The following is a 57,671-nucleotide window of genomic DNA, read 5'->3' on the forward strand; positions in this document are numbered from 1 at the left end:
GAGATTGAATTTTCCGCCGATGGTTGCTGAGAACACGGACAATCACAGCACAGCATTTACCGTGGCAGTGGATCACGCAGATACAACCACCGGTATCTCTGCGGCAGAACGCTCCTATACCATTATGAAGTGTGTGGATGATCAGTCAAAACCGGAGGATTTCAGAAGACCGGGACATGTATTTCCGCTTATTTCCAGAAAAGGCGGGGTTCTGGTACGAAATGGCCATACGGAGGCAACAACAGATCTTATGAGACTTGCCGGACTGAAAGAATGCGGCGTGTGCTGTGAAGTTATGAAAGAAGATGGCACTATGATGCGTACATCACAGCTATGGGAAATGGCAAAAGAGCATAACCTTACATTTATTACGATTCGTGATCTGCAGGATTATATAAGAATACATGAAAAGCATGTAAAGGAGGAAGCAGCTGCAAACCTCCCAACGCAGTACGGTGATTTTAAAATGTATGGCTATATCAATGACATTACAGGAGAGCATCATCTGGCACTGGTAAAAGGTGATCTAGGAGATGGTGAGGATGTGCTTTGCCGTGTACATTCGGAGTGCCTGACAGGAGATGCATTCGGATCGCTCAGATGTGACTGCGGCCTGCAGCTGCAGACAGCGATGCGCCAGGTAGAGGCGGAAGGCAGAGGGATCATTCTGTATATGAGACAGGAAGGCAGAGGAATCGGACTGATCAATAAGATCAAAGCCTATGCGCTTCAGGAACAGGGATATGATACCGTGGAGGCTAATGTGAAGTTAGGGTTTGCACCGGATCTCAGAGAGTACTGGGTTGGGGCACAGATACTGTCAGACCTTGGTGTGAAATCATTAAGATTACTGACCAATAACCCGGATAAAGTCTATGGGCTTGGCGAATTCGGGCTGAAGATCAATGAGAGAGTACCATTGGAGATTCCGGTACAAAAATATGACCGGAAGTATATGAAAACGAAGCAGGAAAAGATGGGTCATATTTTTAAGGAAATAAATTTATAAAAAACAGCAAATAGCAGGAGGAAGAAAAAATGAGACAGATCAATTTAGTAGAAGGAAAAGTAGTAGCACCGGAGGGAATGAAGGTTGGTATCGTGGCAGCGAGATTCAATGAGATCATTGTGAATAAATTATTGGGAGGGGCAGTCGACGGACTGGTAAGACATGGAGTAGAAGAAGAGAATATTACTGCAGCATGGGTGCCGGGAGCATTTGAGATCCCGCTTACAGCACAGAAAATGGCACAGTCAGGAAAATATGATGCAGTTATCTGCGTGGGAGCTGTCATTCGTGGAGATACTTCACATTATGATCTGGTGTGCAATGAATCTGCCAAGGGGATCGCACAGGTTGAACTTGCAACAGGGATCCCGGTCTTATTCGGAGTGATCACGACTGAGAATATCGAGCAGGCTATTGCGCGAGCAGGAAGCAAAGCAGGTAATAAAGGCTATGATTGTGCGTTATCTGCGATCGAGATGGTCAATCTGATGAAGCAGCTCTAATAGATAGGGAAATAAATGATGACAAAAACAATCATATTCGATTATGATGGAACGATCCATCATACCATTGGAATCTATGAACCGGCATTTCGTGAAACCTATCAGTGGCTGACAGAACAGAAGGCTGCAGAAGAACGGGAGATAGGCTCGGCGGAAATTGCCGGCTGGCTGGGATTTAACAGTAAGGAGATGTGGAATACATTTTTGCCGGAGCTGGATCAGAGCTATAAAGAGCAGGCGAGCAGGATGGTAGGAGAACTGATGGTCAGACAGATCAGGAAGCATAAGGCAGTGTGGTATCCGGGAGCAGAGGAGATGCTTACAGCCTTGAAGAACCGGGGATATCATCTTGTGATCTTAAGTAACTGTAAAGCTTCCTATCGTGAGGCGCACTGGAAGGAATTTGGGATGGAACGATGGTTCGATCATTTTTATGACTGCGAATCGTATGGATTCCGTCCAAAGACAGAAATTGTGCAGGAAATCATCCGGGAATATACAGGCCCTTATCTGGTGGTCGGAGACAGGAGGCAGGATCTGGAATGTGCCAGAGCCTGCAAAAGCCCATTTATAGGATGCCTGTATGGATATGGTGAGAGCGGGGAGCTGAACGGAGCAGATCGTCTTGCAGAACATATAGAGGATATACCACAGTTGGTGATATGAGGATGAGCTCAGCTTTATCCGAAAGCAGAAGCTGTACACTGACAGAAGGCATAGGACTGACGGGAACGGCATAAATATTATAAAAATCCGAAGGATCCTGAAATATGATTTCCCTCAGTCTATGTATGATCGTAAAAAATGAAGAAGCAGTTCTTGAGAGAATTTTAAAGCCGGTTTCTCAGGTGATGGATGCGATCCTGATCGCAGATACCGGTTCTTCAGACAGAACAAAAGAGATTGCGGAGCAGTATACGTCGCAGGTGTTTGATTTTCCCTGGTGTGATGATTTTTCTGCTCCGCGTAATTTTCTTCTGGAAAAAGTCCGCACCGATTACTGGATGTGGCTGGATGCGGATGATGTCCTGGATGAAGAAAATCTGGAAAAACTGAAGAGTCTTAAAGAAACTCTGGATCCCGGAACAGATGTTGTAATGATGGAATATGCGGCAGGGTTTGACCAGAGCGGGAGAACAACATTTTCTTATTTTCGGGAGCGGATAATGAAAACATCCAGAAATTTCAGATGGAATGGGGCAGTTCATGAAACTGTGATTCCGGAGGGAAATATCATTTATTCAGATGTGGTGATCCGGCACCGGAAATGTGGAAAAGGTGATCCGGACCGTAATCTTCGCATTTATGAAAAAATGCTGGCAGGAGGAGAAACGCTGGAACCCAGACATCAGCTTTATTATGGGAGAGAACTGTATTATCATCAGCGTTATCCGGAGACAGAGGCTGTGTTGGTGGAGTTCCTGAAAAATCCGCCCGGATGGCTGGAAAATAAGATCGATGCCTGTTTTGTACTTGGACAGTGTTACCGGAAAATGGGAGAAAAAAAGTACGCACTGGAAGCTTTTCTGTACAGCCTGACTATGGATGTGCCGAGGGCGGAAATCTGTTGTGAGGTCGGAAAGATTTTTCTGGAAAGAGAGCTTCCCAGACAGGCTGCCTACTGGTACGGGCAGGCGCTCACTGTGCCTTCAGATAAGAAAAAGGGTGGATTTTTTATGGCTGAGTGTCATGGATTTGTGCCATATATGCAGCTTTGCGTTTGTTATGATAAAATGGGATGCCCGGAGCAGGCATTCTTTTTTCATAAGAAAGCGATGGAACTGAAGCCGGAAGATCCGGGAGTATTGTATGACCAGAAATATTTCCGGGAAAAATATGGTCTGTCATAAAATGAAAGACATATTTATTATATTTTCCTGGCAGGGTACAGGCTTGCGGGGATCCTATGCACAGGTAAAAGCTGTTGTCATATACTGTAGGGAAAGTTATTTTCCTATGAGGTGATCGAAGAATGCTGTTCAGGCATCGAAAACGTAAGGAAATGGAAATGCAGCAGGACAGTCATGAGGATTTGTCCTGTATGTCCTGTTATGGAAATCATAGTTCCTGTGGATGTGACAGATGTGGAGCAAGAGGCTGCCCAGGCCCTGTGGGACCTACAGGACCAACCGGTCCCAGAGGCTGTCCGGGAGTTCCGGGTCCTATGGGTCCTCAGGGACCGCAGGGGGAACCGGGAATACAGGGATATACGGGAGCCACGGGCCCGGCTGGAGCAACGGGTCCAGCGGGAGTCATCGGTCCGACGGGAGCAACAGGAGCCACCGGTCCTGCAGGAGTAACAGGTCCGACGGGAGCAACGGGAGCGACAGGAGCAACAGGAGCCACGGGTCCAGCGGGAACGACGGGGGTAACAGGTCCGGCTGGTGCGATCGGAGCCACGGGTCCAGCAGGTCCAACAGGAGCAACAGGAGCCACCGGCCCTGCCGGAACAGTAACCCCGGCAGCTGCTGTTGGAAATGCAACAACGGTAGATGATATTGTGGAGGATTTTAATGCACTTCTTGCAAACCTTCGTGATGCAGGACTCCTGGAAAGATAGTGAAATGATAAACACACGTTACTGTGCGGCTGCGTATTTTATGCAGCCGCTGCATATTCTCCATAAAAATATTTCATTGTAGCTTTCCGATGAAAGGTGCTATAATATTCTTATGTAAGTATGAACATGGGGGATGAAATCGTGAAAAAAAACAAGTATGAGATCGATATGTGTAATGGGTCGATCATGGACAAGCTGATTTCGTTTTCACTGCCGCTGATGCTGTCCGGTATCCTGCAGCTGATGTTCAATGCAGTGGATATCGTGGTAGTGGGACGTTTCAGCGGAAGTGAGGCGCTGGCGGCAGTAGGCTCCACTACCGCACTGATCAATGTGTTTACCAACCTTTTTATCGGGATTTCTCTTGGTGCCAATGTGCTGGCAGCCAGATTTTATGCTGCCGGTAAGGATGAAGAAATGTCAGAAACAGTACATACATCGATCCTGCTGGCTCTGATCAGCGGGATCATCATGGCAGTTCTGGGAGTGATCTTTGCCAGAATCTGCCTGGAACTGATGGATACACCGGACGATGTGATCGATCTTTCTACTCTTTATATGCGTATTTATTTCCTGGGAATGCCGTTTTTTATGCTGTATAACTATGGTGCGGCGATCCTGCGTGCTGTGGGAGATACCAAGCGGCCGCTGGTCTTTCTGATCATTTCCGGCTGTGCCAATGCGCTTTTGAATCTGTTTTTCGTGATCGTGTGTCATTTAAGCGTGGCCGGTGTGGGAATCGGAACGGTGATCTCTCAGCTGATCTCCTGCATTCTTGTCCTTCGGTGTCTGTATCAGACAGAGGGAAGCTATCAGCTGCGTTTTTCAAAACTGTCCATAAAGGGAGAGTACCTGAAGCAGATCTTCCAGGTGGGACTGCCTGCCGGGATCCAGAGTACAGTGATCAATTTTTCCAATGTACTTCTTCAGTCTTCTGTAAACTCCTTTGGTTCCATTGCTATGGCAGGATATACAGCAGCCAATAATATTTTTGGATTTCTGTATGTGTCCGTGAATTCGGTTACCCAGGCCTGCATGAGCTTTACCAGTCAGAATTATGGTGTGCGAAAACCGAAACGTATGGACCGGGTGCTTGTTGACTGTATGATCCTGTCCTTTGTCGTATCCTTTGCCATGGGCTGTGGTGCATACTTTTTCGGTCCGCAGCTTCTGAAGATCTATACGGAAGACCCTAAGGTTATCCAATGCGGAATGGAGATTCTTGCCTATACCACAGTTACCTATTTCCTCTGCGGACAGATGGATCTGTTTCCGGGAGCACTGCGCGGAATGGGACGCTCCGGTGTCCCCATGATCCTGTCTATTATCGGAACGGTCGGCCTTCGAATTGTGTGGATTTTCGGAATTTTCCCGGCTCACAGATCACTGAAAGTACTGTTTATTTCTTATCCGGCATCCTGGATCCTTACGATCATCATGCAGGTGACCTGTTTCTGGTTTGTAAGGCGGAAAGTTCACAGGCAGCTTCTGGGAGAGACTGCAGAATAAAAACGAATACACAGAATATCAGAAAAAGCGGATAGAATTCCGCTTTTCTGTGTTTACGGGGAAAATAAAACAGGTCAACTCATGTCCATTTTGCAAACAGGAGACATTGGAGCTGGAAAATAAAGAATATGGAGGAAACATGGAATTATTAAAACCTGATTATTACGACGAATTTACCTGTATTGCAGACAAATGTACCATCAGCTGCTGCAGGGAATGGAAGATCAACATAGATGATGAAACCTACAGAAACTGGAAAACCATCCAGCCGCCGTCAGAGGTGCCCGGACACAGAAGCTGCCTGCAGGCCTATACCATGAAAAAGGACGGCAGCCGGATCATGAAGATGACGGAAGAGCACGACTGTCCTTTTCTTGCAAAGAACAGACTGTGCTATCTGGTAAGTGCTTATGGGGATTCGATGCTTTCAGAGACCTGCCAGATTTTTCCAAGGGAGATCCATGAATTTCAGGATCATAAGGAAGCGACCATGATGCCCTGTTGCCCGGCTGTCCTGGACATCTGGAAGGAGAAGAAAAGAATCGCTTTTCCGGAAACTCCAAAAGAAAAGGAACAGCCGCTTTTTCTTGTGCGCCGGAAGGTTATGGATCTTATAATGGATCCTGAAAAAACACCGGAGGAAATCCTTCTTGAAAGTTTTTATGTTCTGAAGGAACTTCACCGGAACATGCCGCTTACCACAGAGCTTGTGGAAGATTATTTTTCAGAGAAGACAATTCACCAGCTAGAAAGAGCTATCAGCGAGATAGACCTGCCTGTTCTGGATACTATGGACGAATGCAATGAACTTTTGCAGGATCTGGCTGTAAATTACTGGAAAGAAGGACTTTACCGGAAGTATCTGGAGCCGGTGACGGAGTTGGCGGAGGAATTATCGGAAGAGTATGAGGAAGAGGAAATGACGGAAGCCTGGGAGGATTTTTACCGGGAACTTCGTGCATATGAAAATCTTCTCCGAAGCTTTCTTACCAACGAAGTATATTCGGATCTTCTGACATCAGAAGGAGATCTGGAAGATGCCCTGGTTCATATGCAGTGGATCGGTATGGAATATGCCACCATTCGCCAGGCTGTTTTTCTCCGGTGGCAGAAAGAGGGACGGGGAGCACTTCCCTACGAAACACTCCGGGATTATATGGTGGTGATCTCCAGAATGACCGGATATGAGGAAGAAGATATCCGGGAATATCTTGAGAACAGTTTTGAAGAACTTCTGTGGGAGTGGGGATATTTTGCGCTGATCACAGGAAAATGACTTTATAACTTGAAGTTATATTAAGTATTAAAAATATACATTTTAATTATATGACGTTTTGTGTTAGAATATAGGACGAAAAGGGTAACAGAGGAATGTTAACCCGGAAATGGATAACAATCAGAAAGGAACTTGTTTTATGGATAAGGGAACAATTTTTAAATTTCATAATGACCTTGATACCGATCAGATCATTGCATCCCAGTATCTGCTTCTGCCGAATCTGGATGAAATGAAGGGCCACACATTTGAATCACTGGATCCGGATTTTTCCAAAAAGGTTAAACCGGGAGATTTTGTAGTTGGAGGAGAGAACTTCGGATGCGGATCCTCCAGAGAGCAGGCACCGGGTGTTCTTAAGGCACTTGGAGTAAAGGCAGTTATTGCGAAATCTTTTGCCCGTATTTTTTTCCGCAATGCCATTAATATCGGACTTCCGGCAATTGTCTGTAAGGATCTTCCGGATGCTGTGAAGACAGGAGATACCCTGGAGCTTCATATGTCCGAGGGAACTGCTGTTGCCAATGGTAAGACTTATTCCTGCACAAAACTGCCGGAATACATGCAGAATATACTGAATCAGGGCGGCCTTATCGCTTCTCTGAACCGTGAGGAGGAATAAGAGATGGGAATGACGATCGCAGAAAAAATCATCGCGGCAGCGGCTGGAGTGGACAGTGTAAAACCCGGAGATATCTATACAGTTTCACTGGATCATCTGATGAGTAATGACGGAACCACACATCTGACTGTTGATATGTACAACAATAAATTAAAAAATCCTCATATTGCAGATACAAAGAAGCTGGTATTTATCGTAGACCATAACGTACCGTCTGACAGCCCGAAAACAGCGGCATCCCAGAAAAAGATGAGAGATTTTGCAAGAGAAAATAATATTGATTTCTGGGAAGGAAAGGGTGTCTGCCACCAGATCATGATCGAAAATTATGTCCGTCCGGGACAGTTGATCTTCGGTGCTGACAGCCATACCTGTTCCTACGGAGCACTTGGTGCTTTCGGTACCGGTGTAGGATGTACAGATTTCCTTTACGGAATGGTAACCGGAACTTCCTGGGTCATGGTTCCGGAAACCGTAAAATTTAACCTGACAGGGAAGCTTCCTGAGGGCGTTTACGCAAGAGATCTGATCCTTACCATTATCGGCGAGATCGGGGCAAACGGCTGCAACTATCAGGCAATGGAGTTTACCGGTGAGGGCGCCAGAACATTAAGCATCAGCGACCGTATGGCACTTTGCAACATGGCTGTTGAGGCTGGTGCGAAGACAGGTATCTTTGAGGCTGATGATAAAGCTTTGGAATATCTGAAAGAGCATGGACGTGAGCCAAAAGCGGTATATCACAGCGATCCGGATGCCGTTTACGCAAGAGAGTATACCTTTGATCTTTCAAAAGTCCGTCCGGTTGTAGCGAAGCCAGACTTTGTTGACAATGTGGTTCCGGCTGAGGAAACCTGCGGCATCAAGATCAACGAAGCGTTCCTTGGCTCCTGCAATAACGGCCGTATTGAAGACCTCCGTGTAGGCGCAGAGGTGATCAAAGGCAAAAAAGTTGCAGAAGGCGTTCGTTTCCTGGTCGTTCCTGCAAGCCAGACCATCTACCGCCAGGCATTAAAAGAAGGCCTGATTGATATCTTCATGGAAGCAGGCGCTATTGTGATGAACCCGAACTGCAGTGTATGCTGGGGAAGCTGCCAGGGTGTGATCGGTGAGAACGAGGTTCTTATCAGCACCGGAACACGTAACTTCAAGGGACGTGCCGGACATCCGAGCTCCAAGGTTTATCTGGGATCTGCGGCAACGGTTACCGCATCTGCCATTGCAGGTGAGATCGCAACTGCAGACAGAGTATAAAAACCTCAGAAAAGATATTCAGGAATAAACAGGAGAATATACATATGGAAGCATTTACAGGAAAAGTGTGGGTACTGGGCGATGATATTGACACCGATATCATCATTCCGACCGAGTATCTGGCGCTGAAAACCATTGACGATATGAAACAGTACGGATTCAGTCCCCTTCGCCCGGAGCTGGCAGGACAGATCCAGAAAGGTGACATTATTGTAGCAGGAAAGAACTTCGGCTGCGGTTCCTCCAGAGAGCAGGCACCGGAGATCATTAAAGCACTGGGCGTACAGTGTGTTATTGCGAAATCTTTTGCACGGATCTTTTTCCGCAACTCCATCAACAACGGCCTTCTTCTTATCGAACAGCCGGATCTTCACGACAATGTGAAAGAGGGAGATGAAGTTACAGTTGTGATGAACGAGCATGTAGACCATAACGGAAAACAGTACCCGATTGCTTCTCTTCCGGAGAATCTGATGGATATTATTCAGGCTGGCGGACTTGTAAAAGCCATGCGCAAACTGAACGGTCTGGACTAAGACGGAAAGGAGAGAAATAATGGGTGAGACGATCATTGAGAAAATTATCAGACATAACACAGGCAAAGCAGTAAAGCCTGGCGATATCGTGACGGTCAATGTGGACAGAGTGATGATCCATGATATCTTTATTCCGTTTGTAGCGGAAAAATTTGAGGAGATGGGCTTTCAGAAGCTGTGGGATCCGGACAAGGTTGTTCTGATCTATGACCATCTTGTACCGGCAAGTCAGCAGGATGATACCAGACATTTCCATGTGGGAGATGCTTTTGCAACTAAATATGGCATGAAAAACGTACACAGAAGTGATGGTATCTGTCATCAGCTTATGACTGAGGCAGGTTATGTTAAACCCGGTAATATTGTATTTGGCACAGACAGCCATACCACGACTTATGGATGTGTCGGTGCGTTTTCTTCCGGCATCGGTTACACAGAGATGGCCAGCATCCTGGGAACAGGAACCATGTGGATCAAGGTTCCGGAAACCATAAAGGTTGTGATCGACGGAGAACTTCCGGAGAATGTCATGTCCAAGGATATCATCCTCCGCCTGATCGGTGATCTTCGTGCAGATGGAGCTACTTACCGTGCTCTGGAATTTTCCGGAAGCACCATTGAAAATATGTCTGTGGCAAGCCGTATGACTATGGCGAATATGGCAATTGAGGCCGGTGCGAAATGTGCACTTTTCACACCGGATGAGAAGACAGCTGCTTACTGCAACGTAGAGCTTGATGATTATCAGAAGAGTCTTGTGGGAGATGAGGATGCTGTCTACATGAAGACCATAACTTATAAAGCAGAGGATTTTGTGCCGGTAATGGCATGTCCGTCTCAGGTGGACAAGATCCGTGATGTCAGTGAGCTTCAGGGTGAGACCATCGACCAGGTATTCATCGGTTCCTGTACCAACGGACGTCTGGAGGACCTTATGGCGGCAGCAGAGGTGCTGAAGGGCAAAAAGGTTGCAGACTTTGTAAAGCTGATCGTGACTCCTGCCAGCCGCAAAATTTACCGTCAGGCTATTGAGCTTGGCATTCTGGATACTCTTGCGGAAGCTGGGGCTATCATTACACATCCGGGCTGCGGACTTTGCTGCGGAAGGACCGGCGGAATCCTGACAGACGGTGAAAAGGTTGTGGCAACCAACAATCGTAATTTCCTGGGACGTATGGGAACTTCCAAGGTTCAGATCTATCTGGCATCTCCGAAAACAGCAGCAGCCTGTGCCGTTGCAGGCAAGATCGTAATGCCGGAATAAGAAGCAGAAGATCCTGAGAGAAATACTGCTGCCAGAAACAGATAAAGAAACGTATGAGAAAGACAGATTTTCGCAGAGGCGTCAGTCTGTCTTTTTTTACCGGATCAGAAGGATCCGGGATAAGTCATTTTTACAGAAAATGGGATTTATTGTATTATAATAACAGCCAGTGTGACAACATAACATATATTACATAAGACTCGAGGGATAAGGGTATGGAGAAAAGATCAACCATCAGTAAAAAGACACTGAAGATCATACTTGGGATCTGCATTGGCGTAACGATCCTGGCAGTGGCAGGGTTATTTGTCTATACATACTTGGCAGATCACAATACGCTGGGACGGAAGATTTCCATATGGGGAGTGGATGTTTCCGGACTGGATGCAAAGCAGGCAGAAGAAAAGATCACTGCGGAATTTGCAGATCGTCCGGTATCCTTTCAGGAAAATGATCAGGAAGTTTACAGTACTACTTTGAAAGAGCTGGGCTACAGTCTCAATGAAGAAGCCCTTCTGAGTAAGCTTACAGAAATTCAGAAACAGCGGGAAGAGAGCTGGAAGCTTTTTCCAAAGGAAGAAAATATAGAACCGGAATGTCAGATCGAGGAAGATGAGGAGCAGGAAAAGCAGGCTCTCGATCTTTCAAATTTCGGTACGGAAGAAAGAAAAGCTTCTGTTGATGCAGCCATTCAGTACGATAAGGAGAAAAAAGAATTCACCCTTGTGAAACAGGTACAGGGGACGGAGATCGATCCGGATAAGCTGGAGACTACTGTGGACACAAATCTGAACGCAGCATTTGATACGGCTCTGCTTGGGGATACCATCACAGTACCGATCAACAAGCATGTGTATGTAAGCCCGACGGTCACTGTAACAGAGGATATGAAAAATAAGATTACAGACCTGAACAGCCAGCTGAAGAAATACCGCAGCAGTACAGTAACTTATACATTCGGAAGTGAAACGGCTGTTCTGGATTCCGATACGATCACATCCTGGCTGAAGGCTGAGGGGGAGACGCTGACTTTGGATGAAAAAGCCATTAAAGCCTACATCAGTGAGCTTGCCAACAAATACAATACCATTTATGTTCCCCGCACCTTTCATACATCTGCGGGAACGGATGTGACCATTGAGGGAAATGAGTACGGATACCGGATCGATCAGGACGGAGAATATGCGCAGCTTCTGGAAGACCTGAAAAGTGGTACTGCTGTAACAAGAGAGCCTGTTTACAGCAAAAAAGGATACCAGAGAAACGGAACAGACGATCTGGCAGGCAGTTACATAGAGGTCAGTCTGGATGCACAGCATTTGTGGCTGTATAAGGACGGAAGCCTTGTGACGGAAACAGATATTGTCAGCGGTAAGCCGGTGAAGGGGCGTGAAACATATCGTGGTGCATGGCCGATCGCCTACAAGGCGAATCCCTTTAACCTTACCAGCAATGAATATGGTTACGATGTAAAGGTTAATTACTGGATGCCTTTTGTCTACGGACAGGGACTTCATGATGCGTCCTGGCAGTCATCCTTTGGCGGGAACCGTTATAAAACCAACGGAAGCCACGGCTGCATCAATCTGCCTAAGGATCAGGCAGCACTGATCTATAACACCATTGATGCAGGTTATCCGATCATTATTTACTGATAGGAGCAAAAAAGCTTCGGAGAGATCCGGAGCTTTTTTTATGCTCGAAAATGAAAATTATCATGGAAGCAGGATCGTAAATGATAAGGTTTTTCAAAAGTACGTTAAAAAAAACACAAAAAATATCGAAAAAGCCTTGTCGAAACAGAAATAACGTGATATGATGATTTCGGAAATCGAGCTAATACACTTCTTAATTGCGGAGGAAGAGTGTTTTTCTCTTTTATTTGGGTGCAAATTGATAAAAAAACTCAAATAAGTGTTAGTTGAGATTTCATTTTTTTATTCATGTATCGTTAAAAAAAAAACAATATATGAACAAGAATATCTACTATAAACGTCAGATTTTAGACTAAGAAAGGATAATGAAAGGTATGAAGTACAGTTATTATCCGGGTTGCACCCTGAGAACAAAGGCCAAAGATCTGGATGAGTATGCCAGAGCCAGTGCCGCAGCCCTTGGGTTTGAGCTTGAGGAGATCGAGGACTGGCAGTGTTGTGGTGGTGTTTATCCGCTTGGCACAGACGAGATCGCCACAAAGCTTTCTTCCGTCCGTGCGTTAAACCAGGCAAAAGAAAAAGGCCAGGATCTGGTGACGATCTGTTCAGCCTGTCATCATGTGATCAAGCGTGTCAATGATGATATGAAAAATGTGGAAGATATCCGGACCAGAGCCAACAATTATATGCAGTTGGAAGCTCCCTATGAAGGAGAGACAACCGTTCTCCATTATCTGGAGGTTCTCCGGGACAGAGTCGGTTTTGATAAACTGAAAGAAAAAGTAGTAAATCCTTTTACCGGAAAGAAGATCGGAGCCTATTACGGATGTCTGCTTCTGAGACCTGGAAAGATCATGGCATTTGATGATCCGGAAAATCCAAGGATCATGGAGGATTTTATCCGTGCCCTTGGCGCTGAGCCTGTGATCTATCCTTACAGAAATGAATGCTGTGGAGGATATATATCCCTGAAAGAAAAAGAAATGTCACAGAATATGTGTGAAAAGATCGAAGAAAGTGCAGCCGGATTTGGCGCAGATATGCTGATCACTGCCTGTCCACTGTGCAAATATAATCTGAATAAAAATGCCGGAAACAGACTGCCGGTTTACTATTTTACAGAGCTTCTGGCAGAAGCCCTTGGCGTCAAAGAGGAGGTGGCAAAATGAGAGATAACCATTCTGCTGCGGAAAAAATAAAGGAGATCAGCGGGACCAATCCTCTGAAATGTATGAAGTGCGGCAAATGCTCTGCTACCTGCCCATCCTTTGACGAGATGGATATCAAGCCTCATCAGTTTGTGTCCTACGTGATCAATGAAAATATCGAAGCACTTGTAAATTCAGCATCCCTTTGGAAATGCCTTTCCTGTTTTGCCTGTGTGGAGCGCTGTCCGAGAGACGTAAAACCCGGAAAGATCATTGACGGGGCAAGACAGCTTGTTGTCCGGGAAAAAGGTGGCAACTATCTTTCACCAGATGAGATCCCGGAACTTCTTGATCCGGATCTTCCTCAGCAGCTGCTGGTAAGTGCATTCAGAAGATACAGGAGGTGAGAACGTGCAGAGAATCGGTGTATTTGTCTGTCACTGCGGAAGTAATATTGCCGCTACGGTAGACGTAAAAAAAGTTGTGGAAGTCATAGCGAAAGAGCCGGGTGTTGTACACGCCGAGGATTACCAGTATATGTGTTCCGAGGCAGGTCAGTCCAGAATTCAGGAAGCCATCCGTGAAAAAAATCTCACAGGTGTGGTTGTCTGTTCCTGCTCCCCGCGTATGCATGAGGCAACTTTCCGCAAAGCAGCGGAAAAAGCAGGCCTGAATCCATACATGGTGGAGATCGCAAACATCCGTGAGCACTGTTCCTGGATCCACAAGGATATGCAGGAGGCTACGGAGAAGGCCGTGATCCTTGCAAGAGCAGCAGTAGCAAAAGTCAATTTAAATGCTCCTCTTCAGCCGGGAGAAAGCCAGGTTACAAAGAGAGCCCTGATCATCGGAGGCGGTATCGCCGGAATCCAGACGGCTCTTGATATTGCCGATGCAGGCTATGAAGTTGATATTGTGGAAAAAACACCAAGTATCGGCGGAAGAATGTCACAGCTTGACAAAACCTTCCCTACTCTGGATTGCTCCGCATGTATCCTTACTCCAAAAATGGTGGAGGCTGCAGCTCACGAAAAGATCAATATCTATACATACAGTGAAGTAGAAAAAGTTGCAGGTTTTGTAGGAGATTTTACTGTTGATATCCGCAAAAAAGCGCGAAGTGTCAACATGGACAAATGTACAGGCTGTGGAGTCTGCCAGGAAAAATGTCCTTCCAAAAAGATTCCAAATGAGTTCAACAGAGGGCTGAACAACCGGTCAGCTATTTATACTCCGTTTGCACAGGCGATTCCAAATGTTCCTGTGATCGACAGAGAGCATTGCCTGAAATTTAAGACAGGCAAATGTGGTGTCTGCTCCAAAGTATGTCAGGCAGGAGCCATTGATTACGATCAGCAGGATGAGATCGTAACACAGAAATACGGAGCAATCGTGGTGGCAACTGGATTTGATACCATCAAGCTTGACAAATATGATGAATACGCATACAGCCAGAGCAAGGATGTGATCACATCTCTGGAGCTGGAGCGTATCATGAATGCTGCAGGACCTACAAAAGGACATCTTGAGCGCCTTTCCGATGGAAAAGCACCGAAGGAGATCGTATTTATCCAGTGTGTTGGAAGCCGTTGCTCCGATGACCGTGGAAAGCCATACTGTTCCAAGATCTGCTGTATGTACACAGCTAAGCATGCCATGCTGATCCGTGATAAATATCCGGATACCAATGTGACGGTATTTTATATTGATGTCCGTACACCTGGTAAAAACTTCGATGAGTTTTACAGAAGAGCAGTTGAGCAGTATAACGTAAACTACATCAAAGGTCAGGTAGGAAAAGTAATTCCGCAGCCGGATGGAACACTTCTTGTTCAGGGCTCGGACCTTCTTGATAATAAGCAGATCTTCAAGAAAGCAGATATGGTAGTTCTTGCAACAGCCATTGAACCGAATCCGGATGTACGTAAGATTGCTACTATGCTTACTGCAAGTATTGACACTAACAATTTCCTTACAGAAGCTCATGCAAAGCTTCGTCCGGTAGAATCACCGACAGCAGGAATTTTCCTTTCCGGTGTATGCCAGGGACCAAAGGATATCCCGGAGACAGTTGCCCAGGCAGGAGCTGCGGCTGTAAAGGCCATAGGACTTCTTGCAAAGGATAAGCTCACAACCAATCCATGTACGGCAAAATCCGACGAGCTTCTCTGTAACGGATGCTCTACCTGTGCAAATGTATGTCCTTACGGAGCGATTTCCTATGAGGAGAAACAGGTCAACGATCACGGTATCCGTGAGACAAGAAGAGTTGCGGTTGTCAATACAGCACTTTGCCAGGGCTGCGGTGCCTGCACAGTAGCCTGCCCGTCAGGAGCCATGGACCTTCAGGGCTTCTCCAACAGACAGATTATCGCGGAGGTGGATGCAATATGTCGATAGAAACAAAGGAAGAATTCAGACCAAAGATCGTGGCATTCTGCTGTAACTGGTGCAGCTACGCCGGAGCAGACCTTGCCGGAAGCAGCCGTTTGAGCTATCCGGCGGATGTAAAGATCATCCGTGTTCCATGTTCCTGCCGTGTCAATCCCATGTTCATCCTCCGTGCCTTTGAAAAAGGAGCCGATGGTGTGATCATGTGCGGATGCCATCCGGGAGACTGCCATTACAGTACCGGAAACTATTATGCAAGAAGACGTATGACACTTCTGTTTTCAATGCTGGATTATATTGGGGTAGAAAACGGAAGAACACGTGTTGAATGGGTATCTGCCGCAGAAGGCGTGAAATTTTCACAGACTATGAATGAGTTTGTTGAGAAGATCCATTCACTTGGTAAAAACGTGAGATTGGAGGATATAAGATGCAGGAGCTGATAAAACGTGCAAAAGAACTGCTTGCAGATGGCACGGTAGTCCGGGTTCTTGGGTGGAAAGCCGGAGATCTTGCCTTTAATCCGGAACCAGCCTATTTTGAAACACCGGAATCTCTGGAGGATTTTGTCTATGATGGATTCTGCGGTGCCAATTTAAGCAAATATATGATCGAAGCTTCCAAGCTGGAAGGAAAAACCATGGTCTGTCTGAAGCCCTGCGATACATATAGCTTTAACCAGCTTTTGAAAGAGCATCGTGTAGACAGAGAAAAAGCCTATATCGTAGGTGTTGGCTGTAAAGGAAAGCTGGATATTGAAAAGATCCGCAAAATGGGGATCAAGGGTATCCGGGGAATTTCCGGAGCAGAGATTACCGGAGATGCAGAGACATTGACTGTGGATACTGTTTACGGAGAAAAAACCTGTGCATACAAAGATGCCATGCTGGAACGCTGTCACGTATGCAAGGGAAAAGAACATAAGATCTATGATGAGCTGATCGGCGAATCAAAAGAGACAAAAGACGCTGACCGTTTCGCAGAAGTTGAGCGGATCGAGGCAATGAGTCCGGAAGAAAAATTTGCATTCTGGCAGAGCGAGCTGAGTAAATGTATCCGCTGTAATGCCTGTCGTAATGTATGTCCGGCCTGCAGCTGCCGCAAATGCGTTTTTGACAGCAACAAATTCGACAGCGCCCAGAAGGCAAATGTGGATTCCTTTGAGGAAAAGATGTTCCATGTGATCCGTGCCTTCCATGTAGCCGGAAGATGTACGGACTGTGGCGAGTGCAGCAGAGTCTGCCCGCAGGGAATTCCCCTTCATCTGTTTAACCGTAAGTTTATCAAGGATATTGATGCGTTTTACGGTGAGTATCAGGCAGGCGAGGATGCGGAGTCAAAGGGTCCGCTTACCAGCTTTACCTTTGAGGATGTAGAGCCAGGGATCGTGGCAGAAAGGGGATAATGTATGTATAAGATCGCAGTAGAAAATCTGCCGGCATTATTCCGGAAAATTGCCGCAGACCAGGAATTATATTTACCGGTAAAGGTAAGTGAACAGGTGAACTTCAAGGCATGGAGTGAGGATGCAGAAGTTTCCCTTGAAACACTGAAAACCGTGAAATCACCGAAGGATGCTTTCTTTCCGCAGAGTGAAAATCTCTATACCTGTAAAAAAGATGGGAAAAATATCAGCATTGAGCCTCAGGCACTGAAAGACCAGAATCTTGTTGTATTCGGAATGAGAGCCTGTGATGTACAGGGCGTGAAGGTTCTTGACAATGTGTTCCTTGGAGATCCGGTGGATACTTTTTACCAGGCAAGAAGAGAACACGGAACCATCGTAGCTCTTGCCTGTCATGAACCGGAGGAAAGCTGCTTCTGTAAAGTATTTGGCATTGATGCTGCAGATCCGGAAGCAGATGTTGCAGCCTGGATCATCGAGGGAGAGCTTTTCTGGAAGCCTCTCACAGAAAAGGGAAATGCTCTGACAGAAGCTGTGAAGGAGCTTTTGGCAGATGCTGATGAGACAAAGGTAGAAGAGGAGAAGAAGGCAATCCGTGGTATTATCGAGCTTCTTCCATATACACATCTTTCACTGGAAGGATGGGCGCAGGAAGAATACATGGACCGTTTCAATTCTCCTGTATGGGAGAAACTGTACAAGCCTTGTCTTGCCTGCGGAACCTGTACCTTCGTATGTCCGACCTGTCAGTGCTATGACATTAAGGACTACGACACAGGGCACGGTGTTCACCGTTACCGCTGCTGGGATTCCTGCATGTACTCTGATTTTACCATGATGGCTCACGGAAACAACCGTACCAGCCAGATGCAGAGATTCCGTCAGAGATTTATGCATAAGCTTGTTTATTATCCGTTAAATAATGACGGCATGTTCTCCTGTGTTGGTTGCGGCCGCTGCGTGGAGAAATGTCCGGAATCTTTAAATATCGTAAAAGTCATCAAGGCCTTTGAAAAACAGGGAGGTGAAAAGAATGAGTGAATGTACCTGTCATAAAAATTATACACTGGATACGCTGATCCCCAAGGTTGGCGTGATCACAGATATCCGTCAGGAGACACCGGATGTAAAAACCTTCCGTGTGGAAGCTCCGGAGGGTGGAAAGCTTTTCGAGCATATGCCAGGACAGTGTGCCATGGTCTGTGCACCAGGCGTCAGTGAAGGTATGTTTTCCATTACTTCTTCTCCGACTGTAAAGGATTATCAGGAATTCAGTATCAAAAAATGCGGATCCCTTACCGATTATCTCCACAGCCTTCAGGTTGGAGATGAGATCGCAGTCCGCGGACCATACGGAAATCATTTTCCGGTGGAAGATAAGTTAAAGGGAAAAAATCTCCTGTTTATCGCAGGTGGAATCGGTCTGGCACCTCTTCGTTCCGTGATCAACTATGTGCTGGATAACCGTGAGGATTACGGAACAGTAGATATTCTCTATGGTTCCCGTTCCGCAGATGATCTGGTGCAGCTTAAGGAAATCCAGGAAGTATGGATGAAAACAGAAGGTGTAAATGTATATCTTACCATTGACCGCGAGCAGGAAGGCTGGGACGGTCATGTGGGATTTGTTCCGAATTATCTGAAGGAGATTGGTTTTGATACCAATAAGACCGCTCTGGTCTGCGGTCCGCCGATCATGATCAAATTCGTTCTGGCAGGACTGGAAGAGCTGGGCTTCTCCAGAGATCAGGTATATACCACACTGGAGCTTCGTATGAAATGCGGTGTCGGAAAATGCGGCCGCTGCAACATCGGAGACAAATACGTCTGTAAAGACGGCCCGGTATTCCGGTGCGATGAAATAGATGAATTGCCTAGTGAGTACTGATAAGCAAAAGAAAGGACTGGTAATCTCAAATGGAAAATAATATGGTAAACGTATATTTTTTCGGTAAAAAATACAGCGTTCCCGGTGATCTGACCATTATGACAGCTATGGAATATGCCGGTTATACATTAAAAAGAGGATGCGGCTGCAGACACGGATTCTGTGGCGCTTGTGCAACCATTTACAGGATCAAAGGTCAGAATGAGCTGAAAACCTGCCTTGCCTGTCAGACACAGGTAGAAGAAGGCATGTATGTGGCAAGCATCCCGTTTTTCCCTACAGACAAGAGACTTTATAATATAGAAGACCTTAAGCCAAACCAGCAGGTAATGATGGAGCTTTATCCGGAGATCTACAGCTGCATCGGATGCAATGCCTGCACAAAGGCCTGTACACAGGACTTAAATGTCATGCAGTATATTGCATATGCGCAGAGAGGCGAGCTTGAAAAATGTGCAGAGGAATCCTTTGACTGTGTAAGCTGCGGCTGCTGTTCCGTAAGATGTCCGGCAGGAATTTCCCATCCGATGGTAGGCCTTCTTGCAAGACGTCTCACCGGAAAATATATCGCACCGAAAAGCGAGCATCTGGAGAAACGTGTGGAAGAGATCCACGAGGGCAAATTTGACGATATGATCGAGAAGATCATGCAGAAGCCGATCACAGAGATGCAGGAACTTTACAACAGCAGAGAAATCGAGAAGTAGGAGGGCGTAAAACATGTATGCACCATATCCAGAAAATATGATGGAATCCATCAAAAAGGTAGAGGCTACAAGAGCAGAGCGTATGGCAACAGAGCCAAGACGTCTGAGTGCAGATGAGAAAGATGCTCTTCTCAAAAAATTCCATCCGGATTATAACCCGGATGCATTTGCAGAGATCAAGGTAGGACCGAACAAGGGACAGAAAGCACCACTGGAACTGACAAAAATGCTCCATTCAGAAAGCCGTCTGCTCAACGAAAAAATCGATCTTACAAAAATCGATTATGATGTAGATGTACTGATCATCGGCGGTGGCGGAGCAGGCTCTTCCTGTGCCATCGAGGCTCACAACGCAGGTGCCAACGTTATGATCGTTACAAAGCTCCGTATCGGTGACGCCAACACCATGATGGCAGAAGGCGGGATCCAGGCAGCAGATAAAGAAAATGATTCCCCGGTACAGCATTATCTGGACTGCTTTGGAGGCGGACATTTTGCAGCAAAACCGGAGCTGGTAAAAAGACTGGTAATGGAAGCCCCGGATGCGATCAAATGGCTCAACGACCTTGGTGTTGAGTTTGATAAAGCAGAAGACGGAACCATGGTCACTACACATGGTGGCGGTACATCCAGAAAGAGAATGCATGCTGCAAAGGATTATTCCGGATCAGAGATCATGCGTACTATCCGTGATGAGGTCTTAAATCTTAAGATCCCGGTAGTGGAATTTACCTCCGCTGTAGAACTTCTGAAGGATGAAAAGGGACAGGTATCCGGTGCAGTTCTTCTCAACATGGAAACCGGAGACTATTCCGTTGCAAGAGCAAAAACAGTTGTAATTGCAACCGGTGGTGCAGGAAGAATGCATTATCAGGGATTCCCGACCTCCAATCACTACGGAGCAACTGCTGACGGACTCGTGCTTGGATACAGAGCAGGCGCTTCCCTTCTTTACCAGGATTCTATCCAGTATCATCCAACAGGTGCGATCTATCCGTCACAGATCCTTGGTGCCCTGGTAACAGAGAAGGTTCGTTCCGTTGGTGCACAGCTTGTAAATGCAAACGGAGAAGCTTATATCCATCCGCTGGAAACTCGTGACGTAAATGCTTCCGGTGTTATCCGTGAGTGTGAGGAAGGCCGTGGCGTGGAAGTTCCAGGTGGACGAAAAGGTGTATGGCTGGATACTCCGATGATCGAGATCCTGGGCGGTGAGGGAACTATCGAAAAGAGGATCCCTGCCATGTTCCGTATGTACATGAATTACGGCATTGATATGAGAAAAGTTCCGATCGTAATCTACCCGACCCTTCATTATCAGAACGGTGGACTTGAGATCAACGGAGACGGCTTTACAAAAGAAATCCCGAACCTTCTGGTTGCAGGAGAGGCAGCAGGCGGAATCCACGGAAGAAACCGACTGATGGGCAACTCTCTTCTTGATGTAATTGTATTCGGACGAAATGCAGGTAAAAAAGCAGCTGCCAAATGCAAAGAGGTAGAGCTTGGCACCATGAATCTGGATCATATCAGAAAATATGAAGAGGAACTGAAAAATGCAGGAGTTGATACAGGAGACGTATCTCCTATGCTTCTGCCGAAATATGCCCGCCACGAACGTTAACAATATGTTATGATAATAAAAACATATGAGATAAGCGAAAGGAGTCTATTATGAGAGAAATCGAAGTAACCAGACTTACAGAGATTATCGAAAAACTCTGTATCGAAGCCAATGAACATCTCCCGGAAGATGTGAAGGATGCTATCAAAACCTGCCGTGCCTGCGAGGACGGTGAGATCGCAAAAGGTGTCCTTGATAACATTATCGAGAATTTTGATATCGCAGACAGTGAGAATGTTCCGATCTGTCAGGATACCGGAATGGCATGTGTATTCCTTGAAATTGGTCAGGATGTCCACTTTACAGGCGGAGATTTAAATGATGCCATCAATGAAGGTGTACGCCGCGGATACGATAAAGGTTACCTGAGAAAATCCGTTGTCAAGGATCCGGTACGCCGTGGAAACACAGGTGACAATACACCGGCTATGATCTATACAGAGATCGTTCCTGGAGATCAGGTGAAAGTAACTGTAGGACCAAAAGGCTTCGGAAGCGAGAATATGAGCCAGATCCGTATGTTCAAGCCATCTGCAGGCCTTCAGGGAATCAAGGATTTCATTCTTGAGGCTGTAGAAACTGCAGGTCCGAACCCATGTCCGCCTATGGTAGTTGGTGTTGGTATCGGAGGAACTTTTGACAAATGTGCACTTCTTGCAAAGAAAGCGCTGATGCGTCCTCTGAATACAGAGAACCCGGATCCTTACTATGCAGATCTTGAGAAAGAGATGCTGGAGAAGATCAACAAGCTTGGTATCGGACCTCAGGGCTTTGGCGGAAAGACCACAGCTATCGGTCTGAACATTGAGACTATGCCTACCCATATCGCAGGTATGCCATGTGCAGTTAACATCAACTGCCATGTAACACGTCATAAAACGGAGGTGCTTTAATATGGAAAGAAGAAAGATCACACTGCCTCTGACAAGAGAGCTGGCAAGAACTCTCCATGCGGGCGACCAGGTTTTACTGACAGGAACCATCTATACATCCCGTGATGCAGGTCACAAGAGAATGTGCGAGGCCCTTGCAAAAGGAGAAAAGATTCCTTTTGACCCTACAGATGCTACTATTTACTATGTAGGTCCGACTCCGGCAAAACCAGGCGAAGTCATCGGCTCCGCAGGCCCTACAACCAGCGGCCGTATGGATGCCTATGCACCGACTATGATGTCCGTAGGCGCCAGAGGAATGATCGGAAAAGGTGCCCGCCTTCCGGAAGTCGTAGATGCAATGAAAAAATATGACGGTGTATATTTCGGAGCCATCGGCGGTGCAGGTGCACTTCTTGCAAAATGCATCAAAAAAGCAGAGCTTATCGCTTATGAAGACCTGGGCGCAGAAGCACTCCGCAAGCTTTATGTGGAAGACATGCCGCTTGTAGTCATCATTGACAGCGAGGGAAATAACCTCTACGAAGAGGGACGTGCAGAGTACTTGAAAGACCACGCAGAATAATCTTTTGCTCTACAATATGATATTGTGATATATTTCAAAAAGGAATAAAAAGGATAAAAGTCCGACAGTAAATGCTGAAGATCCGTGCAGAAGCATTTGTTGTTGGACTTTTTAATTTGATCCTTTTTGAAAAAACATCACGATTAACGCAAATGCTGCTGCATAAACATCCTCCTCTGTGAAGCATAAAATTTTACCCGGATTTACAATAAATTTAACCATAAATCCGGTTGACAAAACCCGGCCGGGAACGTTATAATGGCCGGGTTGATAATAAAATTTAAGAAAAAAAGGCAGGTGAACAGAATGGACAGTTGTGATTCTCATGGGCGAAGTTGTAGCTCTCAGAGTGAAAGATGGAAAGAACAGAGCGAGATGAGACTGTTCCATTCTGTTTTAAGTGTACAGAATATTATGTCTGTATATCAGAAGGATATATTTGACAGGATGTATCGGTGACATCAGAATCTGTACGGTATTATTACATTATAATTGTAGCAGGATTATAATAGATATCTTTTTCATTCTTCTCATTCTGAGAATCTTACAGTAAGGCGATCATGTATAAATTCATTTCGCTTTATACTCAAATCCCAAGGAAACACAATCGAAAATCAAACAGCACATAGACATGCTTTAACATGTCTGTTTTTGGTGTGCGTGTTTTGTGCGAAACTATGTGAGGAGGATGAGAAAATGACAAAAAGAAATCAGGATTTTTCAAAAGATATTCTGAGTCTGATCCGAAGCAGTGTTTCTCCGGCAGTTTTAAGTGAAAGGCTGCAGGATTTCCACGAAAACGATCTGGCGGAAGTATTAAGAGAATTAAGCACTGCGGAGCGCAGCAGACTATACCGTATCCTGGAAAGCAGTATGCTGGCAGATGTTTTTGAATATCTGGAGGAAGAAGAAACTGTACAATATCTGGAAGAGATGGATGTAAAAAAAGCGGCAGCCATTCTTTCCAAAATGGAAACCGATGCCCTGGCAGATGTTTTAAAGCAGATCGATAAAGAAAAACGCAAGCTTCTGATCCAGCTTCTGGATGAACAGGTGCGGAAAGATATTGAAATGATCCGCTCCTTTGATGAGGATGAGATCGGAAGCAGAATGACAACGAACTGCATTGTGATCCGTGAAAACCTGACCGTAAAGCAGGCCATGAGTGAGCTGGTTTCCCAGGCGGCAGATAATGATAATATTTCTACGATCTTTGCAGTGACGGACAGAGGGGAGTTTTATGGAGCCCTGGATCTGAAGGATCTGATCACAGCAAGACAGGACCACCCTATGGAAGAGCTGATCGTAACTTCCTATCCATATGTGTATGGTACTGAGCAGATCGACGACTGTATGGAACGGCTGAAGGATTATTCTGAAGATTCCATTCCTGTATTGGACGATGACAATCGTTTCCTTGGAGTGATCACATCCGCAGGGATCATCGATCTGGTAGACGATGAGATGGGAGAGGATTATGCAAAGCTGGCCGGTCTGACTGCAGAGGAAGATCTGAAAGAACCTCTTTTTGAAAGCATGAAAAAAAGAATGCCCTGGCTGATCGTTCTTCTGGGCCTTGGTATGGTGGTATCTTCTGTTGTGGGAATGTTTGAAAAAGTAGTTACCTGTCTGCCGATCATCATGTGCTTTCAGTCTCTGATCCTGGATATGGCAGGAAATGTTGGAACCCAGTCCCTGGCTGTAACCATCCGTGTACTGATGGATGAAACGCTGACGGGCAGACAGAAAGCAGAGCTTGTGCTGAAGGAAATGCGGATCGGTCTTTGCAACGGTGGTCTGCTCGGCATTCTGTCTTTTGTACTGATCGGATTGTATATTTTCTTATTCAAAGGAAAAACACTCGTATTTGCCTATGCGGTATCCGGCTGTATCGGATTATCCCTGCTGGTGGCCATGCTGGTATCCAGTGCAGTGGGAACCTGCATACCGCTGTTTTTCAAAAAGGTTGGTGTGGACCCAGCAGTAGCCTCAGGTCCTTTGATCACTACGATGAATGACCTTGTAGCCGTGATAACATACTATGGAATGAGCTGGATATTCCTGATCGAGATGTTCCACCTGGCTGGCTGAGAGTAAAATGCAGCTATGCTCATAAAAATAGACAGATATCAGAGATCTGTCGAATAACAGAAAAGTTACCAATACAAAAAAATTCCGGATCGAAAGATTCGGGATTTTTCTTTACATACAAACAGAAAGCTATTATAATGAAAGACACGCTTTGCCCGTTTAAAACGTTGCAGAAATAAATACAAACAACGGGCAGAAAAAGAGAACAAAACGATCACATGGGGTGATTGGGGAAAGGAAACAGTAACATGATAGTAACAATAATCGAAAAGGTCTATACATTTCTGTGGGGAGATCTGATAAGGATCCCGCTTCCGGGAGGAAGTACGCTGGGAATCTCACTTCTGATCCTGCTTCTGATTCCGACCGGTATCTATTTTACCATCAGGACAAAGCTTCTGCCGATCCGTCTTTTTCCGGATATGGTACGAGCCCTGTCAGAAAAGAAAAGTGACAAAAATAATCTTTCAGCATTTCAGACGCTGATCGTATCTACAGCTACCCGTGTGGGAATGGGAAACCTGGTCGGTGTGGTAGCTGCGATCTCGGCAGGAGGTGCAGGAGCGGTATTCTGGATGTGGATCACGGCGCTGATCGGTTCCTCCACTGCTTTTATCGAAGCAACCTTGGCACAGCTCTATAAAGAAAAGGATCCTCTTTATGGTGGCTACAGGGGCGGTCCTGCCTACTATATCCACCGTTACTGGGAAGAAAAACAGGGCAGAAAACGAAAAAAGGTTCTGCTTTCCGTTCTGTTTGCCATTTCCGGCCTGATCTGCTGGTGTGGGATCAGTCAGGTTATCAGCAATTCCGTCACGGCATCTTTCAAAAATGCTTTTGATATTCCGCCGCTGTATACTACCATCGTGCTGGTAGTGATCGCAGCTGTGATCGTGCTTCGGAAGAATGCAACGGTTAAAGTTCTGGATCTTCTGGTGCCGGTGATGGCAGTGCTTTATTTTGTGATCACGCTGTTTATTATATTTACAAATCTTGGAAGTATGCCGGGAGTATTTAAACGGATTTTTGAAGAAGCTTTCGGATTTCGTCAGGCTGTTGCCGGCGGATTTGGCGTCGTGCTGATGAACGGAGTAAAAAGAGGCCTTTTTTCTAATGAGGCGGGAAGCGGCTCCGCTCCCTGTGCAGCAGCGGCAGCAGAATGTGACAGTCCGGTAAAAGCCGGATTTGTCCAGGCCCTGGGTGTATTTGTGGATACGATCGTGATCTGCAGCTGTACAGCTATGATCATGCTTCTGGCCCCGGAAGATCTGGTACAGGGACTTTCCGGAATGGAACTTCTTCAGACTGCCATGCATTATCATATGGGGCAGTTTGGAGTGATCTTTATTGCTGCAACATTGTTTATGTTCAGCTTTTCCACATTCCTGGGAATCCTGTTTTATGCAAGAGGCAATGTGGCTTATCTTTTTGGTGATAACTGGGGTTCACAGACAGGATATAAGGTGCTGGCACTGGTGATGCTGTTTATCGGTGGGATCGCGGCTTACACATTTGTATGGGATCTGGGAGATGTAGGAATCGGCCTGATGACGATCTTTAATATTTTCATGCTGTATCCTCTTGGGGAAAAAGCACTGAAAGAGCTGAAGATCTATGAATCGGAAAAGAAGAAAAAATAAAACTGTTTACAGACCTTGAGAGCATATGGTAATATCAGGGTAAAGCACTAAAAGATTAAAGAGTTCTGACAGCCGGAAGGAGTCAGACTCTGTGAAATATCAACGGTAAGTTGGATCAAGAGGAGGATATGAAAGATGTATATTACATGTCTGGACGTAGAAGGTGTACTGGTACCGGAGATCTGGATCGCATTTGCAGAGGCAAGCGGAATCCCGGAGCTCAAGAGAACAACTCGTGATGAGCCGGATTATGATAAGCTGATGAACTGGAGACTTGGAATTCTGAAAGAACATGGTCTGGGACTGAAAGAGATCCAGGAGACTATTGCAAAGATCGATCCCCTTCCGGGAGCAAAGGAATTTCTGGATGAGCTGAGATCCTTTTCCCAGGTGATACTGATCAGTGATACCTTTACACAGTTTGCAACTCCACTGATGGAGAAGCTTGGACGTCCGACACTTTTCTGTAATTCCCTAGAAGTAGCAGAGAACGGAGAGATCACAGGCTTTAAGATGCGCTGTGAGAAATCTAAGCTGACAACTGTGAAGGCACTGCAGTCCATGGGATTTGAGACTATCGCAAGTGGAGATTCCTACAATGATCTTGGAATGATCCAGGCAAGCAAAGCAGGCTTCCTTTTCCGCAGTACAGAGCAGATCCGTGCAGATCATCCGGAAATTCCTGCTTACGAAGAGTACGATGAACTTCTTGCAGCGATCAGAAAAGCAATGAAATGAAGAAGGGAAAGTCGGAATGATCAACGAAAGAATTGTGATCGAAGAAAAAACAAAGGACTATAATGAGGCATGGATAGAGACCTATTTCTGGCAGGAGTCGGAAGAACTCTATCCGGGACAGAAGCGTCCGGTCATAGTGATTTGTCCGGGCGGAGCTTATGGCATGACTTCTGACAGAGAGGCAGAAGCCATTGCTGTCCGGTTTATGGGAATGGGCTATCACGCAGTGGTACTTCGTTATAGTGTGGCACCTGCCAGATATCCGGTGGCTCTCCGTCAGCTGGCAAAAACAGTAGCTCTTCTCAGAGAGAACAGCGATAAGTGGCATATTGAAAAAAATAAGATCATTGTGTCCGGTTTTTCGGCAGGTGGCCATCTGGCAGCTTCTTTGGGAGTATTCTGGAATACGGAGGAGCTTGCCGGGATCACGGGAATGGAAAACGAGAGGATCCGTCCCAATGGCATGATCCTGAATTATCCGGTGATCACTTCAGGGGAAGCTGGTCATGAAGAAAGCTTTCGAAATCTTCTGGGAGATCGTTATGAGGAGCTGAAAGATCGGATGTCTCTGGAATTTCAGGTTACGGAAGATACACCCAGAACCTTTATCTGGCATACCTTTGAGGATCAGACGGTGCTGCTGGATAATACACTTCTCTTTGTTCAGGCACTCTATAAAAAGGGCATTCCAGTGGAGTATCATGTTTTTCCGCAGGGACCCCATGGGATCGGCCTGGCAAATGAGCTGACTGCCAACGAAAACGGCAGAGGAATTGCAAGAGCCTGTGAACCATGGAGTGAGCTTGCAGGAAAATGGCTGAACCGAGAATTCCCATGGTGGAACGGGGCAAAGATCGAAAGATAATACGAGACTGCTGTGTCGGATAAAATATCCTTTTTACCGGGAAACCGGTAGAGAGGGTATTTTTTATGATTGTGATGACTGCTGTATTTGTCGGCTGTTTTGTCTGGCTTATCTGATGATAAAAGCTTTGCAGGGTTTTGATGTGGATCTGGATCAACATTCACATTGCAGAAAGAAAGGAATTTTGATAATTATGGATAAAAATCAGATTTTTATTACCAGTGGTACGGAATATAAAAGAATGACAAAGGAGCTTCTGGAAAAAGCGGATCTTCAGTCCCATATCGGGGACAGAAAGAAAAAGATCGGGATCAAGCCGAATCTGGTTTCTCCTTCAGAGGCTTCTTGGGGTGCAACGACTCATCCGGAAGTGGTTGCAGGAATTATCGAATATCTGAAGGAGCATGGTTTCCGGGATATGGTGATGTTGGAGGGATCCTGGGTAGGAGATAAGACAAGGGAGGCCTTTGAGACCTGTGGCTTTGACAGGCTTGAGGAAGAGTATCAGGTGCCGTTCTGGGATATGCAGAAGGATAAGGGGATTTCTGTGGACTGCGGCGGCATGGAGCTGAATGTCTGTGAGCGGGTAAAGGAGCTTGATTTTCTGATCAATGTGCCGGTTCTGAAAGGCCATTGTCAAACAAAGATCACCTGTGCCCTTAAGAATATGAAGGGGTTGATCCCAAATAAGGAAAAGAGACGGTTTCATTCTCTGGGGCTTCATAAACCCATTGCTCATCTGAATATGGGGATACAGCAGGACTTTATTGTTGTGGATAATATCTGCGGGGATCTGGATTTTGAGGATGGCGGAAATCCTGTCGTGATGAACCGGGTGATGGCTGCCTGTGATCCGGTTCTTGTGGATGCATATGTGTGTCAGATGATGCATTATGAGGTAGCTGAGGTTCCTTATGTGAAGCTGGCAGGTGAGCTTGGCGTGGGCTGCTCAGATATTTCCAAAGCAGATGTCAGATTTCTGGAGGATGGTGCGGATCAGAGGATGCCGATATCCAGAAAGGTTGTGGAGCTTGCGGATGCCGTGGAGGAAGTGGAATCCTGCAGTGCCTGCTACGGGTATCTGATCCCGGCATTGGAGATGCTGAAGGAAGAGGGGCTTTTTGAGAAACTGGATGAAAAGATCTGCATCGGACAGGGGTATCGTGGTAAGACAGGAGTGCTTGGTGTGGGACACTGTACCTGTAAGTTTCAGAATTATGTGGAGGGGTGTCCGCCGTTGGAGGGGGATATATATGAGTTTTTGAAAGAGTATATTGGTGAACGGACGCCGGGGAAGTGACAGTCCTCCGGGCCGGACTCCGTCGGGGGATGCTGCTAAGGTTCCGTGAGCCGGCTAAAACCATTGCGGAAGGGCCCAGAACTCACCTTCGGCTCAAACAGCTGGGCCCTTCCGCAATAACGCCGTCTCCCGCAACCTAACCATCATCACCCCTTCTCCGTAGCAGCCCGGAGGACTGTCACTTCCCCGGCTGACGTTTCAGCCGGAGAGGTAGAAGCGGACGCGTGGTGTCCTGTCCTTACGTTTTGATGAGTTGAGCGTCCGCAGTTGGAGGTGTGGGAAGAATAGCGTCTGGTCAATAAATATTTTGGTGTTGCTCAATGTGTTGGAATGGTGGGAAGGATACGTCTTCTTGTTGAAAGGTGTTATGCCGATGAGATCGGCACAGCCTGGCGTTTTAAACAAACGCAAAATCCATCACCCTGTCAACAACGTAACATAACTAAAACGTACGGTTCATAGCGGGGCCTGAGGGAAGGGGTGCAGGGGAGGGGAAACGGCCTTTCGCAACTACGAGTGCTTCCCCTCCCCTGCGGTTTCACTTACGCTTCCAAAGCGTAAAAACATTTTTCAGAAAAAATTTTCAGAAAAAAAGAATCCTAAAGACATCTCTTTACAATCTCAATAATCTGCTCCATAGAAAACCGGCTGCTGTCAATACAGAGATCATACTGTGTCATATCCAGCCATTTGCTGTCTGTAAAGTATTCATAGTAAGCCTTTCTCTCTTTATCCATTTTTTTGACCAGTTTCCGTGCGCTGGCTTCTTCTCTGCCGGTACGGCGTATCACATTCTGAACTCTTTCCTCAAAAGGTGCATGGATAAAAAGTTTAAGTGATTTATCCTTCAGGATACTGGTTGCACAGCGGCCGACAATTACGCAGTCCTCTCTCTGCGGAAGGGACAGGATGATCTTTCTCTGGAGATCATAGAGCACATCGTTCATTGGTACAAAAGAGAAATTATCTGTAAACTGCAGCTCACTGTCAACGGGAAATACCCACTGACTGGCTTTTTTCTCGTCTACCTTTGCCAGGGTGTCGAAGGGGATATTGTTTTTCTTGGCAGCCATGTCGATCAGTTCTTTATCATAAAAACCGATGTCCAGGTTTTCAGCCAGAGTCTTGCCGATAAGGCGTCCGTTGCTTCCAAACATACGATTGATGGTGATAATACGTTTTGCCATAAAGATACCTCCTTTATCTCGGACCGGAAGCAGGAATATCTGATTTCCGGTAGTTTTTCTTACTTCTTTTATAACATATTTCGGTAAAAAATACCAGAAAATAATATATAATTTTTAAAATAATATTTAATATATACAAAAAATAATGGTAGCAGACAGAAAATATAATTAATTATTTGTATTTGTATATGAAAAATAGGATGCCTTTTTCACTGGGTTTTCACAGATCACACAAAGACTTTACACATTTTTTTTAAAAATATTTTTAAAACAGAGAGAACATACACAGCATATTTGGAGGTTAAGGAAAATGAAACGACGGCGTAAAAGGCTTATGGTGATCATCCCGTTTTCTACTATGACCAGGCTTGCGGATAATGTACTGGATGTGACCATGTTTTACGCATCCGGAGCAGATGAGGATAGCCTGGAGCCGGCAGAAAATGCGTTTACAGAGCTCCTGATGGAACGCTTTGAGCAGGACGAAGACGCTTTTTCCATTGTGGATCAGTCAGAGATCATGGAAGCCATGTCTGGTGTCACCAACACCATGTCTCTGATGATCGGTGTGCTTTTTGGCCTGTATCCGGCTAACAAGGCAGCATCCAGGAAGCCTATTGATGCGCTTCGGTATTCCGGCTAAAAAGAAATTATAATAACGTGATTTGTGAGATGGATTTTTTGTCAGAACAAATCGCGTTTTTTTATCTGGAAATCCGCACATTGATAAGGTATAATCTATAACAGTTAGAGGAATATCTCTGCCGGGAGGACGGAACTGCCGGCAGGGAACTGCCGAGAAAGGGATGACAGTAAATTTGAACATCGTGGAGAAATGTGTTTCATGCTTGAATATAAAAGAATCTTATGATCTGGCCAGGCGCATGGAACAGGAAAAAACAAATCCGGTTCTGGGATACCGTACAGCAGGCTCCCTGGCAGAGCGAAAAACCGGAGATATGCTTTTGGAAGAAATGAAAAAAGCCGGTTTCACACAGGTAGAAAAAGATAAGATCCGTGTGGATGCATGGGAATTTAAAAAAGCGGTGATGCGCTGCCATGACAGAGAGGGAACCTGCCGGGAGATCCAGCTTGGCGCATATCAGACAGATTTTAAGACCAATGGCTTTCAGAGGTTTGATCTGGTATATCTTGGAAAGGGTACAGCTGACGAATATAAGGATATCGATGTGAAAGGAAAGCTGGTTCTTATCGAGATCAATCAGAGAGAAGAATGGTGGATCAACTACCCGGTGTATCAGGCACACCTGAAGGGTGCAGCAGCTCTGATCGCCGTACAGAGCAGAGGATACGCACAGATCGATGATACGGCTTTGAATGCACAGGATATCGCAGGACCTTCCTGTGCGCCTGCATTTTCCATGTCACGGGCAGATTTTCTTATGATCCGTCAGCTGATGGAGGAAAAAAATGAGAATGGGAATCGTGTTCCGGAGCTTTCCGTGGAATTTGATGCGGACACAGAGGTGATCAAAGACCAGTATACCTACAATATCGTTGGCAAAATCCCGGGAACCGATTCGGATTCCATGATCCTGTTAAGTGCTCACTATGATTCCTATTTTGAGGGATTTCAGGACGATAATGCGGCAGTGGCCATGATCATTGGAATTGCCAGGGCGCTGCTCCGTGGTGGCTATAAACCTCGCCATACTATTGTGGTATGTGCTCTTGCAGCAGAAGAATGGGGGATTTCCGACACAAAATATGACTGGTCCACAGGTGCTTACCGCCAGGTATTTGATGCGAGACCGGAGTGGCAGGGGCACGTGATCGCAGATCTGAATTTTGAGCTTCCGGCTCATGCACACAGTACCAGAGATGCAGTACGATGTACCTATGAGTATGCGGATTTTGTGCGTAGCTTCGTGGATGCTGTGCAGATGCCGGAGGGGATTTATCCGGAGGGCATGACCACGTTGTACCCCATTGAAACCTGGTCTGATGATTTTACCATGGCTATTTCCGGGATCCCGTCCATGGTCAATGATTTCAGCGGTGGTCCGTTTATGGAAAATTATTATCATTCCCAATACGATAACCAGGATGTTTATGAGGAAGAGGTATACAGATTCCATCATGAATTTTATCTGAAACTTCTTCTGGCTATTGACAGCCTTGCTCTGCCGCCAATGGATTTCGGGCGGGTACTGGACCAAAGTATTAAGACCCTGGATACGGATCTGTGTATGCAGATCGGCGCCGACAGTACACTCCTTCTGAAAAAAACAGAAGAGGCAAAAAAAGCGGCTGCCATCCTTGCAGAGCAGGTACGGCACTTCAACAGCCTTCCGGAAGAAAAACGTGACTGGAAAAAAGCCGATGCCATTACCGAAAAGCTTCTCGGTGTATTCCGGAAATCCCAGGATTATCTGGTACGTCTGGACTGGGATGACAATGTGATCTTTCCGCAGCAGGCAGTGCAGAACAATCTTTATGCACTGAAGAAAGCGATGGGATATCTGGAAAAAGGAGAGATCGCACCTGCGCTGGAGGCTTTTTACAGTATTGACAACAACTGTTATGCCTTTCAGTTTGAGCGGGAAGTCTTTTATCATTTTACGGAATATATCTTGAAGCAGTCCCCGGATCGCCTGATGTGGGGGAAGGGCAGGATCATCCACCATGAGAACCTTTATGATCTTGTGGAAAGTCTGAAGGAAAAGAAGCCGGGTGACAGTCTGGAGGCAGAAAAGCAGAGCCTCAAGGAAGCCTGGGAAAGACAGAAGCGTTATTATGCCGATGATATTGAATATCTGATCCGTGCAGTGGAAAAGCTCAGGAATCTGATCTGCGAGGTCAGTGATATGTTTGAAAAAGGAACAGAATAAAACCATACCTGGAGGAAAGAATGGAAAGCCATAATTTATACCGAGTGAAAGAAGAAGATCTGGATAAGCTGATCCGGATATTGACCGTATGTTTTTCGGAGGATCCTCTGTATCATGCACTGATCCCGGACAGGGATACCAGAGAACGGCTGATGCCGGAGCTTTTTACCTGTGATCTTACGGAGTTTTTTGAGACCTGCGAGATTTATGCAGACAGCAGTGAGTTGAACAGTATCCTGGTAGTATCCGACGGAACAGAGCATGAAGCAGCCTTACATAATCTGATGGTGGATTTTTTTGCCCTTCTGAAAACAGATGGCTATCTGATCAAAGAGGATCCAAGTCTTGCGACCCTGCGGAAATTCATCCAGGGAAAAGACTATCTGAATTCCAGCTGGACTTCCCAGCTTCATACAGCAGAAAGACTTCATGTGATCTATCTGGCAGTGGCGCCGAAGATGCAGCATCACGGTCTTGCTGAAAAGCTGATGGATGAGGTGATCGATTATGCGGACAGGCATAAGCTGATGATCTCTCTGGAAACCCATAATCCGGCAAATGTTTCCATGTATGAGAAATTCGGATTTAAATTATACGGCATTGTACAGAAAAAAGGATTTGATCTGAAGCAGTACTGCATGATCAAACAGGCATAGGAGGAATTACGATGAAACGAAAATGGTGGCATGACAAAGTGGTATATCAGATATACCCCAAGAGCTTTTATGATTCCAACGGAGACGGAATCGGAGACATCCCAGGAATCATCAGCAAGCTTGATTATCTTAAGGAACTGGGAGCAGATATCCTCTGGCTTTCCCCAATCTATAAATCTCCCCTTGCAGACCAGGGATATGACATTGCAGATTATTATGCGATTGATCCGAGGTTTGGGACCATGGAGGATATGGATCGTCTGATCGCAGAAGCAAAAAAAAGAGAAATGTACATCCTTATGGATCTGGTGGTAAATCACTGCTCCGATGAGCATGAGTGGTTTCAGCAGGCTATTAAGGATCCGGACGGAAAGTATGGAAATTTCTTTTATATCCGGGACAAAAAGTATGGCAAAGCTCCCTGCAACTGGAGAAGCTATTTCGGTGGTCCGGCATGGGAAGAGCTTCCGGGACATCCGGATAAACAGTATCTCCATGTATTCCACAAGAAGCAGCCGGATCTCAACTGGGAGAATCCTGAAGTAAGAGAGGAAGTCTACAAAAACATCCGCTGGTGGATGGAAAAAGGGCTTGGCGGATTCCGTATTGATGCCATTATCAATATCAAGAAGAAGCTTCCGTTTTCCGATTATCCTGCCGATCGTGCAGATGGGCTCTGCAGCGTCGGGAGGATGCTGGAGGAGGCAGAAGGGATTGGAGAATTTCTGGGAGAGATGGCTGAGAAGTGTTTTCATCCCTATGATGCTTTTACTGTAGGAGAGGTCTTCAATGAAAAGGAAGATGAGATCAAAGATTTTATCGGAGAAAACGGATATTTTTCATCCATGTTTGATTTTGAAGAAACCTGTTACGGAAAGAGCGAGGATGGCTGGTATGCATCCAAACCGTACCTGACTCCGGAAGAGTACAAGAAGTGTATTTTCCATACGCAGAAAAAGATTGGGGATACCGGCATGATCTCCAACATTATTGAGAATCATGATGAGCCAAGAGGTGTCTGTCACTATATTTCTCCGGAAGATCGCTGTCCGGATTCAAAGAAGCTCCTGGCAGGTGTTTATTTCCTGCTGAAGGGAATTCCGTTTATTTATCAGGGGCAGGAGATCGGTATGGAAAATATGGAGTTTACTTCTATGGATCAGATCGATGACATCAGTACCATCGATGAATACCAGGTAGCGCTCCGTGCCGGATGCAGTGAAAAAGAAGCGCTTGATGCTGCTTCCGCATTTTCCAGAGACAATGCCAGAACTCCGGTACAGTGGAGCGCAGAGAAAAATGCGGGATTTTCAGAAGGAGAGCCGTGGCTTGGGGTCAATCCCAATTATAAGGAGATTAATATAGAGTCCCAGTTAACGGATAGTAATTCCCTCCTTTCTTTCTACAAAAAGCTGACTGCATTGAGAAAAGCTCCGGAATATAAAGAAACGCTTGTATACGGAACATTCGCTCCATATCAGGAAGAACAGAAGAATCTGATCGCATATACAAGAAACGGTGAGAAAAATCTTCTGATCCTGGGAAATATGCAGGCACAGTCACAGAAGGTATCTTTGCCGGGAGAAGTAAAAGAGGTGCTTCTGAATAATCAGAAAGCTGTGGAGATCACAGAAAAAGAGATCATTTTGAAACCGTATCAGTTTATCGTTCTGGAGACCGCTGACTGATGCGGCATCAGAACAGCAGAGAAAAAAACAATAGCTATTTAGCTGACAGTCTGTTAAAATAAATGCTCGGCTGAAAAAACAGCCGTAAAGAAAGAGAATGAGAATTCAGAAGGGAATAAAGTATGCTGAAGATAAAGAATTACGTAAAGGCAGAAAGCCTTGAACAGGCATATGAACTGAACCAGAAAAGAACAGCCTGTGTGCTGGGCGGTATGGTCTGGCTGAAAATGGGAAACAGGAACATCATGACAGCCATTGACCTGTCAGGTCTTGGGCTGGATACTATTACAGAAACAGAAGAAGCATTTGTGATCGGCTGCATGACACCACTTCATGCGCTGGAAACCCACAAAGAGCTGAATGCCTATACAAACAGTGCTATCCGTGAAAGTGTACGGCACATTGTGGGTGTGCAGTTTCGAAACTGTGCCACAGTGGGCGGAAGTATTTTCGGAAGATTCGGATTTTCCGATGTACTGACCATGTTTCTGGCACTGGATACCTGGGTGGAGCTGTACAATGGCGGAACCATTCCGCTGGCACAGTTTGCATCCATGGAAAAGGATAACGATATCCTGGTAAATATCATTGTAAAAAAACAGCCGCTGAACAGTGTGTACTTAAGTCAGCGGAACAATTCCACAGATTTTCCTGTGCTCACCTGTGCGGCCGCTCTTATTGACGGAAAAGCAAGAACTGTCATTGGGGCCAGACCCGGAAAAGCAATGATCGTGGAAGATGAAGAGGAAATCTTAAAAGATTTTGTACAGATGGATGCACAGCAGAAAAAGGATGCAGCAGCATCTTTTGCCGCATATGCGGCGGAACATGTTTCTACAGACAAGAACATGCGTGCTTCAAAAGAATACAGAAGTCTTCTTGTGAAAGTCCTTACAAGAAGAGCCTGGGAAGAGATCGGAGGGAGAGCAGAATGAATATCACTTTCTGGCTGAATGGTGTAAAACGGCAGGCCGAGGTACGTCCGGATGAACTGCTTCTGGATTTCCTGCGGAAAAACAGCTGTTACAGCGTAAAACGTGGCTGTGAGACTGCAAACTGTGGTCTCTGTACTGTGCTGATGGATGAACGTCCGGTACTGTCCTGCTCCATGCTGGCTGCCCGCGCAGACGGGAAACGGATCGTGACTCTGGAGGGAATGCAGGAGGAAGCAAAGGAATTCGGCGCTTTTATGGCAAATGAGGGAGCAGAGCAGTGCGGCTTCTGCAATCCGGGATTTATCATGAATGTATTTGCCATGTTAAAGGAACTGGAAGATCCCACAGAAGAGGATATCCTGGAGTATCTTTCCGGAAATCTGTGCCGTTGCTCGGGATTTGTGGGACAGACCAGAAGTATCCTGAAATTTCTCGACTATAAAAAAGGACAGGAGGAAGGAAAATGAAATACGTAAACAAGCCGGTGCCAAAAACAGATGCAATGTCGCTGGTAACCGGAAAACCGGTCTATACCGATGATCTTGCACCTTCTGACTGCCTGATCGTCAAGATCTTAAGAAGTCCTCATGCCAATGCCTGGGTGGAAGAGATCAAGACAGATGCTGCAAAGAAGATCGAGGGGATTGCCTGTGTTCTGACCTATGAGGATGTTTCCCACAAAAGATTTACTCTGGCCGGACAGACAGCGCCTGAGATCAGTCCATGGGATCGTTATATCATAGATAAGCATGTGCGTTTTGTAGGGGATCCGGTTGCCATCGTAGCCGGTGAGACAGAAGAGGCAGTAGATAAAGCCCTGAAGCGCATTAAGGTAAAATATCGTGTGGAGGAAGCGGTTCTGGATATCCACACAGCCAAGGATAATCCCATTCTGGTGCACCCGGAGGATGATTGGTATATGCCGATCCCGGCCGGCGGAGATAATAAGCGTAATCTCTGTTCCTCCAATGTAGAAGAAGTGGGTGATGTGGATGCCATGCTGGAAAAATGTGCGTATACAGTAGACCAGGTTTACCACACAAAGGCAAATCAGCAGACCATGATGGAGACCTTCCGTACCTACTGTTATATGGACCATTTTCAGAGACTGACGGTGGTTTCTTCCACCCAGATCCCGTTCCATATCCGAAGGATCGTAGGAAATGCGCTGAACATTCCGTCTTCCAAAGTTCGTGTGATCAAGCCTCGTATCGGCGGGGGCTTTGGTGCAAAACAGTCTTCTGTCAGTGAGGTTTTCCCGGCACTGGTAACATGGGTTACCGGGCGTCCGTCCAAGATCGTTTTTTCCAGAAAGGAATCCATGATCGCGTCTTCTCCGCGGCATGAGATGGAAGTCCATATCCGTATGGGTGCAGACGAAAACGGTATTGTAAAGGCAATCGATCTTTATACTCTTTCCAACACCGGTGCCTATGGAGAGCATGGGCCTACAACCGTAGGACTTTCAGGCCATAAATCCATTGCGCTGTATCGTCATACGGAAGCCTACCGTTTTGCCTATGATGTTGTTTACACCAATATGCAGGCAGCTGGCGCTTATCGTGGCTATGGTGCCACACAGGGTATTTTTGCTGTGGAGTCCGCAGCAGATGAGCTGGCTCATAAGATGGGGATGGATCCAGTAAAATTCCGTGAGCTGAACATGCCTATGGAGGGAGAGGCACTTCCAGGATATCCGGATGTACCGATCAACGGCAGCTGTACCATGGATAAATGCCTCGCCCGTGCAAAGGAAATGATCGGATGGGATGAGAAATATCCGTTCCGTGATATGGGTAACGGCAAAGTACGGGGTGTCGGTATCGCTATGGCCATGCAGGGCTCATCTATTGCAGGGATCGATGTCGGCGGAGCAGACATTAAATTAAATGAGGATGGTTCCTATACCCTGGCACTTGGATGTTCTGATATGGGAACCGGCTGTGATACCATTCTTGCTCAGATGGCAGCAGACTGTCTGGATACAGATATGAAAAATATCGTGGTATTCAGTGTGGATACAGATATTTCTCCCTATGATTCCGGTTCTTATGCATCTTCCACAACCTATGCAACCGGAAATGCCGTGATCCAGGCCTGCGGAGAACTCAGAAAGAGAATCCACACTTTTGGCGCACAGATGCTTGGAGTATCTGCAGAGGATTCTGATTTTGACGGAGAAAAAGTCCGCACAGAAGACGGAAAAGAGGTAACGCTGCAGCAGATCGCAGGAAAAGCGACCTGTGGAGTCTGCAGTGAGCTTCAGGTTGTAAAAGAATATTCTTCTCCGATCTCTCCGCCACCGTTTATGGTAGGTGCCGCTGAAGTGGAGGTCGATAAAGAGACCGGACAGATCGATGTCATTGATTATGTGGGCGTGATCGACTGTGGAACTCCGATCAATCCAAATCTTGCCAGAGTGCAGGCAGAAGGCGGTATCGGTCAGGGAATCGGAATGGTTCTGTATGAGGATGTGCAGTATACAGATAAGGGAAAGATCCGTAACAATTCTTTTATGCAGTATAAGATCCCCAACCGTATGGATATTCCGAAGGTGCGGATCGAGTTTGAGAGCAGCTACGAGAAGACAGGTCCTTTCGGTGCAAAATCCATTGGTGAGCTTGTGATCGATACACCTTGTCCGGCTATTGCCAATGCGGTTTATAATGCAACAGGTGTACGTGTCAGAGAGCTCCCGATCACTCCGGAGAAGGTTGCAATGGGAATCCTTGCCAGAGAAGCCGGAGAGAAGGTGTGAAATGCAGGAGCTGATACTGGCAATTGCCGGACTGATCCTGGAACTGCTGGTATTTTTCTGTGCAGGAAGTCTGCTGACACGGATACTGAAAATGAAGGCGGAAGTAACCATGGAACTGGTCTTGGGATATCTTCTGTATTTTGCGGCTTTTGAGATACTTGCAGTTCCTATGACACTGAAATGGGTAAAACTGAGTACCTTTTCGTATCTGTGGATGGTGATCATGGCAGCTTGTGTACTGGCAGCATGCCTGTTTGCGCATAAACTTTGGAAGGGACAGCTGGACCGGATAGGAGAAACATTTCGGAAGCATTCACTGCTGCTGCTTTTGACCGCTGCGGCAGTGATCCTGCAGTGTTTTCTGGTGGCTGCATATCAGGACGTTACTGCAGATGCAACACATTATATTGGTGCAGTAAGCACTTCCGTGTATACAGACACTCTTGCCCGATACAGTCCGCTTACCGGTGTTATCCAGAGAAATTTTAATCTCCGCTATGATCTTTCTGCATATCCGATGAACAATGCGGTGTGGTGTGTCCTTCTGGGCATCCACCCGATCGTTCAGTCCAAGGTCGTGATGTCTGTGATCAACATGCTGATGATCAATCTTCTGATCTACCAGATCGGAAAAAGCTTTTTTCGTGGAGATGAAAAAAAAGCAGACCTGATGGTTCTTTTTGTGTGTCTGATGCAATTGTTTTCTTTTTCTATCTATACAACAGGAACCTTTGCGTTTATGCGGGTTTATGAAGGGAAGGCCCTGCTGGCAAATATTTCCATTCCGGCAGCGCTTCTGGTAAGTATACGGCTCTGGCTCAACAAAGATGGCAGAAATAAAGAGAGCTGGGTGCTGCTTTTCATTGCTGCAGTCAGTGCGTTGACGTTTTCAGGATCCTCCCTTATTTATCCTGCAGTAGTCAGTACGGCGATCCTTCCGGTGATGGTGCTGAAGAAAAAGCTTTCCTACGCGATTCCCTATGCGCTTTGTATGCTGCCGGGATTTTTGTATGCCCTGGTTTATTTTTCGGCGAAGCTTGGATGGATTGCATTTCCGGCATCATAGGAAACTGGGAGGATACTATGGATAGGAGAAGAAAATGGCGGGAGTAACGATCGAAGAACTGGGACTGCGTTTTGTGCAGATCTGTATGGAAAATTACTGGAGTGGCTGTATGCTGCCTGTATTTTTTCTGGCAGGTATACTCTGGGATATTTTTTACCGCAGGAGAAAAGAATCCAGAGTGTTCCTGTATTATCTAGTCTTTCTGGCACTTACGGTATATAATCCGGTTCTTGTAAAATATGTGATACCAAAGGTACATTTTGAAAATGAATATTATCGTTTTATCTGGATCCTTCCGGTGATCCCGGGTGCTGCCTATTATGCTGTACGGATCGTAGAAGCGGTAAGGTTTCGATGGCTGAAGGCTGTAACAGCGCTGATCCTTGCGGCAGTGATCGTCACTACGGGGACACCTGTTCCCGGCATTGCAAAAGATTATGTGATGGCGGAAAACATCTATAAAGTCCCGAATGAGCTGCGCTCAGTATGCGATGTGATCCATCAGGACTGCGATAAAGAACAACCCAAGGTTGTTTTTGACAATGAGCTGAATCTGGTGGCTAGACAGTATGATCCGTCACTGATCCTTGTTCTGGATCGTAATTTTATCCTGTATCGTGCAGGAAGTACTGTGGTAGGAAACTACGAAAACAGCAAGGCCTACCAGATCCAGAAAGTGATCATGGATGTGATCAGTTATCAGATGGATGTAGGGATCGATAAGTTCCGGCAGGTATTGAAAAGAACGGAAACCGATTATCTCGTTCTTCCGGTAGATCTTACAAATCATGACTATATCCGTCAGGCAGGATGTACCCCTATTGCACAGACAGAAAAATATGTGGTATACAGGTTTGAAGGGTGAATATGTTCGCCCTTCTGGCCTGGAAAAATGACTAAAGTGCGTAAAACGATACGGAGAACGGAGTGAACAGCAACCATAAAATGTGTGATGAATATGTACTGTTTAAAAAAATCTTTACAATTTCATGGATTTGTGTTAAAATCATAAACAGTGTAAACCTACTTTGATAATTTCATACCTGAATTTAGAAGTTATGTTTTTCATTATGCACCTGTAGCTCAGTGGATAGAGCAGTGGTTTCCGGTACCATGTGCGGGGGTTCGATTCCCTTCAGGTGTGTTACCCGGAACAGTGGGAATTGTTCCGGCGTGTTGTTATGATAAGGAGGACAAGAACTTGGATGATTTCAGAGAATGGTTATCAGATAACCTTCGCTATTTTATGTTAGGCGGAGCCATTCTGGTGATCGTGCTTGTTCTGATCTTTGGCGTCCGCGCCTGTGTTGGAGGTAAGAAGGGGAATTCCAATAAAGATCAGACAACAGCCCAAAGTAACCAGGAAAATGATCCTTCTTCTCCGGCAAATGATGGGGAGACAGACGAGAAGAAAGACGCCAGTTCCGCGGCAGATACGGATGCGGAGACAACCATGGAAAAAGCCAGCACGGAAGTAACCGAGCTGATTCAGAGCTATTATAAAGCTTTTGGGGAAAAAGACATTGCAACACTTAAGACGATTGAGGACGGATTTACGCCGGCTGATGAGTCGCAGATTAATTCAAGGGATTATATTGATGGGTATGAGGTACAGAATGTTTACGCTAAGAAGGGACTGACGGACGATTCGTATGTCGTTTATGTAGTCTTTAATTATATCTGTACTGGAATTGAGACTCCGGTTCCGGCACTGAGCCAGTTTTATGTGGAGACGGGCAGTGACGGCAATCTGAAGATCAAAGGTGGTGCTGATGACGATGCAGATATCAGTGCCTATGTGAAAAAACTGGAATCTGAGAAGGATGTGCAGGAGCTTATCACAAAGGTAAAGACGGACTATGAAGCTGCGCAGGAGAGTGATCCCTCTCTGGCAGAATTCCTTCAGGGCCTTGGTGAAGATGCCAGTGCTTCCGCAGATGCAGGAACAATGCTTACAGTTACAGAGGATTGTAATGTTCGTGCTTCCGCAGATTCAGAGGGTGAGGTTATCGGTGGTTTTTCTGCAGGAACGGAAGTTGAAAAGAAAGGGCAGGAAGGCGACTGGATACAGGTTGATTATGATGGACAGACCGGTTATGTCTATAGTGGTCTGTTAGAATAATAAGGGTTAATAAAATGCAGGTTCCGGAAGAACCTGCATTTTTGTTGCTCTGATATAACGAAAGATCATTTTTTGAGTGAACCGTCTGCTGCCAATGTGTATTTTTTTCCATTTACGGTGATGGTTCCGGTCTGCATGATTCCGTCTTCGTCCAGATAATAACGTTTTTTGCCTAGGGTGATCCAGCCGGTCTGCATGATTCCGTCCTTATTGAAATAATATCGATGACCATCTGTGTCGGTAAGCCATCCGGTATAGGCGGTTCCGTCAACCATAAATTTCCAGTTGGTGCCATCCGGTGTCCAGACTCCGTTTTCTGCCTCCGGCGAAACCTTTTCTGTTTCGGGAATCTCTGTGGGAACAGGAGACGGTGTGGCGGAAGGTGAGGGAGCGCCGGAAGATATCGATACATCTGTATGGTGATCGCGATCTGAACTTGGTTCAATAGTCGAAATATCGCTGGTATTTATGGAAACTACGGAAGTACTGCTGCTTTCAAAAGGACCGGCCGATGACTGGGTAAAGAGAATACCGCAGATCAGACACAGGAAAACAGCGACAAAGATCAGCAGCCGGTTCATACGTGGAGTATGCTCTGACATGTTTTTCCTCCTGATATTTAAGTATATTTCTGTTTATCATACAATAATGAGAAAGAAAATACAAGAAAAATAACCGGTTGCGAACGCATGAGAAAAAATATATAATAGAACAATGGACGAAAAAATCAGAATCAATAAATATTTAAGCGATATAGGAGTCTGCTCAAGAAGAGAGGCAGACCGACTGACAGAAGCGGGGAGAGTTACTGCTAATGGAGAACTGGTTTCCACAGGAATGAAGATCCTTCCGGATGCGGAGATCTGTATTGACGGAAAGCCTGTAAAAAAACAGGAAAAAAAGATCCTGCTTCTTTTTCATAAACCAAAAGGGATTGTCTGCAGCACCAAGCAGCAGCGGAATGAGATGACAGTAACAGAATATCTGGATTATCCGGTGCGGATCTATCCCATAGGACGGCTGGATAAAGATTCCGAAGGACTGCTTCTCCTTACCAATGAAGGAGATCTGGTGAACCGTATCATGAAGGCGGGGAACTACCATGAAAAGGAATATCAAGTGACCGTGAATAAACCGGTGACAGAAGAATTTATCCGTGGTATGGGCGGCGGAGTGCCGATCCTTGATACGGTCACACGTCCCTGCAAGGTTACAAAAACAGGGAAGAACAGTTTTTGTATCATCCTTACCCAGGGTCTGAACCGCCAGATCCGTCGTATGTGTGAATATTTCGGATATAAAGTCGTAACACTGAAACGTGTTCGGATCATGAATCTGTATATTGATGGCCTGGAAGAGGGGAAATATCGTGAGATCCGACCGGAAGAACGAAAAGAACTGGAGGAGATGCTTTCCTCCGAAAAATCAGAAAAAAGGACGGGAGGAAGCCATGAACGAATCATCCATAAAAAAAATGAAAGAGCTGGGAGAAAAGCTCCGGGAAGCGTCCAGGGCCTATTATCAGGAAGACAGGGAGATCATGTCCAACGTGGAGTACGACGCCCTGTACGACACTCTGAACGCACTGGAGAAAGAAACAGGGATCGTTCTGGCAGACAGTCCAACCGTTAATGTAGGATATGAGGCAGTGGAGCAGCTCCCCAAGGAAGAACATGAGAGACCGATGCTGTCTCTGGATAAGACCAAAGAGAGAGAAGCTTTGAGAGAGTTTATCGGGGAACATCCTACACTTTTATCCTGGAAGCTGGATGGCTTAACGATCGTGCTTACCTATGAAAACGGAGAGCTTATAAAGGCAGTTACCAGAGGAAATGGTATTGTGGGAGAGGTTATTACCAATAATGCCAGAGTATTTAAGAACATACCTTTGAAAATTTCTTTTAAAGGGAGACTGGTACTTCGCGGAGAAGCCATCATTACCTATTCGGATTTTGAAAAGATCAACGAAACCATCGGAGATGCAGATGCCAAATACAAAAATCCCAGAAATCTCTGCAGTGGTTCTGTCCGCCAGCTGAATAACGAAATTACAGCGAAGAGAAACGTACGGTTTTATGCTTTTTCTTTAGTGAGTGCGGAAGGCGTGGATTTCCGGAATTCCAGGGAGGTGCAGTTCCGGTGGCTGAATGAACAGGGCTTTGAAGTTGTGGAATATCGAAAAGTCACAGCGGAAACTCTGGATGAAGCGATGGATTACTTTGCGGAAGCAGTTACGACCAATGATTTTCCGTCAGATGGGCTTGTGGCATTGTATGATGATATTGCTTACGGAGAATCTCTGGGAACTACGGCCAAGTTTCCAAGGAACGCCATGGCATTTAAATGGGCCGATGAGATGCGTGATACGAGACTTCTGGAGATTGAGTGGAGCCCGTCCAGGACCGGACTGATCAATCCGGTAGCAATTTTTGAGCCGGTGGAACTGGAAGGAACCACAGTGAGCAGGGCCAGTGTGCATAACATCAGTATCATGAAGGAACTGAAGCTGGGGATCGGAGATACCATTCGTGTATACAAAGCAAATATGATCATTCCTCAGATTGCGAAAAATCTGACCGGAAGCGGTAATGCACCGATCCCGCATACCTGCCCGGCCTGCGGACAGGAAACGATAGTAAAGAAAGAAAACGATGTGGAATGTCTTTTCTGCGTCAATCCGGGATGCCCGGCCAAGAAGATCAAATCCTTTGGGCTTTTTACAAGCAGGGATGCCATGAATATCGACGGACTTTCCGAGGCAACACTGGAGAAATTTATTGCCAGGGGATTTATCCATGATTTTGGCGATATTTTTGAGATCAGCCGGTATAAAGATGAGATCGTGGAAATGGAAGGCTTTGGGCAGAAATCCTATGATAATCTTATGGAAAGTCTGGAACGGGCGAAAGAGACTACACTTCCAAGGGTGATCTACAGTCTTGGGATCGCAAATATCGGTCTGGCTAATGCAAAGGTGATCTGCCGCCATTTTGACAATAATCTGGACAGGATACGTCATGCCAGTCTGGAAGAGGTCAGTGATATTGATACCATCGGGCCGGTCATTGCCGGAAATCTGGTAGCTTATTTTAGGGATGAGGATAATAATCGCCGCCTGGATCATCTGATGAGATTTCTTCATATTCAGGAGGACAGTCCCAAACAGGAACAGATCTTTGAAGGAATGAATTTTGTAATCACAGGAAGTCTGGTGCACTTTGGAAATCGAAGTGAGGCCAAAGAGCTGATCGAATCCCTGGGAGGCAAGGTTACCGGTTCAGTTACCAAAAAGACCAATTATCTGATCAATAACGACATCCAGTCCAATTCATCCAAAAACAAAAAGGCAAGAGAACTGGGGATTCCGATCCTTTCAGAAGAAGATTTTCGGAAACTTGCCGGAGTGCAGTAAAGGCCGTACAGACTGGAGATACTTTTTATCTGAAGAAAAAAGCCGAGCGGCTCCTTTATAAGAGACGCTTCATATATAAGGAGGGCAAACAATGCCGATCAAAACACAGGGGGATCTTCCGGTAAAGGAGATCCTGGAGAGAGAAAATATATTTGTAATGGACGAAAAACGTGCCATGCACCAGGATATCCGTCCGATCCAGATTCTGATCCTGAATCTGATGCCGCTGAAAGAAGAAACAGAGTTGCAGCTTCTGCGTTCTCTTTCCAATACACCGCTGCAGGTGGATGTGACATTTATGGCTGTGGAGAGCCATGAAGCCAAGAATACATCTCTCAGCCATCTGAACAAGTTTTATGAAACATTCACCGATATAAAGAAAAGTAAATTTGATGGAATGATCATCACAGGAGCACCGGTGGAGCAGATGCCTTTTGAGGAAGTGGATTACTGGAATGAGCTGACTGAGATCATGGATTGGACTGAGAAGCATGTGACTTCCACGATCTTTCTCTGTTGGGCAGCGCAGGCCAGTCTTTATCATTTTTATGGCCTGGAGAAAAAACCTCTGGATAAGAAAATGTTCGGACTTTTCCAGCACAGGGTACTGAACCGTAAGATCCCTCTGGTCCGGGGCTTTGATGATGTATTTCTTGCGCCGCATTCCAGACACACAGAAGTTCCTATTGCAGATATCCATGCATGCAAAGACCTTACGGTCCTGGCGGAAAGCGAAGAGGCTGGTCTGTTCCTTGCAATGGCAGAGGGAGGACGTAAAATCTTTGTTATGGGACATCCGGAATACGACCGCGTGACTTTGGATGGCGAATATAAAAGAGACCTTGCCAAGGGTCTGCCTATTGAAATCCCGAAGAACTATTACAAAGATGACGATCCAAACAACAAACCACTCCTCACCTGGAGGGCCCATGCCAACAACCTGTATACGAACTGGTTGAATTATTACGTATACCAGAGTACTCCGTATGACCTGTACGGGACACCGGATTTCAGGGAAATTTAAGGAATATGAAATAAGTGTTAGCATAAGCTCATAAATCGTAGACAAAGCTATGATTTATGGGCTTATTTTAGATTGCTGCTTACGAAGGTCTTTCCTGAAAAACATTCCTACAAAATGTAGGAATAAATGCAATGTTTATGGTATGAAATGCGGCTGGTCTTTTGCATTTATTTTGATACAATCATTATATAAAAGACATGGAACTGAAATAAGAATTCTTGGTTACTGTTCATTGGTAATATTCTGCGTAGCGTGTTACTGAGAACGGAATGGACAGTAACAATTCTTGATGCAGGCCAGAATATGTTAACGGGAGGATAAATAGTATGATAATCATAGGTGAAAAAATCAATGGATCCATCCCCTCTGTGGCGGAGGCGATCGCAAACAGAGATGCAGAATTCATCAAGCAGCGGGCACTTGCTCAGGCAAACTCAGGAGCAAGCTATATCGATTGTTGCGCATCTGTTCCGGAAGCAGAAGAAGTAGAAACCTTGAAATGGATGATCGACTGTATTCAGGAAGTGACAGATCTTCCGATTTCCGTAGACAGTCCCAGCGCAGATGTTCTTACAGAAGCTTACAAATTCTGCAGAAAACCGGGTATTTTTAACTCTGTATCTGGTGAAGGGGATAAGATCGATAAGATTTTTCCTCTTATGGCACAGCCTGAAAATAAAGGGTGGCAGGTTATCGCGCTTCTAAGCGATGATACAGGTATCCCCAAAAGTGCGGAAGACAGGCTGAAGGTATTTGACAAGATCATGGCAAAAGCGAAAGAGTACGGAATTTCACCGGATCGTATCCATATTGATCCATTGGTTGAGATGCTCTGTACATCTGAAGATGGTATTGCGATGAACGTGGAAGTAATTTCAAGTGTCCGTAAACAGTATCCGATGATCCACATTACAGCGGCGATCAGCAACATTTCCTTCAATCTGCCGGTACGTAAGCTTATCAATTTCGGATTTGTGGTACTTGCAATGAATGCCGGCCTTGACAGTGCGATCATGGATCCTACAAACAGAGATATGCTTGGACTTGTATATGCAACAGAGGCATTGCTTGGTCTGGATGATTACTGTATGGAATACATTGGAGCATACAGAGAAGGTCTGATCGGACCTGTAAAAAAATAAATAAAACGCATATGCGGAATGCGGATAAAAAATAAAAAGCGGAGGTGTTTGATTATGTCAAAAATCACAGAAGTAGCAGAATTGGTAGAAAAAGGAAAAGCAAAACTTGTAGGTGCAGCTGTACAGTCAGCTCTTGATGAAGGCTGTGAGGCAACAGAGATTCTTAACAGCATGATCGATGCAATGGCTGTTGTAGGTGAAAGATTTAAGAACGGAGAAATCTTTGTTCCGGAAATGCTGGTAGCAGCTCGTGCAATGAAAAAGGGTGTTGAGGTTCTGAAACCGCATCTTGCATCCGGCGCTACAGGAAGTATGGGAAAACTTATCATCGCTACTGTAGCAGGAGATCTTCATGATATCGGAAAGAATCTTGTTGCAATGATGATCGAAAGTGCCGGCTTTGAAGTTATTGATCTCGGTGTTGATGTACCTGCATCGAAGGTTATTGAATGTTACAAAGAAAATCCGGATGTTAAGGTAATTGCACTTTCAGCGCTGCTCACAACTACAATGCCGGCTCTGAAGGATACAGTTGCAGCACTTAATGCGGAAGATTTCAGAAGCAATGTTAAGATCATGGTTGGAGGAGCACCGATCACGAAGGAGTTTGCAGATGAGATCGGCGCAGATGGATATTCAGAAGATGCAGCAAGCGCAGCAGTTCTTGCAAAAGCTTTGGCAGCATAAGGGAAAATAAAACGGGCCGCTCTGTATTGTCTGTGCATGGCATAGACGGCAGAGCGGCTTTTGCTTTACAGTGACCATCGGAGGGATGAAAATGTACCGAATAAAATTTATCAGGGAGGAAAAGGAGATCCTGGTGGAACCGGGTACCAGGATCCTTGAGGCGGAAAGAAAAGCAAAGCTGGTTCCTGATGCACCTTGCGGAGGCCGGGGAAAGTGTGGGAAATGTCGTGTTAAAATAGAAGATCACATGGTGCTTGCATGTCAGACGGAAATCCACAGTGACCTTGAAGTAGATACATTGTCCGGATGCCAGGAAGAGGAGATCCTTACAGAAGGAATGCAGAGACCGGTTGCGTTCAGGCCTGATCTGAAACAGAAAAAAGTGATTCTTAAGAAACCGGAGACAGGAGACAACCGCTCTGAATGGGAGCGGCTGACAGAACAGCTGGATGTGGAAAAACCTGTTCTGCCTGATACTGAAATTGCATCGAAGCTTTACGGCTGCAGAAAAGAAGCAGAAGAATGGTATGTGATCTGTGCAGGAAATGAGATCCTGGATATCAGCAGGGAAGAAAAAAAAATCTGTTTTGCGGCTTTTGATATAGGTACAACGACGGTGGTCGGCTATCTTATGGATGCATTGACCGGGAAGCAGCTGGCTCTCAAGAGCAGAATGAACCCACAGACTCAGTATGGCGCAGATGTGATCATGCGGGCGGATCATGCTCTGGAGCATGGCGTAGAGCAGCTGACCGGCTGCATACGGAATGCGGTTGATGAAATGCTCCAGGAACTGGCAGAGGAAGCAGGAAGAAGCACATTAGATATCTGTCAGGTATCTGTGGTAGGAAATACCTGCATGCATCATCTTTTTCTTGGGATTTCTCCGGCATCGCTGGTCCATGCACCGTATAATCCGGCGATCAGTCAGGGGCTTACACTGAATGCAGAGCAATATGGGCTCCATATCCACAGAAAGGGGCAGCTGCTTATGCTGCCTGATATAGCCGGGTATGTAGGGGCAGATACCTGTGGCTGCATTTTGACGCTCAGACAGGATCAGCAGAACGAGATCAGCCTTATGATCGATATTGGAACGAACGGGGAGATGGTCCTTGGAAATAAAACGAGATTAGCCTGTTGTTCAACAGCTGCCGGTCCGGCATTTGAAGGTGCAAAGATCGAGTGCGGGATGCGTGGAGGAGCAGGAGCAATAGATCATGTAGTATGCAAAAATGGAAAATGGGAATACACGACTATAGGAAATAAGGCTCCGGCAGGATTATGCGGTTCAGGTCTGATCGATCTTGTGGCACAGCTGTACCTGGCTGGCTTTATTGATGAAAGTGGTCATCTGGAAAGCGGCCAGGAAAAGGCGGGAGTGTTTGTGCTGGTACCTCCGGAAAAGGCGGGAAATGACAGGGGCGTTTATCTGACACAGAAGGATATCGGAGAGGTACAGCTGGCAAAAGCGGCTATCGCAGCGGGAATCTTTCTTCTTATGAAAAGACTGGAGATCACAGAAAAGGATATTAAACGGGTCTATCTTGCCGGTGCATTCGGCAATTACATGAATCCGGAAAGTGCGGCGGCGATCGGGATGTTCCCGGCTGAGCTGCTGCCCAGGATACAGCCGGTGGGAAATGCAGCAGGAGAAGGTGCCAGGATCGCGCTTCTGAATGAAGAGGAAAGAAAAGAAATGGATCGGACTGTCAAAAATATGGATTTTGTGGAGCTGGCAGCTTCGCCGGAGTTCCAGGACTGTTTTGTGGATGGCTTATGCTTTCCGTAATGCGAGGAGAATGGATATGCTTAATATAAAAGAACTGGAAGAGATGGGAAAAAAGGCAGGATTTTCTTATGTAGCACTTCTGAAGAGCGATTCGATCCAGCTTATGCCGGAGGTAAGGGAAATGTGCAAAAATAATACCTGCCATATGTATGCAAAACGCTGGAGCTGTCCTCCCGGATGCGGAGATCTTGAAGTATGCAGAAAAAAGATAGAAAAGTACAGGGAAGGCATTATTGTCCAGACAGTGGGGAAACTGGAGGATCCTTTGGACGGAGAGACGATGATGGAGACCGAAGCGGTTCATAAACAGAATTTTTATGAATTTGAAAAAATGCTCAGAGAAAGATGGCCGGGCATGCTCCCCATAGGGGCCGGGTGCTGTACAAAATGTAAAACGTGTACATATCCGGATGCTCCATGCCGTTTCCCCGAACAGGCATTTTCTTCGATGGAAGCCTATGGAATGCTGGTAACACAGGTATGCCAGGCAAATGGTCTGGAATACTATTATGGTCCCTGTACGATCGCCTATACCAGCTGTTATCTTCTTGAATAGAACAGGAGTGAAAAAATGAATGACAGAGAACGGGAGGCATATCTGAACAGGATCGGATATGAGGGTGAATTAAGAACAGATAAAAAATGTCTGGAAAAGATAATGGACCTTCATCTTTGCAGTATTCCCTTTGAAAATCTGGAAGTTTTTGACGAGGGAAGGATTCCTTCTCTGAGGTCGGAAGATATTTATGAGAAGATCATTGTCAGAAAACGAGGCGGATATTGCTTTGAGCTGAATAAATTGTTTTATGAGCTTCTGAAAGCTTTGGATTTCCGTGTGATCCCTGTGGCGGTAAGGATATTGTGGAACCGGGAAGAGCTTCCGCCGGTCCTGCACCGGGCAACCCTTGTTATTTTTGAGGAAGGAAGCTATTACTGTGATGTAGGATACGGAGGTCCCGGTCCCAAGAAGCCGGTTCTTATGAAGGATGGTATCCACAGAGAAAAAAACGGATGGTACCGTGTTAACATGAAGCCGGGAAATACAAACGGAGAGATACTTGTTGAACGAAGGAAAGAAGAAAAATATCTGCCAATACTCAGATTTTCACAGACTCCTACAGTAGAAGCAGATTTTGAACTGTTGAATTTCTATTGTGCAAAATCTCCAGATGTATTATTTACCAGAAAAAGAGTAGTGAGCATCTGCAGACCAGAAGGAAGTGTTGCGCTGACTGGGGATGTTCTTACGATCCAGAAGGAAGATGGATCCATTGAAACGAAAATAAGTGATTCGGAAGAAACCATCAGGCTATGGATGGAACATTATTTCGGATTGGAGTTTTTACAGATATAAACAGAAAAAAGGACCAGGTTGTCAGGTGACAGTCTGGTCCTTTTCCTGCAGAAGAAAGCAGAGCTGCAGAAGAAGCCGGTCTTTCGGATTATCCAGATCAACCTTTGTGAGCTTCTGGATGCGCTCCAGACGGTAGGTCAGGGAACTTCTGTGTATAAAAAGTTCACGGGCTGTCTGAAGAGAATTGCGTTCATGCTCCAGATAGACCTTGAGTGTGTGATACAGCTCAGTATTGTTTTTTCGGTCATAATTCTGCAGTGCATCCAGCCGTGAAGAGACCAAAAGCTCGGGGCTGATCTGATGGCTGATCTGGGAAAGTATATATTCCAGAAGATAAGCATCAAAATGATAGCACCAGGCCATGCTCTGGCTTTTTTTGCCCAGGCGCAAGGCGGAAACAGCCTGAATATAGCCCTGAGGGATCAGGAGAAAATCACGAAATTCAGAGCTTACCCCCATTTTAAAAAGCCCTTCGCGCAGGATGATCGCAAGTGAACTGATAACATCGGAAGATACAGAGTGCTTAAAGGACAGATTAACGATCACAACGATTCCCTGCTGATAGGTAAAGGCCAGACCTTCCGGGATCTGGGCTTCAATGTGTCCCAGTGTGGCGATGGAGGAGTGCATACGGTCATCCTGCTGCTGGGTTTCCAGACGAAGTACAAGATACCGGTCATGGCGATTCCAGTTCAGATACTGGATCTGATCGGTAACTGCCTGTAGTTCTGTGAGCTTTCCGGAAAGATACTCCGTGAAAAACTGCCGGGAGTCATTTCCCATTGAAATTTGGAACAGATTGTGCCGACGGATGCACAGCTCGATAAAGGAGCCAAGATACTCAAGAGCAGAAAAATGTCCGGGCTGTATCTCCGTCTGGAGCTCATCCACACAAAGCCGGCCCTGATAATTGCCGCTGACCCAGAGATTCATGTAGAGGATACGGTAACCACGGAGCTCTTCGGAATAAATATTGGCGCCGTGGGTGATAAGTGTGCGCTGGTATTCGGCGTCAAGCTTGAAATCCTGAATTAGGCTTAAAGGTGCGATGAGTCTTCCTGTACGCTGGTCATGGACCCATTCAGACATACCGGTTACGTGCCGGGGAGAAGAAAGGATATAGAAGTTGGTGTCGTGGGCAAAAACCGGATTATGAAATATATCCAGACTGGCTTCCAGCATCTCATTCAGCGGATCGATACTTCCAAGTGCAAGCTGGAGTTTACTGTCCCAGTCAGAATACCTGTCAAAGGTCTGCTGTATTTGGTTGAAGACCTCAGAAAAAGAAAGGGTTCCCTTAATGTGAAGGATCCTGCAGCTTTCGGAAAAGCAGGAAAGATCACCGGAGCCCACCACTACAAATGCGATGTTCTGGTATCGCAGGAAGCTTTCGGAAAGAGAATTGCCGAAGACAAGATAAAGGTAGCATGGCTTCAGCAGAGCTCCTGCCTGATATATGCGAAGACCATCCAGCGTCAGGGGGTCTTCACGGCAGAGGATGGAAACATCCTCTTTTTTCTCCGCAAAATCGTCAGCAATGATCTGGAGATTAAGATGGAAGCCGGTATGCGGGCTATTCACGAAATGATCTGTTTTGTTCAAAATATTTCCTCCAATTCATAAAAGCCTTGTATTTATAGGAAATTATAACATATTAGACGGAAAATAAAAAGAAAACGGAGAGGAAATTATTTGTGTATATTTACAATAATAACTGTACAAAAAGTATGAAGCATTGGAGAAAGAATGAAGAAGTGTGCGGATTTACGAACAGGAAAAAAACAACTATACTATAACCATCAAAGGTAACGTGAAGTTGTGGAAATGGCCGGCCCCACAAAAAACAGCGAAGGGGGAAAGAAAATGAGTAAAAATGAAATACCGAAACAAGATCCGAAACAGAAAAAGGGTCTTACAAATGCCCTGAAATATTTCTTTGGTGTTGGTGATGCCGGATTTGTTCTTATGAGTAATATTGAGACATTTTACTTTATGACATTTCTGACGGATCTGGCAGGCTTTGCAGCTGGTGTAGCTGGTGTGATCAATTCCGTATTTACCATTGTTGATGCCTGTCTGTCCTGGCTTTACGGAGGAATCATCAATGGCACAAAAGCAAAGAAATGGGGGCGCTATCGTTCCTGGCTGATCATGGTTCCGTGGATGGTGCCGTTTCTGTACGCATTCATGTTCATACGTGTCAGTGATAATGAATGGCTTTCGGCAGTGGTGATCATTGCCGCATCCATCGCATCTCATGTGGCATGGAATTTCAGCTATGTTGCCAACGCAACCCTGATCAGTGTTGTTGGTAAAACACCGGAAGACAAAGCAACGCTTGCATCCTCCAGGGCAACCTGGAATAACATAGGCGGTCTGTTGTTTTCCTATATGGGTCTTCCATTTGCAACACTTCTTGCCGGATATGTCGGTGAGAAAAATAAATTTGCAGCAGCAGCTTTCTGCCTGGGTATTCTGATGGTCGTAACCTATTTTGCCCATTTCAAGATGACGGAAGGCTATGAAGAGATTGAAACGGAAACAGCAGGAAAGAAAAATGACAAAACAAAGATCACGATCAGAGAGATGTTTGCTTCCCTGTTTCAGAATCCGCCTCTTATGGTCCTGATGCTGGCAGACCTTGCAAAATGGTGTGTGAAATTTGTAACAGCAGCATCTGCTATTTACTATTTCAGGGATGCAATGGGAAATCCGGAACTGATGACCACTTATCTTCTCTGTGTTGCCATCGGTGCCATCATCGGAGCTTTTTCCATGAGATACATTGCAAAAGCAATATCGTCCCGTACAACTATGATCATTGCTTATGCAGGAATGGCAGTATCACTGTTCCTTGTATATATTTTCTATGGAAATGCAATGACAGTGATCGCCCTTATGACACTTGCCCAGTTCTTCTATGGTATGGCTTTTGCAGCTTCACCTGCACTTTATGCGGACACTGTAGTGTATGCAACATGGAAGAGTGGAAAAGATGCATCCGGATGGATCATGGGATTACAGAATCTTCCGCTGAAGATTGCCGTATTCTTAAGAGGAACGATCCTCAGCGCCTGTCTTGTGGCGGTAGGCTGGAAATCCGGAGTTGTTCTTGAGGGAACGGCCCGTCAGGGAATGACGATTTCCTTTGCACTTGTTCCTGCTATTTTCTGTCTGGCAGGTCTTCTGCTTCTGGTGTTTGGATTTAAGATCACAAAGGAAAAGGTTCTTCAGTATCAGGCTGAGATTGACGCAAGATCATAAAGATAAGTGATCGGGTATTTTGAAAGATCACAGGATAATAAAGGAGGAAGCATTATGTTGAAAGCATCGGAGATTTTACTTGAAACGATAAAAAAGGACGGCAGGCCAGAACGACTTCTGAGACAGTATGAGGGTGCGACCTTTTACCCGCCGAACCCGGCAAATAATTATGTGCGTGGAAACCGTCACCGTGGTATGGAACCTATGAAGGATCTTTTCGGAACTGAGATCCTCTGGCCTCAGGAACAGCTGGCTGCAATGCCACATGTAACAGAGGACAACAAGGTCATTGATGATATCACAGAATGGAAAGAGCAGCTGGTGATCCCGGATATTGTCGGTCAGTGCTCGGATCCGGCTTTATGGGAACCATTTAAACAGAAGGCACAGGAGATAAAGGATTCAGGAAGCCTTTTCATGGCATTTATGCCTACAGGTGTTTTTGAGAGGCTTCACTTCCTGATGGGATTTGAGGATATGCTGGTGAACTTCCTTCTTGAGCCGGAGGATATGATGGATCTCTGCAATGCCATTGGGGAGTACCGTTTCCAGCTTACAAAGCTGATCGTTGATAATCTCCACCCGGATATCATCCTTTCCCACGATGACTGGGGTTCCAAGCAGTCCCTGTTCATCAGTCCGGACACATGGAGAGAATTTATCAAACCACAGTATGAAAGATCCTATAAATATATGAAAGACCATGGAGTGATCATCATGCATCACGCAGATTCCTTCATGGAACCAATCATAGAGGATATGGTTGATCTTGGGATTGACATCTGGCAGGGAACACTTCCGCAGAATGATATTCCGAAGCTCCAGAAACAGCTGAACGGAAGAATGACACTTATGGGCGGAATCGATGCTTCGATTGTAGACCGTGTGGATTCCACAGAAGAAGAGATTCGCAAGGAGGTCAGAAGAGCATGTGAGGAGTATGCACCACACGGACATTTCATTCCATGTATTACCTATGGAGGTCCCGGTTGTCTGTTCCCTCATGTAGATTCAATTATTGATGACGAGATTGAAAAATATAATAAAGAGGTATATGGAATTCATTAAAAGCGCCAATTGAATAAAAAAGAACCTCAAGGTATGATTGAGTTGCATCTTGGCGGATGTAAACAAAACAATCAAGCACTGGAGGTTCCAAATGAATTATACACAGAATGAAAAGATTGAGCAAGTAACAGATTCAACAATGGTTGTCGGAGTTGATATCGGAAGCCAGATACATTATGCAAGAGCTTTTGATAACAGAGGACGCGAACTTACAAAACGTATTTTTTCTTTTCATAACGATCTGGAAGGGTTCAATTCTTTCAGCCTTTGGGCAGAGACACTTAAGACTGAGAATAAAAAGATTGCAGTTCTGATAAGAGACCTGGTATACAGCCGTGACGGGATCATGAAGCAGCACAACATATCTGCAAACAGGATTCAGAGATGGCTTGCAATACATTTCCCGGAATATCTGGGATTATACACACGATTTGATGCAATAAGCGGCCTGACAGTGCTTGAAAAAGCACCATTGCCAAAAGATGTGATCGCACTTGGAGTAAATGGGATCCGAAAGATCTGGCATGATAAAAAGATGCGTGGCAGAGGAGTTACTGAAGATAGGGCAAAGACCCTGGTTGAAGCTGCGCACAACAGTGTTGGACTTGACGGAGGAATTGGAACAAAAAGTGAATTATATATGCTGCTCAGGTTTCCAGCACGGTTTATCTTTACGGAGAACCGAAGACAAGTACCGTCTGGGCATCTATTGATCTGAAGCAGCGGCAGCTTTTTGATCTGGATTAAATTTACATAATCTTTATTTGATTATTTGAAAAAACAGTGCTATAGTAAAGTTGGTTCCGGTAAACGGATGATTTATGGATCCCAGAAGAGGACCGGGCGGAACCAAATTACTGTTGACCGGTCAGGATCTGGATCAGGAAAGAAGGAAGAGGGAAAAAATTGCGTAAAAAATCACATATACTGTTAGGCAGATACCTGGCTGACCAGATGTCTGAGGTGTACAGTCTCCAGCAGCACAGAAAAGCGTTTTGCCTGGGCAATATCATGCCTGATCTGAAACCATCATTTCTCACCACCAGACATGAGTTTTTCGGAACATTTGATCATCTCCAGAATAAGATGAGGGCGCTTGTCGAGAAGAACCCGGAGGAAGAGAATGCCAGAGTATACTGGAGAAGATTCGGTGAGGTCATGCATTATATGGCTGATTATTTTACTTTTCCTCATAACAAAACATACAAAGGAAATCTTGCA

The 57,671-nt window shown here is 45.7% G+C and carries 51 protein-coding genes, 1 tRNA gene and 2 pseudogenes (2 of these 54 cut by a window edge); 51 read left to right on the forward strand and 3 right to left on the reverse strand.

The genetic code is table 11. The features are described 5' to 3' along the window. From DW694_RS10325 to DW694_RS10460, 28 genes and pseudogenes are all read left to right on the forward strand, one after another. Window positions 1–1,009: the 3' portion of a bifunctional 3,4-dihydroxy-2-butanone-4-phosphate synthase/GTP cyclohydrolase II gene (locus tag DW694_RS10325; protein ID WP_015524672.1), read on the forward strand. Its footprint begins 209 nt before the window's first position; only the last 1,009 of its 1,218 coding nucleotides appear in the window; its start codon lies off the left edge, out of view; the stop codon is at window positions 1,007–1,009. A gap of 29 nt (window positions 1,010–1,038) precedes the next feature. Beyond that, complete coding sequence (gene ribE, locus DW694_RS10330; RefSeq protein ID WP_006427673.1) at window positions 1,039–1,512, forward strand: 6,7-dimethyl-8-ribityllumazine synthase; 474 nt, start codon at window positions 1,039–1,041, stop codon at window positions 1,510–1,512. 15 nt (window positions 1,513–1,527) lie between these two features. After that, window positions 1,528–2,178, forward strand: coding sequence for an HAD family hydrolase (locus tag DW694_RS10335; protein ID WP_021650403.1), 651 nt, complete (start codon window positions 1,528–1,530; stop codon window positions 2,176–2,178). 104 nt (window positions 2,179–2,282) lie between these two features. After that, a complete protein-coding gene (locus DW694_RS10340; RefSeq protein WP_044960686.1) occupies window positions 2,283–3,362 on the forward strand; it encodes a glycosyltransferase in 1,080 nt (359 codons plus the stop codon). A gap of 236 nt (window positions 3,363–3,598) precedes the next feature. After that, window positions 3,599–3,952 (forward strand): annotated as a pseudogene (locus tag DW694_RS17455) (collagen-like protein); the annotation flags it as partial. A gap of 261 nt (window positions 3,953–4,213) precedes the next feature. Further along, on the forward strand, window positions 4,214–5,581 hold the full coding sequence (locus DW694_RS10350) for an MATE family efflux transporter (protein ID WP_330364200.1): 1,368 nt from the start codon (window positions 4,214–4,216) through the stop codon (window positions 5,579–5,581). A gap of 139 nt (window positions 5,582–5,720) precedes the next feature. Next, window positions 5,721–6,857 carry a flagellin lysine-N-methylase gene (gene fliB / locus DW694_RS10355; protein WP_110102324.1) on the forward strand — a complete coding sequence of 379 codons (1,137 nt, stop codon included), beginning with the start codon at window positions 5,721–5,723 and terminating at the stop codon, window positions 6,855–6,857. Window positions 6,858–6,996: 139 nt separating this feature from the next. Beyond that, the gene (gene leuD / locus DW694_RS10360) at window positions 6,997–7,479 is read left to right on the forward strand and encodes a 3-isopropylmalate dehydratase small subunit 2 (RefSeq protein ID WP_022426042.1); all 483 of its coding nucleotides are present in this window, start codon (window positions 6,997–6,999) and stop codon (window positions 7,477–7,479) included. Between the two features lie 3 nt (window positions 7,480–7,482). Then, on the forward strand, window positions 7,483–8,733 hold the full coding sequence (locus tag DW694_RS10365) for a 3-isopropylmalate dehydratase large subunit (protein ID WP_110102132.1): 1,251 nt from the start codon (window positions 7,483–7,485) through the stop codon (window positions 8,731–8,733). Between the two features lie 44 nt (window positions 8,734–8,777). Continuing rightward, complete coding sequence (locus DW694_RS10370; RefSeq protein WP_021653000.1) at window positions 8,778–9,269, forward strand: 3-isopropylmalate dehydratase small subunit; 492 nt, start codon at window positions 8,778–8,780, stop codon at window positions 9,267–9,269. Between the two features lie 19 nt (window positions 9,270–9,288). Further along, a complete protein-coding gene (locus DW694_RS10375; protein WP_118752947.1) occupies window positions 9,289–10,533 on the forward strand; it encodes a 3-isopropylmalate dehydratase large subunit in 1,245 nt (414 codons plus the stop codon). A gap of 215 nt (window positions 10,534–10,748) precedes the next feature. Further along, a complete protein-coding gene (locus tag DW694_RS10380; RefSeq protein ID WP_118752948.1) occupies window positions 10,749–12,188 on the forward strand; it encodes a L,D-transpeptidase family protein in 1,440 nt (479 codons plus the stop codon). A 374-nt stretch (window positions 12,189–12,562) separates the two neighbouring features. Beyond that, window positions 12,563–13,357, forward strand: a complete 795-nt coding sequence (locus tag DW694_RS10385) for a CoB--CoM heterodisulfide reductase iron-sulfur subunit B family protein (protein ID WP_118515708.1) — start codon at window positions 12,563–12,565, stop codon at window positions 13,355–13,357. Next, window positions 13,354–13,743 (forward strand): 4Fe-4S dicluster domain-containing protein, encoded by a 390-nt coding sequence (locus DW694_RS10390; RefSeq protein ID WP_118063559.1) that lies wholly within the window; start codon window positions 13,354–13,356, stop codon window positions 13,741–13,743. The genes DW694_RS10385 and DW694_RS10390 overlap by 4 nt, the downstream gene beginning before the upstream one ends. A 4-nt stretch (window positions 13,744–13,747) precedes the next feature. After that, on the forward strand, window positions 13,748–15,736 hold the full coding sequence (locus DW694_RS10395) for a CoB--CoM heterodisulfide reductase iron-sulfur subunit A family protein (RefSeq protein WP_118752949.1): 1,989 nt from the start codon (window positions 13,748–13,750) through the stop codon (window positions 15,734–15,736). Further along, window positions 15,727–16,170, forward strand: a complete 444-nt coding sequence (locus tag DW694_RS10400) for a hydrogenase iron-sulfur subunit (RefSeq protein ID WP_015524686.1) — start codon at window positions 15,727–15,729, stop codon at window positions 16,168–16,170. The genes DW694_RS10395 and DW694_RS10400 overlap by 10 nt, the downstream gene beginning before the upstream one ends. Then, a complete protein-coding gene (locus DW694_RS10405) occupies window positions 16,158–17,132 on the forward strand; it encodes a 4Fe-4S dicluster domain-containing protein (RefSeq protein ID WP_015524687.1) in 975 nt (324 codons plus the stop codon). The genes DW694_RS10400 and DW694_RS10405 overlap by 13 nt, the downstream gene beginning before the upstream one ends. A gap of 3 nt (window positions 17,133–17,135) precedes the next feature. Continuing rightward, complete coding sequence (locus DW694_RS10410; protein WP_118752950.1) at window positions 17,136–18,173, forward strand: 4Fe-4S dicluster domain-containing protein; 1,038 nt, start codon at window positions 17,136–17,138, stop codon at window positions 18,171–18,173. Beyond that, entirely contained in the window at window positions 18,166–19,020 is an 855-nt protein-coding gene (locus DW694_RS10415) for an FAD/NAD(P)-binding protein (RefSeq protein ID WP_092068929.1), read from the forward strand. Before DW694_RS10410 ends, DW694_RS10415 begins: the two co-directional genes overlap by 8 nt. Before the next feature lie 29 nt (window positions 19,021–19,049). Next, entirely contained in the window at window positions 19,050–19,727 is a 678-nt protein-coding gene (locus DW694_RS10420) for a 4Fe-4S dicluster domain-containing protein (RefSeq protein ID WP_118168577.1), read from the forward strand. A 13-nt stretch (window positions 19,728–19,740) separates the two neighbouring features. Further along, complete coding sequence (locus DW694_RS10425; protein WP_021652989.1) at window positions 19,741–21,351, forward strand: FAD-dependent oxidoreductase; 1,611 nt, start codon at window positions 19,741–19,743, stop codon at window positions 21,349–21,351. A gap of 50 nt (window positions 21,352–21,401) precedes the next feature. Next, entirely contained in the window at window positions 21,402–22,244 is an 843-nt protein-coding gene (locus DW694_RS10430; RefSeq protein ID WP_118752951.1) for a fumarate hydratase, read from the forward strand. 1 nt (window position 22,245) lies between these two features. Further along, window positions 22,246–22,809: a Fe-S-containing hydro-lyase gene (locus DW694_RS10435; RefSeq protein ID WP_022426051.1), complete on the forward strand. Its 564-nt coding sequence runs from the start codon at window positions 22,246–22,248 to the stop codon at window positions 22,807–22,809. A 696-nt stretch (window positions 22,810–23,505) separates the two neighbouring features. Further along, window positions 23,506–24,900, forward strand: coding sequence for a magnesium transporter (gene mgtE, locus DW694_RS10440; protein WP_015524706.1), 1,395 nt, complete (start codon window positions 23,506–23,508; stop codon window positions 24,898–24,900). 248 nt (window positions 24,901–25,148) lie between these two features. Beyond that, the gene (locus tag DW694_RS10445) at window positions 25,149–26,540 is read left to right on the forward strand and encodes an alanine/glycine:cation symporter family protein (RefSeq protein ID WP_118752952.1); all 1,392 of its coding nucleotides are present in this window, start codon (window positions 25,149–25,151) and stop codon (window positions 26,538–26,540) included. Window positions 26,541–26,675: 135 nt separating this feature from the next. Continuing rightward, window positions 26,676–27,278 (forward strand): bifunctional phosphoserine phosphatase/homoserine phosphotransferase ThrH, encoded by a 603-nt coding sequence (thrH, locus tag DW694_RS10450; protein ID WP_114002634.1) that lies wholly within the window; start codon window positions 26,676–26,678, stop codon window positions 27,276–27,278. A gap of 16 nt (window positions 27,279–27,294) precedes the next feature. Next, window positions 27,295–28,143: an alpha/beta hydrolase gene (locus tag DW694_RS10455; protein WP_118752953.1), complete on the forward strand. Its 849-nt coding sequence runs from the start codon at window positions 27,295–27,297 to the stop codon at window positions 28,141–28,143. Between the two features lie 193 nt (window positions 28,144–28,336). Next, the gene (locus tag DW694_RS10460; protein WP_118752954.1) at window positions 28,337–29,443 is read left to right on the forward strand and encodes a DUF362 domain-containing protein; all 1,107 of its coding nucleotides are present in this window, start codon (window positions 28,337–28,339) and stop codon (window positions 29,441–29,443) included. Window positions 29,444–30,042: 599 nt separating this feature from the next. Here DW694_RS10460 and DW694_RS10465 read toward each other — a convergent pair. Beyond that, window positions 30,043–30,630 carry a cytidylate kinase-like family protein gene (locus tag DW694_RS10465; protein WP_015524710.1) on the reverse strand — a complete coding sequence of 196 codons (588 nt, stop codon included), beginning with the start codon at window positions 30,628–30,630 and terminating at the stop codon, window positions 30,043–30,045. A 310-nt stretch (window positions 30,631–30,940) separates the two neighbouring features. Here DW694_RS10465 and DW694_RS10470 point away from each other — a divergent pair, with 310 nt between their 5' ends. The 11 genes from DW694_RS10470 to DW694_RS10520 all read left to right on the forward strand — a co-directional run bounded on the left by DW694_RS10470 (window position 30,941) and on the right by DW694_RS10520 (window position 42,707). Next, window positions 30,941–31,273, forward strand: a complete 333-nt coding sequence (locus DW694_RS10470; protein ID WP_118752955.1) for an ABC transporter permease — start codon at window positions 30,941–30,943, stop codon at window positions 31,271–31,273. Between the two features lie 205 nt (window positions 31,274–31,478). Further along, complete coding sequence (locus tag DW694_RS10475; RefSeq protein ID WP_330577239.1) at window positions 31,479–33,482, forward strand: M28 family peptidase; 2,004 nt, start codon at window positions 31,479–31,481, stop codon at window positions 33,480–33,482. Window positions 33,483–33,502: 20 nt separating this feature from the next. Next, on the forward strand, window positions 33,503–34,138 hold the full coding sequence (locus tag DW694_RS10480; protein WP_015524714.1) for a GNAT family N-acetyltransferase: 636 nt from the start codon (window positions 33,503–33,505) through the stop codon (window positions 34,136–34,138). 11 nt (window positions 34,139–34,149) lie between these two features. Then, window positions 34,150–35,826 carry an alpha-glucosidase gene (locus tag DW694_RS10485; protein WP_118752956.1) on the forward strand — a complete coding sequence of 559 codons (1,677 nt, stop codon included), beginning with the start codon at window positions 34,150–34,152 and terminating at the stop codon, window positions 35,824–35,826. Window positions 35,827–35,948: 122 nt separating this feature from the next. Further along, window positions 35,949–36,761, forward strand: coding sequence for an FAD binding domain-containing protein (locus DW694_RS10490; protein WP_118752957.1), 813 nt, complete (start codon window positions 35,949–35,951; stop codon window positions 36,759–36,761). Continuing rightward, window positions 36,758–37,228 carry a (2Fe-2S)-binding protein gene (locus tag DW694_RS10495; RefSeq protein WP_015524717.1) on the forward strand — a complete coding sequence of 157 codons (471 nt, stop codon included), beginning with the start codon at window positions 36,758–36,760 and terminating at the stop codon, window positions 37,226–37,228. The genes DW694_RS10490 and DW694_RS10495 overlap by 4 nt, the downstream gene beginning before the upstream one ends. Then, window positions 37,225–39,519, forward strand: a complete 2,295-nt coding sequence (locus tag DW694_RS10500; protein WP_118752958.1) for a molybdopterin cofactor-binding domain-containing protein — start codon at window positions 37,225–37,227, stop codon at window positions 39,517–39,519. The genes DW694_RS10495 and DW694_RS10500 overlap by 4 nt, the downstream gene beginning before the upstream one ends. A 1-nt stretch (window position 39,520) precedes the next feature. Further along, a complete protein-coding gene (locus DW694_RS10505) occupies window positions 39,521–40,585 on the forward strand; it encodes a DUF6077 domain-containing protein (protein ID WP_092068974.1) in 1,065 nt (354 codons plus the stop codon). Window positions 40,586–40,619: 34 nt separating this feature from the next. Further along, complete coding sequence (locus DW694_RS10510; protein ID WP_118752959.1) at window positions 40,620–41,450, forward strand: hypothetical protein; 831 nt, start codon at window positions 40,620–40,622, stop codon at window positions 41,448–41,450. A 207-nt stretch (window positions 41,451–41,657) separates the two neighbouring features. After that, window positions 41,658–41,729: transfer RNA gene (locus DW694_RS10515), tRNA-Arg, on the forward strand. A gap of 57 nt (window positions 41,730–41,786) precedes the next feature. Continuing rightward, window positions 41,787–42,707 carry an SH3 domain-containing protein gene (locus DW694_RS10520; RefSeq protein ID WP_022426066.1) on the forward strand — a complete coding sequence of 307 codons (921 nt, stop codon included), beginning with the start codon at window positions 41,787–41,789 and terminating at the stop codon, window positions 42,705–42,707. A 65-nt stretch (window positions 42,708–42,772) separates the two neighbouring features. Here the strand turns inward: DW694_RS10520 and DW694_RS10525 are convergent, their stop codons facing one another. Continuing rightward, the gene (locus DW694_RS10525; protein ID WP_118752960.1) at window positions 42,773–43,309 is read right to left on the reverse strand and encodes a cell wall-binding protein; all 537 of its coding nucleotides are present in this window, start codon (window positions 43,307–43,309) and stop codon (window positions 42,773–42,775) included. Window positions 43,310–43,421: 112 nt separating this feature from the next. On the opposite strand from DW694_RS10525, the pseudogene DW694_RS10530 reads away from it, so the two are divergent. The 8 genes and pseudogenes from DW694_RS10530 to DW694_RS10565 form a co-directional block, all read left to right on the forward strand. Next, window positions 43,422–44,072: pseudogene (locus DW694_RS10530) on the forward strand (pseudouridine synthase); the annotation flags it as partial. A gap of 85 nt (window positions 44,073–44,157) precedes the next feature. Continuing rightward, window positions 44,158–46,119, forward strand: a complete 1,962-nt coding sequence (gene ligA, locus DW694_RS10535) for an NAD-dependent DNA ligase LigA (RefSeq protein ID WP_118752961.1) — start codon at window positions 44,158–44,160, stop codon at window positions 46,117–46,119. Between the two features lie 91 nt (window positions 46,120–46,210). Further along, window positions 46,211–47,143, forward strand: coding sequence for a homoserine O-succinyltransferase (metA, locus tag DW694_RS10540; RefSeq protein ID WP_118752962.1), 933 nt, complete (start codon window positions 46,211–46,213; stop codon window positions 47,141–47,143). A 326-nt stretch (window positions 47,144–47,469) separates the two neighbouring features. Next, window positions 47,470–48,285, forward strand: a complete 816-nt coding sequence (locus DW694_RS10545) for a methyltetrahydrofolate cobalamin methyltransferase (RefSeq protein WP_021650848.1) — start codon at window positions 47,470–47,472, stop codon at window positions 48,283–48,285. Window positions 48,286–48,339: 54 nt separating this feature from the next. Continuing rightward, entirely contained in the window at window positions 48,340–48,972 is a 633-nt protein-coding gene (locus DW694_RS10550; protein ID WP_015524728.1) for a corrinoid protein, read from the forward strand. A gap of 91 nt (window positions 48,973–49,063) precedes the next feature. Continuing rightward, window positions 49,064–50,764: an ASKHA domain-containing protein gene (locus DW694_RS10555; protein WP_286187022.1), complete on the forward strand. Its 1,701-nt coding sequence runs from the start codon at window positions 49,064–49,066 to the stop codon at window positions 50,762–50,764. Between the two features lie 16 nt (window positions 50,765–50,780). Continuing rightward, the gene (locus tag DW694_RS10560; protein WP_110102179.1) at window positions 50,781–51,320 is read left to right on the forward strand and encodes a DUF2284 domain-containing protein; all 540 of its coding nucleotides are present in this window, start codon (window positions 50,781–50,783) and stop codon (window positions 51,318–51,320) included. Between the two features lie 15 nt (window positions 51,321–51,335). Next, on the forward strand, window positions 51,336–52,118 hold the full coding sequence (locus DW694_RS10565; protein ID WP_118752964.1) for an arylamine N-acetyltransferase: 783 nt from the start codon (window positions 51,336–51,338) through the stop codon (window positions 52,116–52,118). A 21-nt stretch (window positions 52,119–52,139) separates the two neighbouring features. Here DW694_RS10565 and DW694_RS10570 read toward each other — a convergent pair whose 3' ends face one another. After that, window positions 52,140–53,720 carry a helix-turn-helix domain-containing protein gene (locus tag DW694_RS10570; protein ID WP_118752965.1) on the reverse strand — a complete coding sequence of 527 codons (1,581 nt, stop codon included), beginning with the start codon at window positions 53,718–53,720 and terminating at the stop codon, window positions 52,140–52,142. A 261-nt stretch (window positions 53,721–53,981) separates the two neighbouring features. Between DW694_RS10570 and DW694_RS10575 the strand changes: the two genes are divergently transcribed. From DW694_RS10575 to DW694_RS10590, 4 genes are all read left to right on the forward strand, one after another. Then, entirely contained in the window at window positions 53,982–55,382 is a 1,401-nt protein-coding gene (locus tag DW694_RS10575; protein WP_118752966.1) for an MFS transporter, read from the forward strand. A 54-nt stretch (window positions 55,383–55,436) separates the two neighbouring features. Continuing rightward, entirely contained in the window at window positions 55,437–56,450 is a 1,014-nt protein-coding gene (locus DW694_RS10580; RefSeq protein WP_092068993.1) for a uroporphyrinogen decarboxylase family protein, read from the forward strand. A 91-nt stretch (window positions 56,451–56,541) separates the two neighbouring features. After that, a complete protein-coding gene (locus DW694_RS16950) occupies window positions 56,542–57,168 on the forward strand; it encodes a hypothetical protein (RefSeq protein ID WP_182465495.1) in 627 nt (208 codons plus the stop codon). Between the two features lie 188 nt (window positions 57,169–57,356). Beyond that, window positions 57,357–57,671 carry the 5' portion of a zinc dependent phospholipase C family protein gene (locus DW694_RS10590; RefSeq protein WP_022426477.1) on the forward strand. It continues 282 nt past the right edge of the window, so the window shows 315 of its 597 coding nt (coding positions 1–315); its start codon is at window positions 57,357–57,359; the stop codon falls past the right edge of the window.

The organism is Ruminococcus sp. AM26-12LB (assembly GCF_003480785.1).
Lineage (GTDB): Bacteria > Bacillota > Clostridia > Lachnospirales > Lachnospiraceae > Blautia_A > Blautia_A fusiformis.

Bases quoted from the DNA above. Each gene is read 5' to 3' on its own strand.
- ribE (WP_006427673.1), top strand. From the start codon at position 1,039: ATGAGACAGATCAATTTAGTAGAAGGAAAAGTAGTAGCACCGGAGGGA.
- DW694_RS10335 (WP_021650403.1), top strand. From the start codon at position 1,528: ATGATGACAAAAACAATCATATTCGATTATGATGGAACGATCCATCAT.
- DW694_RS10340 (WP_044960686.1), top strand. From the start codon at position 2,283: ATGATTTCCCTCAGTCTATGTATGATCGTAAAAAATGAAGAAGCAGTT.
- fliB (WP_110102324.1), top strand. From the start codon at position 5,721: ATGGAATTATTAAAACCTGATTATTACGACGAATTTACCTGTATTGCA.
- leuD (WP_022426042.1), top strand. From the start codon at position 6,997: ATGGATAAGGGAACAATTTTTAAATTTCATAATGACCTTGATACCGAT.
- DW694_RS10365 (WP_110102132.1), top strand. From the start codon at position 7,483: ATGGGAATGACGATCGCAGAAAAAATCATCGCGGCAGCGGCTGGAGTG.
- DW694_RS10370 (WP_021653000.1), top strand. From the start codon at position 8,778: ATGGAAGCATTTACAGGAAAAGTGTGGGTACTGGGCGATGATATTGAC.
- DW694_RS10375 (WP_118752947.1), top strand. From the start codon at position 9,289: ATGGGTGAGACGATCATTGAGAAAATTATCAGACATAACACAGGCAAA.
- DW694_RS10380 (WP_118752948.1), top strand. From the start codon at position 10,749: ATGGAGAAAAGATCAACCATCAGTAAAAAGACACTGAAGATCATACTT.
- DW694_RS10385 (WP_118515708.1), top strand. From the start codon at position 12,563: ATGAAGTACAGTTATTATCCGGGTTGCACCCTGAGAACAAAGGCCAAA.
- DW694_RS10390 (WP_118063559.1), top strand. From the start codon at position 13,354: ATGAGAGATAACCATTCTGCTGCGGAAAAAATAAAGGAGATCAGCGGG.
- DW694_RS10400 (WP_015524686.1), top strand. From the start codon at position 15,727: ATGTCGATAGAAACAAAGGAAGAATTCAGACCAAAGATCGTGGCATTC.
- DW694_RS10405 (WP_015524687.1), top strand. From the start codon at position 16,158: ATGCAGGAGCTGATAAAACGTGCAAAAGAACTGCTTGCAGATGGCACG.
- DW694_RS10410 (WP_118752950.1), top strand. From the start codon at position 17,136: ATGTATAAGATCGCAGTAGAAAATCTGCCGGCATTATTCCGGAAAATT.
- DW694_RS10415 (WP_092068929.1), top strand. From the start codon at position 18,166: ATGAGTGAATGTACCTGTCATAAAAATTATACACTGGATACGCTGATC.
- DW694_RS10420 (WP_118168577.1), top strand. From the start codon at position 19,050: ATGGAAAATAATATGGTAAACGTATATTTTTTCGGTAAAAAATACAGC.
- DW694_RS10425 (WP_021652989.1), top strand. From the start codon at position 19,741: ATGTATGCACCATATCCAGAAAATATGATGGAATCCATCAAAAAGGTA.
- DW694_RS10430 (WP_118752951.1), top strand. From the start codon at position 21,402: ATGAGAGAAATCGAAGTAACCAGACTTACAGAGATTATCGAAAAACTC.
- DW694_RS10435 (WP_022426051.1), top strand. From the start codon at position 22,246: ATGGAAAGAAGAAAGATCACACTGCCTCTGACAAGAGAGCTGGCAAGA.
- mgtE (WP_015524706.1), top strand. From the start codon at position 23,506: ATGACAAAAAGAAATCAGGATTTTTCAAAAGATATTCTGAGTCTGATC.
- DW694_RS10445 (WP_118752952.1), top strand. From the start codon at position 25,149: ATGATAGTAACAATAATCGAAAAGGTCTATACATTTCTGTGGGGAGAT.
- thrH (WP_114002634.1), top strand. From the start codon at position 26,676: ATGTATATTACATGTCTGGACGTAGAAGGTGTACTGGTACCGGAGATC.
- DW694_RS10455 (WP_118752953.1), top strand. From the start codon at position 27,295: ATGATCAACGAAAGAATTGTGATCGAAGAAAAAACAAAGGACTATAAT.
- DW694_RS10460 (WP_118752954.1), top strand. From the start codon at position 28,337: ATGGATAAAAATCAGATTTTTATTACCAGTGGTACGGAATATAAAAGA.
- DW694_RS10465 (WP_015524710.1), bottom strand. From the start codon at position 30,630: ATGGCAAAACGTATTATCACCATCAATCGTATGTTTGGAAGCAACGGA.
- DW694_RS10470 (WP_118752955.1), top strand. From the start codon at position 30,941: ATGAAACGACGGCGTAAAAGGCTTATGGTGATCATCCCGTTTTCTACT.
- DW694_RS10480 (WP_015524714.1), top strand. From the start codon at position 33,503: ATGGAAAGCCATAATTTATACCGAGTGAAAGAAGAAGATCTGGATAAG.
- DW694_RS10485 (WP_118752956.1), top strand. From the start codon at position 34,150: ATGAAACGAAAATGGTGGCATGACAAAGTGGTATATCAGATATACCCC.
- DW694_RS10490 (WP_118752957.1), top strand. From the start codon at position 35,949: ATGCTGAAGATAAAGAATTACGTAAAGGCAGAAAGCCTTGAACAGGCA.
- DW694_RS10495 (WP_015524717.1), top strand. From the start codon at position 36,758: ATGAATATCACTTTCTGGCTGAATGGTGTAAAACGGCAGGCCGAGGTA.
- DW694_RS10500 (WP_118752958.1), top strand. From the start codon at position 37,225: ATGAAATACGTAAACAAGCCGGTGCCAAAAACAGATGCAATGTCGCTG.
- DW694_RS10505 (WP_092068974.1), top strand. From the start codon at position 39,521: ATGCAGGAGCTGATACTGGCAATTGCCGGACTGATCCTGGAACTGCTG.
- DW694_RS10510 (WP_118752959.1), top strand. From the start codon at position 40,620: ATGGCGGGAGTAACGATCGAAGAACTGGGACTGCGTTTTGTGCAGATC.
- DW694_RS10525 (WP_118752960.1), bottom strand. From the start codon at position 43,309: ATGTCAGAGCATACTCCACGTATGAACCGGCTGCTGATCTTTGTCGCT.
- ligA (WP_118752961.1), top strand. From the start codon at position 44,158: ATGAACGAATCATCCATAAAAAAAATGAAAGAGCTGGGAGAAAAGCTC.
- metA (WP_118752962.1), top strand. From the start codon at position 46,211: ATGCCGATCAAAACACAGGGGGATCTTCCGGTAAAGGAGATCCTGGAG.
- DW694_RS10545 (WP_021650848.1), top strand. From the start codon at position 47,470: ATGATAATCATAGGTGAAAAAATCAATGGATCCATCCCCTCTGTGGCG.
- DW694_RS10550 (WP_015524728.1), top strand. From the start codon at position 48,340: ATGTCAAAAATCACAGAAGTAGCAGAATTGGTAGAAAAAGGAAAAGCA.
- DW694_RS10555 (WP_286187022.1), top strand. From the start codon at position 49,064: ATGTACCGAATAAAATTTATCAGGGAGGAAAAGGAGATCCTGGTGGAA.
- DW694_RS10560 (WP_110102179.1), top strand. From the start codon at position 50,781: ATGCTTAATATAAAAGAACTGGAAGAGATGGGAAAAAAGGCAGGATTT.
- DW694_RS10565 (WP_118752964.1), top strand. From the start codon at position 51,336: ATGAATGACAGAGAACGGGAGGCATATCTGAACAGGATCGGATATGAG.
- DW694_RS10575 (WP_118752966.1), top strand. From the start codon at position 53,982: ATGAGTAAAAATGAAATACCGAAACAAGATCCGAAACAGAAAAAGGGT.
- DW694_RS10580 (WP_092068993.1), top strand. From the start codon at position 55,437: ATGTTGAAAGCATCGGAGATTTTACTTGAAACGATAAAAAAGGACGGC.
- DW694_RS16950 (WP_182465495.1), top strand. From the start codon at position 56,542: ATGAATTATACACAGAATGAAAAGATTGAGCAAGTAACAGATTCAACA.